Origin of the sequence: Caballeronia sp. AZ10_KS36 (genome assembly GCF_023631105.1) — a bacterium.
GTDB lineage: Bacteria > Pseudomonadota > Gammaproteobacteria > Burkholderiales > Burkholderiaceae > Caballeronia.
In genome coordinates this window covers 1-56995 of record NZ_JALQDQ010000040.1, presented here as the reverse complement: position 1 = coordinate 56995, position 56995 = coordinate 1, and the positions used below count along the sequence as shown (strand labels likewise).

Annotated in this window: 53 protein-coding genes and 1 riboswitch (1 of these 54 cut by a window edge); of the genes, 18 read left to right on the top strand and 35 right to left on the bottom strand. The window is 63.8% G+C overall.

Going from position 1 to position 56995, the window contains the following annotated elements; translation table 11 throughout:
• From NCR35_RS25750 to NCR35_RS25730, 5 genes are all read left to right on the top strand, one after another.
• Positions 1-165, top strand: the 3' portion of a protein-coding gene (locus tag NCR35_RS25750; protein WP_250536754.1) for an NAD(P)/FAD-dependent oxidoreductase. 963 nt of this gene lie to the left of the window's left edge; the window shows 165 of its 1128 coding nt (coding positions 964-1128); the start codon falls outside the window, past its left edge; it ends in the stop codon at positions 163-165.
• An 11-nt stretch (positions 166-176) separates the two neighbouring features.
• On the top strand, positions 177-545 hold the full coding sequence (locus tag NCR35_RS25745) for a (2Fe-2S)-binding protein (protein ID WP_250536753.1): 369 nt from the start codon (positions 177-179) through the stop codon (positions 543-545).
• Complete coding sequence (locus tag NCR35_RS25740) at positions 535-1950, top strand: NAD(P)/FAD-dependent oxidoreductase (RefSeq protein ID WP_250536752.1); 1416 nt, start codon at positions 535-537, stop codon at positions 1948-1950. The genes NCR35_RS25745 and NCR35_RS25740 overlap by 11 nt, the downstream gene beginning before the upstream one ends.
• Positions 1943-3109, top strand: coding sequence for an NAD(P)/FAD-dependent oxidoreductase (locus tag NCR35_RS25735; RefSeq protein ID WP_250536751.1), 1167 nt, complete (start codon positions 1943-1945; stop codon positions 3107-3109). The genes NCR35_RS25740 and NCR35_RS25735 overlap by 8 nt, the downstream gene beginning before the upstream one ends.
• Positions 3110-3177: 68 nt before the next feature.
• Positions 3178-3531 carry a RidA family protein gene (locus tag NCR35_RS25730; protein ID WP_250536750.1) on the top strand — a complete coding sequence of 118 codons (354 nt, stop codon included), beginning with the start codon at positions 3178-3180 and terminating at the stop codon, positions 3529-3531.
• Between the two features lie 84 nt (positions 3532-3615).
• On the opposite strand, the gene NCR35_RS25725 is transcribed toward NCR35_RS25730, so the two are convergent.
• The 19 genes from NCR35_RS25725 to NCR35_RS25635 form a co-directional block, all read right to left on the bottom strand.
• Positions 3616-5001 carry a GntP family permease gene (locus tag NCR35_RS25725; RefSeq protein WP_250536749.1) on the bottom strand — a complete coding sequence of 462 codons (1386 nt, stop codon included), beginning with the start codon at positions 4999-5001 and terminating at the stop codon, positions 3616-3618.
• A 46-nt stretch (positions 5002-5047) separates the two neighbouring features.
• The gene (locus NCR35_RS25720; RefSeq protein ID WP_250536748.1) at positions 5048-5935 is read right to left on the bottom strand and encodes an amidohydrolase family protein; all 888 of its coding nucleotides are present in this window, start codon (positions 5933-5935) and stop codon (positions 5048-5050) included.
• Positions 5936-5983: 48 nt separating this feature from the next.
• Complete coding sequence (locus NCR35_RS25715; RefSeq protein ID WP_250536747.1) at positions 5984-7258, bottom strand: MFS transporter; 1275 nt, start codon at positions 7256-7258, stop codon at positions 5984-5986.
• A 69-nt stretch (positions 7259-7327) separates the two neighbouring features.
• Complete coding sequence (locus NCR35_RS25710) at positions 7328-8050, bottom strand: GntR family transcriptional regulator (protein ID WP_250536746.1); 723 nt, start codon at positions 8048-8050, stop codon at positions 7328-7330.
• A gap of 300 nt (positions 8051-8350) precedes the next feature.
• The gene (locus NCR35_RS25705) at positions 8351-9007 is read right to left on the bottom strand and encodes an HAD family hydrolase (protein WP_250536745.1); all 657 of its coding nucleotides are present in this window, start codon (positions 9005-9007) and stop codon (positions 8351-8353) included.
• Positions 9008-9035: 28 nt separating this feature from the next.
• A complete protein-coding gene (locus NCR35_RS25700) occupies positions 9036-10589 on the bottom strand; it encodes a xylulokinase (protein ID WP_250536744.1) in 1554 nt (517 codons plus the stop codon).
• A complete protein-coding gene (locus NCR35_RS25695; protein ID WP_250536743.1) occupies positions 10552-11526 on the bottom strand; it encodes a shikimate dehydrogenase family protein in 975 nt (324 codons plus the stop codon). The genes NCR35_RS25700 and NCR35_RS25695 overlap by 38 nt, the downstream gene beginning before the upstream one ends.
• Entirely contained in the window at positions 11523-12170 is a 648-nt protein-coding gene (locus NCR35_RS25690) for a glucose-6-phosphate isomerase (protein ID WP_250536742.1), read from the bottom strand. The genes NCR35_RS25695 and NCR35_RS25690 overlap by 4 nt, the downstream gene beginning before the upstream one ends.
• Positions 12171-12173: 3 nt before the next feature.
• Complete coding sequence (locus NCR35_RS25685; protein ID WP_250536741.1) at positions 12174-13562, bottom strand: FAD-binding oxidoreductase; 1389 nt, start codon at positions 13560-13562, stop codon at positions 12174-12176.
• A 37-nt stretch (positions 13563-13599) separates the two neighbouring features.
• Positions 13600-14385: an SDR family NAD(P)-dependent oxidoreductase gene (locus NCR35_RS25680; RefSeq protein WP_250536740.1), complete on the bottom strand. Its 786-nt coding sequence runs from the start codon at positions 14383-14385 to the stop codon at positions 13600-13602.
• Positions 14382-15146: a ribose-5-phosphate isomerase RpiA gene (gene rpiA / locus NCR35_RS25675; protein WP_250536739.1), complete on the bottom strand. Its 765-nt coding sequence runs from the start codon at positions 15144-15146 to the stop codon at positions 14382-14384. The genes NCR35_RS25680 and rpiA overlap by 4 nt, the downstream gene beginning before the upstream one ends.
• 40 nt (positions 15147-15186) lie before the next feature.
• Positions 15187-16032: a MurR/RpiR family transcriptional regulator gene (locus NCR35_RS25670; protein WP_244851745.1), complete on the bottom strand. Its 846-nt coding sequence runs from the start codon at positions 16030-16032 to the stop codon at positions 15187-15189.
• Complete coding sequence (locus NCR35_RS25665; RefSeq protein WP_250536738.1) at positions 16032-16745, bottom strand: HAD-IA family hydrolase; 714 nt, start codon at positions 16743-16745, stop codon at positions 16032-16034. The genes NCR35_RS25670 and NCR35_RS25665 overlap by 1 nt, the downstream gene beginning before the upstream one ends.
• Positions 16742-18256 (bottom strand): xylulokinase, encoded by a 1515-nt coding sequence (gene xylB, locus NCR35_RS25660; RefSeq protein WP_250536737.1) that lies wholly within the window; start codon positions 18254-18256, stop codon positions 16742-16744. The genes NCR35_RS25665 and xylB overlap by 4 nt, the downstream gene beginning before the upstream one ends.
• Before the next feature lie 36 nt (positions 18257-18292).
• Positions 18293-19747: an aldehyde dehydrogenase family protein gene (locus tag NCR35_RS25655; RefSeq protein WP_250536736.1), complete on the bottom strand. Its 1455-nt coding sequence runs from the start codon at positions 19745-19747 to the stop codon at positions 18293-18295.
• A 14-nt stretch (positions 19748-19761) separates the two neighbouring features.
• Entirely contained in the window at positions 19762-20799 is a 1038-nt protein-coding gene (locus tag NCR35_RS25650) for an ABC transporter permease (RefSeq protein ID WP_250536735.1), read from the bottom strand.
• A gap of 11 nt (positions 20800-20810) precedes the next feature.
• Positions 20811-22373, bottom strand: coding sequence for a sugar ABC transporter ATP-binding protein (locus NCR35_RS25645; protein ID WP_250536734.1), 1563 nt, complete (start codon positions 22371-22373; stop codon positions 20811-20813).
• A 69-nt stretch (positions 22374-22442) separates the two neighbouring features.
• Positions 22443-23537 carry a sugar ABC transporter substrate-binding protein gene (locus NCR35_RS25640; protein WP_250536733.1) on the bottom strand — a complete coding sequence of 365 codons (1095 nt, stop codon included), beginning with the start codon at positions 23535-23537 and terminating at the stop codon, positions 22443-22445.
• A gap of 578 nt (positions 23538-24115) precedes the next feature.
• On the bottom strand, positions 24116-24913 hold the full coding sequence (locus NCR35_RS25635) for a spherulation-specific family 4 protein (protein WP_502801724.1): 798 nt from the start codon (positions 24911-24913) through the stop codon (positions 24116-24118).
• A gap of 53 nt (positions 24914-24966) precedes the next feature.
• Positions 24967-25054, bottom strand: a riboswitch (cyclic di-GMP riboswitch).
• Positions 25055-25323: 269 nt separating this feature from the next.
• Here NCR35_RS25635 and NCR35_RS25630 point away from each other — a divergent pair.
• The gene (locus tag NCR35_RS25630; protein ID WP_250536732.1) at positions 25324-28083 is read left to right on the top strand and encodes a PAS domain-containing protein; all 2760 of its coding nucleotides are present in this window, start codon (positions 25324-25326) and stop codon (positions 28081-28083) included.
• Between the two features lie 230 nt (positions 28084-28313).
• Complete coding sequence (locus NCR35_RS25625) at positions 28314-28964, top strand: hypothetical protein (protein WP_250536731.1); 651 nt, start codon at positions 28314-28316, stop codon at positions 28962-28964.
• A gap of 35 nt (positions 28965-28999) precedes the next feature.
• Here NCR35_RS25625 and NCR35_RS25620 read toward each other — a convergent pair whose 3' ends face one another.
• The 3 genes from NCR35_RS25620 to NCR35_RS25610 all read right to left on the bottom strand — a co-directional run bounded on the left by NCR35_RS25620 (position 29000) and on the right by NCR35_RS25610 (position 32070).
• Complete coding sequence (locus NCR35_RS25620) at positions 29000-29350, bottom strand: hypothetical protein (protein ID WP_250536730.1); 351 nt, start codon at positions 29348-29350, stop codon at positions 29000-29002.
• A 101-nt stretch (positions 29351-29451) separates the two neighbouring features.
• Positions 29452-30672: an MFS transporter gene (locus NCR35_RS25615; RefSeq protein WP_250536729.1), complete on the bottom strand. Its 1221-nt coding sequence runs from the start codon at positions 30670-30672 to the stop codon at positions 29452-29454.
• Between the two features lie 378 nt (positions 30673-31050).
• Positions 31051-32070 (bottom strand): GlxA family transcriptional regulator, encoded by a 1020-nt coding sequence (locus tag NCR35_RS25610; protein WP_250536728.1) that lies wholly within the window; start codon positions 32068-32070, stop codon positions 31051-31053.
• A gap of 119 nt (positions 32071-32189) precedes the next feature.
• On the opposite strand from NCR35_RS25610, the gene NCR35_RS25605 reads away from it, so the two are divergent.
• Positions 32190-32831: an HD domain-containing protein gene (locus NCR35_RS25605; RefSeq protein WP_250536727.1), complete on the top strand. Its 642-nt coding sequence runs from the start codon at positions 32190-32192 to the stop codon at positions 32829-32831.
• A gap of 18 nt (positions 32832-32849) precedes the next feature.
• Here the strand turns inward: NCR35_RS25605 and NCR35_RS25600 are convergent, their stop codons facing one another.
• On the bottom strand, positions 32850-33617 hold the full coding sequence (locus NCR35_RS25600; RefSeq protein WP_250536726.1) for an SDR family oxidoreductase: 768 nt from the start codon (positions 33615-33617) through the stop codon (positions 32850-32852).
• A gap of 318 nt (positions 33618-33935) precedes the next feature.
• Here NCR35_RS25600 and NCR35_RS25595 point away from each other — a divergent pair, with 318 nt between their 5' ends.
• Entirely contained in the window at positions 33936-35705 is a 1770-nt protein-coding gene (locus tag NCR35_RS25595) for a hybrid sensor histidine kinase/response regulator (protein WP_250536725.1), read from the top strand.
• A 36-nt stretch (positions 35706-35741) separates the two neighbouring features.
• On the opposite strand, the gene NCR35_RS25590 is transcribed toward NCR35_RS25595, so the two are convergent.
• Genes NCR35_RS25590 through NCR35_RS25575 form a run of 4 tightly spaced genes read right to left on the bottom strand, consistent with a single transcriptional unit; the run spans position 35742 to position 39092 of the window.
• Positions 35742-36197 (bottom strand): thioesterase family protein, encoded by a 456-nt coding sequence (locus tag NCR35_RS25590; RefSeq protein ID WP_250536724.1) that lies wholly within the window; start codon positions 36195-36197, stop codon positions 35742-35744.
• A gap of 3 nt (positions 36198-36200) precedes the next feature.
• A complete protein-coding gene (locus NCR35_RS25585; RefSeq protein WP_250536723.1) occupies positions 36201-37148 on the bottom strand; it encodes an L-carnitine dehydrogenase in 948 nt (315 codons plus the stop codon).
• 17 nt (positions 37149-37165) lie between these two features.
• Complete coding sequence (gene cdhC, locus NCR35_RS25580; protein ID WP_250536722.1) at positions 37166-38095, bottom strand: 3-dehydrocarnitine:acetyl-CoA trimethylamine transferase CdhC; 930 nt, start codon at positions 38093-38095, stop codon at positions 37166-37168.
• A gap of 58 nt (positions 38096-38153) precedes the next feature.
• Positions 38154-39092, bottom strand: a complete 939-nt coding sequence (locus tag NCR35_RS25575) for a choline ABC transporter substrate-binding protein (RefSeq protein ID WP_250536721.1) — start codon at positions 39090-39092, stop codon at positions 38154-38156.
• A gap of 180 nt (positions 39093-39272) precedes the next feature.
• Between NCR35_RS25575 and NCR35_RS25570 the strand changes: the two genes are divergently transcribed.
• Positions 39273-40244: a GlxA family transcriptional regulator gene (locus NCR35_RS25570; RefSeq protein ID WP_250536720.1), complete on the top strand. Its 972-nt coding sequence runs from the start codon at positions 39273-39275 to the stop codon at positions 40242-40244.
• 2 nt (positions 40245-40246) lie between these two features.
• On the opposite strand, the gene NCR35_RS25565 is transcribed toward NCR35_RS25570, so the two are convergent.
• The 3 genes from NCR35_RS25565 to betC all read right to left on the bottom strand — a co-directional run bounded on the left by NCR35_RS25565 (position 40247) and on the right by betC (position 44077).
• Positions 40247-41422 carry a porin gene (locus NCR35_RS25565; RefSeq protein ID WP_250536719.1) on the bottom strand — a complete coding sequence of 392 codons (1176 nt, stop codon included), beginning with the start codon at positions 41420-41422 and terminating at the stop codon, positions 40247-40249.
• A 130-nt stretch (positions 41423-41552) separates the two neighbouring features.
• Complete coding sequence (locus NCR35_RS25560; RefSeq protein WP_250536718.1) at positions 41553-42500, bottom strand: choline ABC transporter substrate-binding protein; 948 nt, start codon at positions 42498-42500, stop codon at positions 41553-41555.
• A gap of 41 nt (positions 42501-42541) precedes the next feature.
• A complete protein-coding gene (betC, locus tag NCR35_RS25555) occupies positions 42542-44077 on the bottom strand; it encodes a choline-sulfatase (protein ID WP_250536717.1) in 1536 nt (511 codons plus the stop codon).
• A gap of 126 nt (positions 44078-44203) precedes the next feature.
• Here betC and NCR35_RS25550 point away from each other — a divergent pair, with 126 nt between their 5' ends.
• The 6 genes from NCR35_RS25550 (at position 44204) to NCR35_RS25525 (ending at position 50403) form a co-directional block, all read left to right on the top strand.
• Entirely contained in the window at positions 44204-45103 is a 900-nt protein-coding gene (locus NCR35_RS25550; RefSeq protein WP_250536716.1) for a choline sulfate utilization transcriptional regulator, read from the top strand.
• 134 nt (positions 45104-45237) lie between these two features.
• Entirely contained in the window at positions 45238-45825 is a 588-nt protein-coding gene (betI, locus tag NCR35_RS25545; RefSeq protein ID WP_244851146.1) for a transcriptional regulator BetI, read from the top strand.
• Between the two features lie 30 nt (positions 45826-45855).
• Positions 45856-47325 (top strand): betaine-aldehyde dehydrogenase, encoded by a 1470-nt coding sequence (betB, locus tag NCR35_RS25540; RefSeq protein WP_250536715.1) that lies wholly within the window; start codon positions 45856-45858, stop codon positions 47323-47325.
• An 11-nt stretch (positions 47326-47336) separates the two neighbouring features.
• A complete protein-coding gene (gene betA, locus NCR35_RS25535; RefSeq protein WP_250536714.1) occupies positions 47337-49037 on the top strand; it encodes a choline dehydrogenase in 1701 nt (566 codons plus the stop codon).
• Positions 49034-49990, top strand: a complete 957-nt coding sequence (locus NCR35_RS25530) for a choline ABC transporter substrate-binding protein (RefSeq protein WP_284503311.1) — start codon at positions 49034-49036, stop codon at positions 49988-49990. The genes betA and NCR35_RS25530 overlap by 4 nt, the downstream gene beginning before the upstream one ends.
• 65 nt (positions 49991-50055) lie before the next feature.
• Entirely contained in the window at positions 50056-50403 is a 348-nt protein-coding gene (locus NCR35_RS25525) for a DMT family transporter (RefSeq protein WP_244851149.1), read from the top strand.
• A gap of 4 nt (positions 50404-50407) precedes the next feature.
• On the opposite strand, the gene NCR35_RS25520 is transcribed toward NCR35_RS25525, so the two are convergent.
• Positions 50408-50977 carry a cytochrome b gene (locus NCR35_RS25520; RefSeq protein ID WP_250536713.1) on the bottom strand — a complete coding sequence of 190 codons (570 nt, stop codon included), beginning with the start codon at positions 50975-50977 and terminating at the stop codon, positions 50408-50410.
• 335 nt (positions 50978-51312) lie between these two features.
• Here NCR35_RS25520 and NCR35_RS25515 point away from each other — a divergent pair, with 335 nt between their 5' ends.
• Positions 51313-52437, top strand: a complete 1125-nt coding sequence (locus NCR35_RS25515) for a VIT1/CCC1 transporter family protein (RefSeq protein ID WP_244851151.1) — start codon at positions 51313-51315, stop codon at positions 52435-52437.
• Positions 52438-52446: 9 nt separating this feature from the next.
• Here NCR35_RS25515 and NCR35_RS25510 read toward each other — a convergent pair whose 3' ends face one another.
• From NCR35_RS25510 to NCR35_RS25495, 4 genes are all read right to left on the bottom strand, one after another.
• A complete protein-coding gene (locus tag NCR35_RS25510; protein WP_250536712.1) occupies positions 52447-53049 on the bottom strand; it encodes an ankyrin repeat domain-containing protein in 603 nt (200 codons plus the stop codon).
• A gap of 50 nt (positions 53050-53099) precedes the next feature.
• On the bottom strand, positions 53100-53690 hold the full coding sequence (locus tag NCR35_RS25505) for a c-type cytochrome (protein WP_250536977.1): 591 nt from the start codon (positions 53688-53690) through the stop codon (positions 53100-53102).
• A gap of 14 nt (positions 53691-53704) precedes the next feature.
• On the bottom strand, positions 53705-55444 hold the full coding sequence (locus tag NCR35_RS25500; protein ID WP_250536711.1) for a pyrroloquinoline quinone-dependent dehydrogenase: 1740 nt from the start codon (positions 55442-55444) through the stop codon (positions 53705-53707).
• A 176-nt stretch (positions 55445-55620) separates the two neighbouring features.
• Positions 55621-55920, bottom strand: coding sequence for a hypothetical protein (locus tag NCR35_RS25495; RefSeq protein ID WP_250536710.1), 300 nt, complete (start codon positions 55918-55920; stop codon positions 55621-55623).
• 878 nt (positions 55921-56798) lie between these two features.
• Between NCR35_RS25495 and NCR35_RS25490 the strand changes: the two genes are divergently transcribed.
• On the top strand, positions 56799-56995 hold a 197-nt coding region (locus NCR35_RS25490; protein ID WP_250536709.1), incomplete at its 3' end, for a thiamine pyrophosphate-binding protein.

Genomic DNA, 56995 nt, shown 5'->3' with positions numbered 1-56995 from the left:
CATCCCGGCGCGTTCGTCGTGACCTGTCACAGCGGCGTGACGCTCGCCGCCGCGCACGCCATGCGCATTGCCCCGTGGGTTCTCGGCGCGCCGATTCCCGACGAGCTTCCCGCCTTCTCCGCGCGCCGCTTCGAGCACGCCAAAGAACTGATCTCCGCACATTGAGCCAGCACGACATGACTTCATCGACACCTTCGCTTTTCAAGCCGTTGCCGGGCGCGGACAGCGCGAACATCGACATCTTCTTCAACGGTCAGGCTTTGAGCGTGCCGGGCGGGCGCTCGGTCGCGGCGGCTCTGCTCGCGGCGGGCGTGTCGCGGTTTCGCGCGACGCCGGTCTCGGGCGCCCCGCGCGCACCGTATTGCATGATGGGCGCGTGCTTCGAATGTCTGGTCGAGATCGACGGCGTGCCGAGCCGCCAGAGCTGCATGGTCGAAGTGCGGGCCGGCATGCGCATCCGTTCGCAGGAAGGCGCGCGCGATCTGCCGCCATCCATCGATACCGATACTGCCGATGCATCGCTGGAGAACGCGCATGGACGCTAACCTCGTCTCATCGAACGCCGAAGCGGTGGATGTCGTCGTGATCGGCGCGGGTCCCGCGGGCATGAGCGCCGCGACGCGAACGGCGCGCGCGGGCCTCAAGACCGTGTTGATCGACGAACAGGATGCCTCCGGCGGGCAGATTTATCGCGGCATCGGCCGTGCAGACGCGCGCCGCAAGGAGATTCTCGGTCCCGACTACGCGGCGGGCGGCGCGATCGCGCAGGCGTTCTCGTCATCGGGCGCGCGGCATCTGACCGGCGCGACCGTGTGGCAGGTCACGCGCGAGCGCGGCATCAACTATCTGAAGGACGGCAAGATCGGCAGCTTTGAGGCAGAGCGCGTGATTCTCGCGAGCGGCGCGATGGAGCGGCCCTTCCCGATTCCCGGCTGGACGCTGCCCGGCGTGCTGACGGCGGGCGCGGCGCAGATCCTTCTCAAGAGCGCGGGCGAAGTGCCCGCCGCGCCGCCGGTTCTCGCGGGCTGCGGGCCGCTCTTGTATCTGCTCGGCTGGCAATACGTTCGCGCGGGCGTGCCGATTCGCGCGCTCGTCGATACGACGCGTCACGAAGACCGCTGGCGCGCGAAGCGTCACATGCTCTCGGCGTTGCGCGCGTGGCCGTATCTGAGCAAAGGCTTGCACCTGATGCGCACGCTGCGCGAAGCGGGCGTGCCCATGTTCGAGGCCGCCGACGACCTGCGCGTGGAATCGCGCATCGGCACGGACGGCGTGGAGCATGCAAGCGCGCTCAGCTTCACGACGCAGGGCGCGGCGCATCGCATCGAAGCGGACGTGATCTTGCTGCATCAGGGCGTGGTACCCAATACGCAGTTCACGCAGGCCTTGCGGGCGGCGCACCGTTGGGACCCTGCGCAACTCTGCTTCACGCCGAAAACCGACGCATGGGGCGAGCTGGACGTGCCCGGCATCTTCGTCGCGGGCGATGGCGCGGGCATCGGCGGCGCGCAGGCGGCGGCGATGCAAGGCGCGATCGCGGGCGTCGCGGTGGCGGCGCAGCTCGGCGCGATCGATCCGGCCAGACGCGATCTCGAAGCGGCGTCGCTGCGACGCGATCTCGCGGGCGCCATGCGCATTCGCCCGTTCCTCGATTCGCTGTATCGTCCGCGCGATGAGAACCGCATCCCGAAGAACGAGACAATCGTCTGCCGATGCGAGGAAGTCACCGCGGGCCAACTGCGCCAGTTCGTCGAGCTGGGCTGCGTCGGACCAAATCAGGCGAAGTCGTTCGGACGCTGCGGCATGGGGCCGTGTCAGGGCCGCATGTGCGGGCTGACGGTGACGGAGGTTATCGCTCAAGCGCGGCGCGTGTCGCCGGCCGAGGTCGGCTACTACCGCATTCGCCCGCCAATCAAGCCGCTCACGCTCGGAGAACTCGCCGGTGAATGAGATCAGCGAAGCCGATGTGATCGTCGTGGGCGGCGGCTTGCACGGCACCAGCAGCGCGTTCCATCTCGCGAAGCGCGGCGCGAAGGTCGTCGTGCTCGAAGCCGATTACGTGGCGCGGCACTCGTCGGGCGTCAACGCGGGTGGCGTGCGCACGCTCGGGCGTCCATTGCCCGAGATTCCGCTCGCGCTCATGTCGCGGGACATGTGGCATGGCATGAAAGAACTGCTCGGCGAAGACGGCGGATTCGTTCCATCAGGACAACTGAAGATATCCGAAACCGAAGCGGAACTCGACGCGTGCCGCGAGCGCGTGGCGCTGCTCGAAGCGCATGGATTCACTCACGAGAGAGTGATCGATCGTGAGGCCGTGCTCGAACTCGAACCGGCGCTCGCGAAGCACGTGACGGGCGGCATCTGGGTCGAGCGCGACGGTTATGCGCTGCCGTATCGCACGACGACTGCGTTCCGGCTCGCCGCGCAACGGCTCGGCGTGCGGTTTTTCGAGGGCACGCCTGTCAAGCGAATCGAGCAGCGCGGCGCGCGATGGACTGCGCACACGCCGCGCGGCACGTTCAGCGCCGAGAAGATGCTGATCGCGTCGGGCGCGTGGTCCGGCGAACTCGCGAAGCAGGCCGGCGAGATCGTGCCCGTGCATCCCGAAGGGCTCATGCTGATGGTCACGCATCGGGTCGCGCCCTTCTGCCGCGCAACGCTCGGCGCGACGGGCCGGCCGCTGTCGTTCAAGCAGTTCGATAACGGCACGGTGGTGATCGGCGGCAAGCTGATCGGCATTGCCGAGTTGGCGAATCGCCACGGCGAAGTGGACTTCATGCGCCTCGTGAAGAGCGCGAAGACCGTCACCGATCTCTTTCCGCATCTGCGTGATCTCGGCGTCAACCGGGCGTGGGCGGGCGTCGAAGCCTTCACCGAAGACGAACTGCCGGTCATCTCCGCGAGCCGCACCGCGTCGAATCTGTACTACTCGTTCGGCTACTGCGGCAGCGGCTTTCAGTTGGGGCCGGGCTGCGGCAAGCTCGTCTCCGAACTCATGCTCGACGGCGCGCCTTCCCTTTCGCTCGATGCGTTCGCCATCGACCGGTTCGACACGCGCGCTGCTTCGTCATCGAGCGAGAACGCCGCGACGCTCGTCGCGCACTGATTCCATCTTTTCAAACCGCCGCGCGTGCCGACTGCATGCGCGGACCTCGCATTCAAAGGAGCCATTCAATGAGCGATATCGTTCGTATCGACACCAATCAGCGCATGAGCCGCGTCGTCAAGGCGGGCGGGCTCGTGTTCATCGGCGGGCAGACGTCCGCGGATCAGACGCCCGACATCAAGCAGCAGACCGCAAGCGTGCTCGAAAAGATCGATGGCTATCTGGAGAAGGCCGGCATCGACAGAACGCGTCTGGTGTCGGCGCAAGTGTGGGTGGCGAACATCGAGCGCGATTTTGCGGGCATGAACGAAGTGTGGGACGCGTGGGTGCCCGAAGGCTGCGCGCCGACGCGCGCGACAGTGCAAGCGCAACTGGCGTCGCCGGCGTTGCTCGTGGAGATCGCCGTGGTCGCGGCGAGCTGAGTCGACTGCAGCGGTGGCGGTGAGGAGCCTGCCGCCGTCATCGCGAGTCCGCTGCCCGTCGCCTGAAGCTCGCACGCGAGCCGGTCAGTGAACACCGATAACCGCATTGAACACAAGCGCCATGACCAGGCCGACCACCGCCACGATGGATTGAACCACCGAGATCGTTTTGGTGGCTTCGCCCATCGTCATGCCGAACGATTCCTTCACCATCCAGAAACCGGCGTGGTTCGCGTAGTTGAAGAACAGCGAACCGCAGCCAATGGATAAGGCCAGCAACGGCAAGTTGAGGCTCGGATCGGCTCCGGCAAGCGGCGCCAGCAAACCTGCTGCGCCGACGATCCCCACCGTCGCCGACCCGGTCGAGACGGAAAGCGCCATGGCGATCAGCCAACCGAGAATCAGCGGGGGAAAGGCGAAGTGCTGCGTCAGATGCACGATGGCCTCGCCCACCTTTGCGCTCGTCAGCATCTCCTGAAATGCGCCGCCTCCCGCGATGATCATGATGATCGACGCAATCGGCTTGAGACTCGTGCCGAGCGCGTGGCGCAGCTTCTCGGCATCGCCACCTCGGGCGAGGACCAGGGTCGTGACGGCGAACAGTACGCCGAGCAACATGGCGATGAGCGGATTGCCGAGGAAGCTCGCGACATGCAGCATCGGCGAACCTTTCGGCAGCGCCATTTCCGCGACCGCATGAACCAGCATCAGGATGGCGGGCAACAAGGCGGCCAACACGCCGAGACCGACAGCAGGCCGGCGGTCCGCGGGGGCCTGCTCCACGACGGTGAACTGGTCGAGCAAGCCCTGATCGGGCCGCATGCTCATGCGGGGCGAAATGAACGCGCCATAGAGCGGGCCTCCCAAAACCATCGCGGGAATCGCCGCCAGAAAGCCATACAACATGGTGGGACCCACCGAAGTCTTGAGCGTGGCGATCGCGGTCAACGGCCCCGGATGCGGCGGGACCATGCCGTGCATGGCGGCCAGCGCCGAAATCACCGGCACACCGACGTACACATAAGCCGAGCCCTTGAAGCGAGCGTGGCTCTCCAGCTTGCGCGCGACGCTGAAGATAAGCGGCAGCATGACGACGAGCCCCACTTCGAAGAACATCGGAATGCCCACGACGAACGCCACGAGCGTCATGGCCCACGGAATCATCCGGTCAGAGGCGCGCCTCAGCATGGCTTCGGCGATCTGCTCGGTGATGCCCGCATCGGCGAGGATCTTGCCGAGCATCGCACCCAGCGCGATGACCACGCCTACCGCGCCCAATGTCTTTCCCGCCCCGTTCGTCAGATGCTTGACGATGCTTCCCGGCTCCATGCCGGTGGCGAAACCCACGCCGATGGATACGACGAGCAACGCCAGAAGCGGATGCATCTTGATGCGCGACACGATGAGCGCGACTAGCAGCAGCACGCTGAAGAGCGCGGTGAGCAATAAATCGATGTCTAGAGGAGTCATTTAATCTATCTTCGGTTCGAAGTGTGTGGCCAGATGCGCGGCGCGATTACTGATTCGCAGCCTCGTGATCGAACATGTAGAGGCTCGCGGGCGTACGCGTCAGCACGACGTTGCATTCTTCCGGGTCCGGAATCAGCGCGTGCAATAGTGCCAGCGATGTGGAGAACTGCTCCGTGCTCTCGAACTGCGTATGCGGCCAGTCGCTACCCCACATCAGGCGATGCAGCCCGAACGCATCCCTCAACGAATCGAATGCCTTGCGGGCTTCGCGCTCGACGACGTCATGCGCCGGCCAGTTGCGGTATGCCCCGGATACCTTGACCCACACGCGCTCTGATCGACCGAAATCGAGGAGACGGCGAAAGCCTGCATCGCTTGCGCCGAGAGCGGGATCGGGCCTGCCGAAATGATCGACGACGACATCGACGCCCGCTTCGAGAAGCGGCGCGACGATGCCTTCGAGCCTTGCTGCTTCCGCGTGCACTTCCACATGCCATGCGAGTTCCCGCACATGCGCCAGCGTGCGCGCGCTGATCCAATGGTCGAGCGGCTTGTCGGCGTGGCCGATCAGATTCAACCGAATACCCACGATGCCCGCTTCGGCCATATCCGTCAGCGTGTGCAAATCGCAATCGCGCGCGATCACCGCGACGCCACGCAGCCTGTCGCGCGCGCTATTCAATGCATTCAGCAGATAGCCGCAATCGGTGCCAAGAAAACTGGGCTGCACGAGCACGCCGCGCGCTATGCCATGCGCATCGAGTTGCGCGAGGTAAGCATGCAAGGGCGCGTCGTAATCGGGCGCATAGCGGCGATGCTCGGCGAGCGGAAGACCGCGCCTGAAGACATGAGCATGCGTATCGACTGGTGCGATCGCGCATCGACGATGCGCATCCTTTCGAAAGCTCACGTCCGTCTCCAACTCAGGGAGCATGGGTCTTTCCTCATCAATGGTTTCGACGCCGCGTGAATGTCGGGCGCGTCAATGCCTGGGAGCGTGAGCGAGCGGACGCGCGTCCTGCGCGCCGGAAGCGACTTCGCCCAGCACGCGCCCGCGCGTCTCGGGCAGCATCAGGACAGACAGCACGACGATGGCGTACGCGAGGCCCGCATCGATGCCAATCGCCGTGCCGAGCGACATATTCGCCGACATATGCCCGACGAGCACCGGGAAGCCGGCGGACACTACGCGGCCGAAGTTGTAGCAAAACCCCACGCCCGTGCCGCGCACGCCGCGCGGATACAGCTCGTTGAACAGCGCGCCCATGCTCGCGGGAATGCCCGCCGCGAAGAACCCGAGTGGAAAGCCGAAGAACAGCATCGCGGTATTGCCGAGCGGAAGGAACAAATAGGCGACCACCGTTATCACGCAGCAGATCGCGAACGTGAGAATGGTTCTGCGACGACCGATGCGATCCAGCAATTGCGCGCTGACGAGGCATCCGCAAAAGAATGCGACGATCACGACGGCGAGATAGCCGCCCGTACCGAGCACGGACAGATGGCGCTCGCTCTTCAGGAACGTCGGCAGCCACGTCATCAGCGCGTAGTAACCGCCGTGCGCGCCGACGCCCAACAACGCGCCGATCAACGTCATGCGTAGCATTCCCGCTGAGAAGATGCCGGTGTCACGCGTCGCTTGCGACGATTGTGACGATCGCGCCGGCGCTTGCGGCTCCTGCACGCCGCGCCGGACGTACAGGATGAGTAGCGCGGGAACGATGCCGATGGCGAACATCACGCGCCATGCCGTGGCCGCGGGCACGAGCGAGAACATCAGCGCATACAGCAGCACGGCTGCGCCCCAGCCGACGGACCATGCGCTCTGCACGCTCCCCATCGCCTTGCCGCGATGCTCGTTGCGGATCGTCTCGGCCATGAGCACGGCGCCTGCCGCCCACTCGCCACCGAAGCCGAAACCCTGCAACGTCTTCAGCACGAGGAACTGCGGATAGTTCTGCGCGAACGCGCAGAGGAACGTGAACACGGAAAAGAACGCGACGGTCCATTGCAGTGTCCTGACGCGGCCAAACCGGTCGGACAGCATGCCCGCGATCCATCCGCCCAGCGCCGACGCAACGAGCGTGACGCCGCTCACGAGGCCCGCTTGCGTGCGGCTGATCGACCACTCGGTGATGATCGCCGGAATGACGAGGCTGAACATCTGCACGTCGAGCGAATCGAGCGCCCATCCGCCGAAACACGCCCAGAACGTCCTGCGTTCATTGCCCGAAATTTCTTTGAACCAGTTGAACATGCCGCCCCCCTCTCCCGTCTGCGTCGCCGGTTGTATTCAGAACAACGCGCTTGCGTTAGCGCCCGATCGCTAGCGGATCTCCGCCTGATAGATGAACTCGCTGGCGGGCCCACGCGAGCGGCGCCATTCGAGCGGCTGCCGGTCGTAGCCGAATGCAAGACGTTCGATGACGACGGCCGGCGCGCCCGGTTCGATGTTCAGGAGTCTCGCGTGCCGTGAGCCGATGGCTTCGACGGTCAGCGTTTCAGTGGCGGACGCCACGATCTGGTTGCACTGCGTCTCGTACACCGGATAAAGCAGATCGCCGATTTCGTGCAGGTCCATCTTCGCGAACGCCGCAAAGCGCGCGTACGGCAGCCATATTTCTTCGGCGAGCATCGGCACGCCGTCGATCAGCCGCACACGCGACATCTGAATCACGCGGGCCGTCCGCGCTATTTGCAATGTCGCGGCGACTGCGGACGGCGCATCGACGACCTCGCGTCGCAAGATCCGGCTCTCCGGGATGCGGCGTTCGCCTTGTCGCGTCTGAAAGCGGAAGAAGCGGAACAGCGAACCGTCGAAGTTCGCGCGGCGCACGAATGTCCCTCTGCCCTGGAATCGTTCGAGAAGACCTTCGGCCACGAGTAGATCGACGGCCTTTCTCACCGTACCGACGGCAACGCCGTAGCTCTGTGAAAGCGCTTGTTCGGTGGGAATCGCTTCGCCCGGTCGCCAATGACGCGCCGCGATCAGGGCAACCATTTCGTCGCGCAAGCGCTGGTAACGCGGCAACCGGTCATCGGACTGCATGGTCTCTCTCCGTCGAATTCATATATATGATTACATGTTTTCGACTTTCGACGGATGCGGGATAACCCTGTCTGATCGCGTGGGATCGGTACAGGGTGTTTGCGACGAAGAAGGGGGGATGTGGTGCTTGCCGACGCCGACATGCCTCGGCTGACCGGCCTGAGCGTTCATCGACGCTGGCGGATGGTGGTATTGGCTTCGGAAGTCGGAGCGACTAGCGGGCCGGATGCGTCGAGGGTCGCACCGCCGTGAGCGGACAGAAGACCAACCGTCCGCCGACTGCGGCCCGAAGTCACCGCTCTATCGCAACGCCTTGAGCGAAAGCCCGAGCTTCGCCGCGAGTTCGTCCGGCGAGCGCACGATGTCCGCTTGCGCGTGAAAGAGCGCGGCGGCTTCGTCATCGACAGGCCAGCCGATCACGCGCATGTGCGCCGCGATGGCACCGAGCGCGCCGGTCGGACTGTCCTCGACCGCGACGACCTCTTCCGGCGCGAGCCGCAGAAGCCACGCTGCGCGTTCGTACGGCTCCGGGCTCGGCTTGCCCTGACGCACGTCGTTGACGCTGACCGTGATGAGCGAAGGGTCTTCGATTCCGAGCGCGCGCAGGTTCGCTTCGAGCAACATGCGCGACGCGTTCGATACGATCGCCTGCGTGATGCCGGCCGCCTTCGCCGCACGATACACCTCGAGCGCGCCGGGACGCGGCGTGAGCTTCGGCGCGCCGTTCAGATACGAACGCGCCCGAAACGCCGACCATTCGCCGAAATCGACCGTCAGTCCGAATCGTTCACGAACGAGCGCATGCACTTCGCGCCCGGTCTTGCCGAAGACGAGCGGATGCATTTCATGACCTGCCTGCACGCCGTGATGCGCGAGCGCCTCGACGAGCGTGGCCAGATGCAGCGACTCGCTCTCGATGAGCGTGCCGTCCATGTCCCACAAGATTGCCTTGATCAAAGCCTGATTATCCTTGTCGTGCATGCGCTCAGAACGTGTGTGCGTCGAGCGCGTCGAGATCGTCGTAGAACTGCTGCGCCTGCGCGTAAAGCCCCTCGAAGATGGGCATCATGCGATCGTACCTGTCGCTTGCGCGCGGGTCGGGCCGCACTTCGCTCTCGAACCGGACGAAGGCGCTGACCGCATCCGCGAGACGCGCGAACTGTCCGTGCGCGGTGGCCGCGAGAACAGCGCAGCCTATCACGCCGCACTCCACTTCGGCAGGAACGAGGATCGGCGTGCGATACATGCTCGCCTTGATCGCGAGCCACAACGCCGCCCGCGCCCCGCCGCTCGCCGCCACGATCCGGTCGATGCCGCCGTCTTCCGGCCGAAGCAGCGCGATCTGACGGCGCACCGCGAACGCCACGCCTTCGAGGACCGCGCGGTGCAAGTGCCCCAATCCGTGCTTGGCCGTGATGCCGAAGAACTGCGCCCGCGAGTTGGCGTGTTCGCCGAGTCGCTCGCCTGTGAGGTACGGCAGGAAGAACAGGCCGTCCGCACCGACAGGCGCGCTCGCGGCCTTCTGCGTGATGACATCGTAGGACAAGGCATTTTGGTGGAACGCACGCCGCGCCCAGCGCATCGCGTCGCCGCCGGAATCCAGCAGCATGAAGCGGCCCCAGGAGCCATCGCATGTCACGAGGTTGGAGACGTCCGGGTGCAGCATCGGCGTATCGGCGATCACGGTGATGATCGACGACGTTCCCGTGATGTCCGACGCGAGCCCCGGCGCATGAACGCCCGAGCCGAGCACCGACACCGGATAATCCGCCCCGCCGACGAGCACGGGCGTCCCTTCACGCAAGCCGGTCTGCGCGGCGGCATCCTTCGTGACGCCGCCGAGAATGTCGAGCGGCGCGCGGATCGGCGCGAGCTTCGCGGCATCGAGGCCGAAGGCATCCAGAAGCGCGCGGGACCATGTGCGAGTGGATGCATCCATCAGATAGCTGGTCGATGCATCGCTCCAGTCGCATGCGCGCTCGCCCGTCAGCCGGAAGTTCACGTAGTCCTTCGGCATGAACACGGTCGTCGCGCGCTCGAACGCGGCGGGATCGTGCGCCTTCAGCCATTGCAGCTTGAATGCGGGCCACGCGGGCGTCGCGGGATTGGCGGCCTGTCTTGCATGCGATGCGTAATCGGCCCGCGCGCGAAACGCGGCGACTTCGGCACTGGTGCGCTTGTCGTTCCAGAGCGGCGCGGTTTCGCGCGTGAGTTTGCCGTCGTCATCGATGAGCACGGTGCCGTGCATCTGGCCGCACGCGCACACCGCAACGACACGCGCCGCTGCATCGGGGACGCTCGCCAGCACTTCGCGAATGGACCGCGCCGCGCCCGACCACCAGTCGGCCGGACGCTGCTCGGACCAGCCGTAGCGCGGCACGATCTGCTCATGCTCGTGCGCGGCGATACTCCACACGACGCCTCGCGCATCCACGAGCGCGGCGCGCACGCTGCCGGTGCCCACATCGATCGCGAGATAGAAGGCGTCCACGGCCCCGGCGTCAGGCAATGCCTGCGCGCGGCGCGGGCTTGCCTGCATCGGCGGCGATGCGGCAGAGCGCCTCGAAGGCCGGTCCGCGCGTCGCGATATCGACATGAAAGACTTCGGCCATCACGCGCGTCCAGCCGTAAATGAAGTAGGTCCAGCCGTCTTCGACTTGCAAGCGCCTGCGCTCACATTGCGCGCGCGCCTGATCCAGAAACACGAGATCACCGCGATAGTTGAGCTCCCATACGATCGCGTGTTCGGGAAACACGGCGGCGTCCGTGAGCGGCGAGCCGGGCCTGTCCTTGCCGAGCCCGGTTGCATTGATGACGAGCGCGCCGGGCGACAGCCGCGCCATCACACGGTCGTTGTCGTCGGGTTGAGAGACGAGCACGTATTCGCACGGCACGCCGAGATTCAGTTCGCGGTGAATGCGTGCGATCTCCTGTAAACGCTCGTGCGACGGGTCCGACACGATCACCTTCGAAGGCCGGTCCGCGCCCCGCTTCGTCTGCATCAGATGCCACGTGATCGCGATGGCCGATCCGCCCGCGCCCATCACGAATACCTCGGCATTCGAGGTCGCGAAGTGCTGCGCGGGCAGAAAGCCGTCGAGCGCAAAGCCGGCGGTGATCGGGTCCTTGGCGTGGCAGACGAACTTGCCGTCGCGCTTCGACAGGCAACTCGTCTCGTTCATGGCGCGCGCGTACTCGTCGATCTCGTCGAAGAGATCGTGGCACGCGGCATACAGGTCGATCTTGTGCGTCGTGACGAGCGCGCCGAGCGAAAGCGGATCGTCGCGCAGAAAGCGCACCGCCTCGCGATACGCCTCGGGCTTCGCATGCGGCGCGAAGTCGATGCCCTTCATCTGCACATCGCCCAGACCGAGATGCCTCGCCCATTCGGGGAACACGCGCATGATCGAACTCTGCGCGGTGGTCACGCCGATGAACCAGAACGTGGGCTTGCTTGCCGCTTCGTATGCCATCATTCGCCCTCCGTTCGTGCCAGCAGACCGGCGATCTGCGCCTCATCGCGCGGGACATACGCCGGGTTCGCCTCGCTGCGATAGCCGCCCTTGCCGTCATCGAGAATGCGCAGCTTCATGCCGTTGGCGCGCTCGATGATCGCGTAATCCTGCCCGGCATCGGCGGGATAGCAGAACAGCATCACGAAATCGTCGTCGCCCAGATTCACCGAGCGATGAATCCATCGCGGCGGCACGTAGCACACGGTATGAGCCTCTATTTCGACGATACGCGTCTCGCCGTCGGGCGACTCCATCAACATGAGTCCATGCCCCTTGAGCCCGAAGTACAGCTCGGGCCTGTCGATGTTCGCGTGAATGTGCCCGCGCGTCATGAAGAACTCGTCGCCCACCTTGCCGGGACTCATGCGCGTGACGCCGGTGATCAGATCGCCGGGCGCATCGCTCGGACGATGATCGGTCACGTCGTACACGACCTCGTCGCCGCGCGCGGCCGCCAGCGTGGCGAAGGCATCGGCATCGCCATAGAGGCCGTTGAGATCCTTCAACCGCTTCTGATAGCGCGTGCCCGTGCCCTCCATCAGGCCGCTCGACAGATCGACTTTGAACGCGCGAGGCTCGGGCCAGTTCGAAAGAGTTGGGTTCATCGGTCACACCACTTTGCCGGGGTTCAGAATGCCGAGCGGATCGAGCGCCGACTTGATCGCGCGCATCGCCGCGATATCGCTTTCGCGGCGGCTTCGCGGAAGATAATCGCGCTTCTTCGTGCCGATGCCGTGCTCCGCTGAGATCGAGCCGTCGAACTCGCGCGTGACGTCGTAGATGACGCGGTCGATCTCGTCGTGATCGTGCTTGCCCATGCCCGGCACATCCACGACAATATGGATGTTTCCGTCGCCCAAATGGCCGTAGGTCATCACGAGCGCGTCGGGCCATTGCTCGCGCAGACGCGCTTCGCAACGCGCAGCGGCGTCGCCGACCTGCGCGATCGAAAAGCTCACGTCGTAGGCCGCGTGATTCGGAATGAAGCGCTGGTATTCGCCGGGCGCATCGCGGATCGCCCAGAAGTCGCGCGCGTGCGCTTCCGACGACGCAATGGCCGCATCCGTCACCACGCCCGCTTCGAGCATGCCGCCGAGAAATTCCTCGAAGGCTTCGTTGTGCCGCTCGGGATCGGTGCCGACGGTTTCCAGCAGCACGTAGAACGGATGCGCCTCGGCAAGCGGCGCACGCAGCGCGGACAGATTCGCGATCACCGCGTCGTGATAGCCCGCCCACATCACTTCGAACGCCGACACGCCCGCTGCCAGTTGCGCCTGTGCGCGCGTGAGCAGCGTCGTGACCGAGGCGAAGTCGGGCAAGGCGCACCATGCGGTGGCAATAGCCGTCGGCTTCGGCCGAAGACGCAACACCACGCGCGTGATGACCGCGAGCGTGCCTTCGCTGCCGATCAACAAATGGCGCAGATCGTAGCCGCTGTTGTTCTTGATCATCTTGTTGAGCCCGCCGATGACCTCGCCGCTCGCAAGCACTGCTTCGAGGCCCAGCACCTGATCGCGCATCATGCCGTACTTGATGACGCGGTTGCCGCCCGCATTCGTCGCGAGGTTGCCGCCAATCGCGCAACTGCCGCGCGCGCCGAGATCGAGCGGGAAGTAGAAGCCGGCCGCGCTCGCCGCCTCCTGCACCGTTTGCAGCGCGACGCCGGCTTCGACGGTCATCGTCGCGGAGACTGCATCGATCTCGACGATGCGGTTCATGCGCTCCAGACTCAGCGCGATCTCGCCGCCACGCAGGTTCGCGCCGCCGACGAGTCCCGTCAGGCCGCCTTGCGTCACCACCGGCTGACGGTAGCGCGTGCAGATGGCGAGCGCCTGCGCGACTTCGTCCGTTTCGCGCGGACGCACGAGCGCGAGCGGCACCGCGCCGGGCAAGCCGCTCCAGTCCACCACGCGCTTGTCGCCGAATTCTTCCGGCAAGGCCACCACATCCGCGCCGAGGGCGTCGCGCAATGCGTGGATTGCATCAAGTGCGCTCATAGCTTCATCGTCTCCGTTCATCTTGTCAGTGGCCGCATCACCAGACCGTGTAGCCGCCATCCATGACGATGTCCGATCCCGTCACGAACGCGCTCGCCCGCGACGCGAGAAAGACGACGCCCGGCGCGATTTCGTCCGGCGTCGCCATGCGTTCCAGCGGCGTGTAGTCGAGCCACACCTTGCGCCATGCTTCGTTTTCGAAGCCGCGCTTGGTCAGTTCGGTGCCGACATAACCCGGCGAGATGGAGTTCACGCGGATGCCGTCGGCCGCCCATTCGGCGGCGAGCGAACGCGTGAGATGAATCACGCCCGCTTTCGATGCGTTATACGATGCCTGCGGCTGAGGCTTGTTCGCGATGCTCCCGCTCATGCTCGCGATATTGACGATGCGCCCGCTCTTTTGCCGCGACATGTGACGCGCGGCACTGCGGCAGCAATAGAACACGCCGTCGAGGTTCACGGCGAGCACGGCGCGCCACGCGGCGTCGTCGGTTTCGAGCGCGGACGCATTCTTGACGACGCCCGCGTTGTTGACCAGCACGTCGAGTTTGCCGTGCCTGGCGACGATCGCATCGAAGCCCGCATCGACCGACGATGAATCCGTCACGTCCAGCGTGACGAAGCTGCCTCCGATTGCGTCGGCGGCGCGCTGCCCGAGCGTCGCTTCGCGGTCGGCGATGACGACCGTCGCGCCCGCATTGCGCAGCGCCTTCGCTATTGCGAGACCGATGCCCTGCGCCGCGCCGGTGACGACGCAGACTTCGCCGTCCAGACGAAAGACGTCGAGCGTCGCGCCAGTGTCTTCCTTTGCGATCTCGCTCATTGGCGCGCTCCGTCGAAGACGACGATATCCGCCGTGCCGTCCGCATGACCCACGATCATCTCGCTCGCGATGCCGGTGAAGAGACCATGCTCGACCACGCCGGGAATGGCGTTGAAGCGCGGCGCGAGCGCGAGCGGATCGGGAATGGCTTCGAGATGGCAGTCGAGAATCCAGTTGCCGCTGTCCGTCACCACGAGCGCGCCGTTCTTCGTGCGCCGCTCGATTCTGACGCCCGCATCGAATCCGGCCGATACGAACAGCTCGCGCAGCAGACGCTCCGTGCTTTGCCAGCCGAACTGAATCACTTCGATCGGCAGCGGAAAACGCCCGAGCGTATCGAAGACCTTCTTGTCGTCGACCACCGCGACCATCTTGCGCGACGCCGCCGCGACGATCTTCTCCCACAGCAGGCACGCGCCCCCGCCCTTGATCATGCTGCCCTGATGATCGATTTCGTCCGCGCCGTCGATGGTCACGTCGAGCCGGTCGATCTGCCCGAGGTCGGTCAATGGGACGCCGAGTTCGATCGCCAGTTCGCGCGTCGCATTCGATGTCGGCACGCCGACGATATCGAGCCCGTCCTTCACGCGCGGCGCGAGCGCGCGCACGAACCAGTGCGATGTCGTGCCCGAGCCGAGCCCCACTTTCATGCCCGGCGCGAGATAGTGGTCGACCGCCTTGATGCCCGAGACGAGCTTCGCCTCGTCCTGCTTCGATTGCGGCTCCAGTCGGGCATAGCCCGGTTCGATATGCGTACCCAATTGCGTCTCCGTTGTTATAGAAACACCCTTGAAACAAGGGCTAATCCATGAACTTGTCGGTGAACCACGGGTCGAGCGCGGCGAGGTTGTCGGGCAGCTCGCGCCCTTGCCGCAGGCCCAGCATGGCGACCAGCATGTTCACCACGAGCAGATGATTGATGCGCGCCGTGAGCGGCGTGTACAACTCGGTGTTCTCGTACGCGGGCACGGCGACGGTCAGGTCGCAGGTCTGCGCGAGCCGCGAGCCCGGCGCGCACACGGCGATGGTCACCGCGCCCTTGCCCTTCGCCATCGCGGCCGCCATCACGAGCGATTTGGTCGAGCCCGAATGCGAGAAGAAGACCGCCACTTCGTCGTTGCGCAAGGTCGGCGCGAGCAGCAGTTGACGCTGGCTTTCGAGCACGACGCGGCAATGCAGCCCGAGGCGAAAGAACTTGTGCTCGGCATCGAAGGCGATGGTCTCCGAGATGCCGAGGCCGAACAGGAAGATGCCTTTTGCATCGATCAGATATTGCGCCGCGCGCTCGACAGCCGCGGAATCCACGTCACGCGCGAAGCGCTGAATGGCATGCAGCGAGTTGTTCACGATCTTGCTGCACACGCTCGCGGGCGTATCCGCGTTGGTGATGGCTTCGTAGTCGAACGGCGCCTGCGGTATCAAGCCCTGGCCGAGCCGGACCTTGAAGTCCTGATAGTCCGCGCAGTCGAAGCGGCGGAAAAAGCGCACCACGGTCGGGTCGCTGGTTTGCGCCGCTTCCGACAACTCGGCCATGCTCATCTTGAGCGCGGCTTCGGGCGCGCCCAGCAATACATCGGCGATGCGCAAGGTCGCGCCCGTCAACGATGGGTGTTCAAGCGCGATACGGCGCAGCAGGTCGTTTCTCATCAGGCTCCCGGCAGGCGCGACGCATTGAGCGCGGCGCACCTCGTCACTAACTCGGCGAAGGAATCGAGCCGCCTGTCATCGGGCACGGGAACATCCGGCCCGGTGCCCCAGTTGACGATCAGACAGCGAACCTGCGCGTCTTGTGCGCACTGCGCGTCGATGCGCGTGTCGCCGATATAGAGCGTGTGCTCGGGCGCGGCGTCCATCTGTTCGAGCGTCATCAGCAAATGCCGGGGATGCGGCTTTCTTTGCGCAAGCATATCGCCTCCGACGACCGCGCTGAAATACCGGTCGATGCCGAAGTGCGCGAGCACCGCCTGCGCCAGTTGCTGCGCCTTGTTCGTGCACACGCCGAGCTTTACGCCGGCCGCGTGCAGCGCGGGAATCGCATCGAGCGCGTCGGCGTAGAGCGTCGCCTTTTCGACCGGATGCTGCTTGTAGATGGACAGATAGGTCTCGACGTCGGCGCTGACGCGCGCCTGATCGAGTTCGAGACCGAGGCCCTTGTACAGCTTGTCGATCAGCCCGTGCGAGCCTTCGCCGATAAACTTCTCCACGAAGCCGACCGTCTGCGGCGCGATGCCGTGCGTCGCGAGCAGGCGGTTCACGGCGCTCGCGATGTCCGGCGCCGTATCGACGAGCGTGCCATCGAGATCGAATACGACTGCGTCGACCGTTCGTTCGGCCTCAAGGATGATTTCGTTGACGGTCATCGGCTCGGGTTCTCCATGGCGATGTGTTGATAGACCGGACGCAGCGCGTCGTACAGCGTGCGGAAGGTGTCGAAGCGTGCGTCGTAGAGCGCCTTGAGCGATGCGTCCGGGCTCACGCGACTCGTCACGCGCAGCGTGCCGACCGCTTCGTCGAGCGATGTCCACCAGCCCGCGCCCACGCCCGCCGCGAGCACCGCGCCGTACGCGCCGCCCTCGGATGCGCCGGTTACCGTGGTCACCTCGCGTTGCAGCACGTCCGCGAGCATTTGCAGCCACAGCGGCTCGCCGGTCGCGCCGCCCGAGACACGCACCTCGTCGCACGTGAGGCCGGCGCTCGCGCCCAGCGATGCGATCGACCGGATGTTCAGCAGCACGCCTTCCATGACGCTGCGGATCATGTGAGCGGCATCGTGCGTCGACGTGAGGCCGATCCACGCGGCACGCCCGTCTGCCGCGACGTGCGGGCAGCGTTCCCCGAGCAGATACGGCAGAAAGAGCAGACCGTCGCAGCCGGGTGCGGCGGCTTTCGCCAGTTGCGTCATGCGTTCGAAGGACAGATCGGGCGTCATGCGCCGCAGCGCGCCGCGCAGCCATTCGAACGCGCCGCCCGCCGAGAGCGTCACGCCCATCACGTGCCAGCGGCCCGGCGCATTGCCGCAGGAAATCTGCAATTGCCCGGTGGCTTCGGGACACGTACGCAAGCCGCCCGCGACGATGCCCGCCGTGCCGATGGTCACGCCGAGCGGACCGGCATCGATCGCGCCCATCGACGTCGTCTGGATGACGGAATCGCCGCCGCCGCCGAACACGGGCACATCGCCCGGCAAGCCCCACGCCTGCGCCAGTTCGCCCCGCAACGTCCCCGCGCGTTCGGTCGATTCGACGACCTGCGGCAAGAGCGATGCCGGCAAGTCGAGCGCGGACATCAGCGCGCCGGACCACTGGCGCTGGCGCACGTCGAAGAGGCCGGTGCCCGACGCGTCGGACACATCGGTGATGTGCTCGCCGGTCAGACGCAGGCGAAGGTAATCCTTCGGATTCAGCATCCGCCGCATGCGGGCAAACAAATCCGGCTCATGCTCGCGCATCCACAGGAGCTTGCCCGCCGTGAAGCCCGGCAACATGCGGTTCTGCACCCGCGCGAGCAGGCCGTCGAGCCCGCCTGCGCGCGCGGTCATCTCGTCGCAATAGGGCGCGGCCCGCTGGTCGCACCAGAGGATCGCCGGACGCAGCACGTTGTCGGCTTCGTCGAGCGCGGTCAGGCCGTGCATTTGTCCAGATAGCCCGATGCCCGCCACCGCGCGACGATCCGGCAGCGCGTCGAGCACTTGCGCGAGCGCGGTCTGCGTCGCGCTCCACCAGTGCTCGGGGTCCTGCTCGGCCCAGCCGGGACGGGGCGAAACGAGCGGATACGCCGCGAGCGCCTTCGCCGCGACATTGCCCGCGCCGTCCACTGCAATGACCTTGCATGCGGACGTGCCGACGTCGATGCCGAGAAGATACCGTTCCATGGCCGCTCCGTTTGCGTATGCGTGGTCGTGCGTCTCTTATGCGCGGTGACGCAGCCGCACGTGCTTCAGATGCAGATAGCCTTCCATGCCTTCGCGCCCGTGCTCGTAGCCCGTGCCGCTCTGCTTGCGGCCGCCGTACGGCGCGTTCATGATTCCCGCGTCGACGTTGTTGATGGCGACGTTGCCGAAGTCCAGCTCGCGCGACAGGGCGAACGTCTCCCGCACATGCTCGGTGTACGCGTAAGCCGCGAGGCCCGCGGGCGTGCCGTTGGCCGCGTCGATGGCGTCGTCGAGCGTCGTGTAGCGCGCCACGCCGATCACCGGGCCGAACGTTTCCTCGTGCATCACGAGCATGTCGGGCGTGCCGTCGGCAATGACCGTCGGTGCATAGAAGAGGCCCCGTTCATTGGATGCCATCGAATCCGGCCGGCCACCGCCGCACAGAATGCGGCCGCCGCGCTCGCGCGCATCGTCGAGATGACGGCGCACCTTCTCGACACCGGCGCGCGTGGCCATCGGTCCCACATCGGCTTTCTCGTTCGCGATGCCGTCCGCGACGACGAGCTTCTGCGCGCCATCGACGAGACGTTCGAGGAAGGCGTCATAGACCGCTTCCTGCACGTAAGCGCGATTGATCGAAATGCAGATCTGCCCCGCGTTGCGGAAGCCGCGGCGCAGCGCGCCCGCGACCGCGAGATCGAGGTCCGCATGGGCGGTCACGATGAGCGGACAGCTTCCACCCAGTTCGAGCGACAAGCCCGTGATGCCGCGCACCGTCTTGTAGATGTCCTCGCCCGCGCTGCCGGAACCCGTGAACGCCACCTTGTCGATGCGCGGATGCCCGACGAGCCGCTTGCCGGCCTCTTTCGCGCCCATCACGAGATTGGCGACGCCCGCCGGCAATCCCGCGCGATGCACGCAGCGAAACACGGCTTCCGCGCTGGACGGCGTGAATTCCGACGGCTTCACGACGATCGTGCAGCCCGCCGCCAGCGATGCCGCGAGCTTCCAGCCGATCAGTTCCACCGGATAATTCCACGGCGCAATGGCCGCCACCACGCCGACCGGCTCCTTCTCCACGATACTGACGTAACCGTCGTCTTCGTTCGGGATCGTCTCGCCGTAGATGCGCACGGCTTCTTCCGCGTAGTAGTGGAACGCCTTGGCGAGCTTGCGCGCCTCGCCCTGCGCTTCGGCGAGCGGCTTGCCCATTTCCGTCGTGATCGCGAGAGCAATGGCGCGTTCGTCTTCCGCGATGCAATCGGCTATTGCATGCAACAGGCGCGAGCGTTCGAACGGATTCACGCGTCGCCAGCTTCTGAAAGCGCGCGATGCGGCATCGACGGCGGCATCGATCGTCGCCTGATCGGCATCGGGCGCGCGGGCGACGGTCTGCTCCGTCGCCGGATTGACGACATCGATCCACTCGCGCACGCCTTCGCTGCCGAAGCGTCCATCGATATACATCTCGCACTGACGAGCTTCTGTCATGGTCCGGATAAAGGTTATTGCGAAACGAAGTTGACGCGGATGGCATCCACCGCGACCGCGATGAAGATGAGAATGCCGCCGATCATCTGCACATAGAACGAAGGCACTTCGGTAATCGCGAGGCCGACGTGGATCACCGTCAGCAGCAGCACGCCGCCGAGAATGCCGAGCGCGCCGCCGCGTCCGCCGAACACGCTCACGCCGCCGATGATCGGCGCGGCGATGGCATAGAGCAGGAAGCCTTCGCCCTGATCCGACGTGATCGCCATCTGCCATGCGGCGAGCAGATAGCCCGCCACGCCCGCGAGAAAGCCCGACAGCGTGAAGGCGATGACCTTCACGCGATTCACGCGAATGCCGGCCGAATTGGCGGCGAGCGCGTTGCCGCCGGTCGCGTAGAGATAGCGGCCGAGCACCGTCTTGCGCAACATGAAGCCCATGCCGATGAGCACGACGAGAAACACGATCGGCATGACGGGCCAGTTGTTCACCGTGTACTGGCCGATCCAGATATAACCGGTGGACATGTCCGAGATGGTGTTGCCCTGCGTCACCGCGAGCAGCGAGCCTTGCAGCACGATCATGACGGCGAGCGTCTGAATGAGCGACACCATCTTCAGGCGCGTGACGCACAGGCCGTTGAAGAAGCCGATCGCGGTCGCCACCGCGATGCCCAACGGCACGCCGACGGCGGGCGTGAGGCCGAGCCGTGTCGAGAGAATCGCGCCGATGGCGGCGGAAAACCCCATGTTGCTCGCTATCGACAGGTCGATTTCCGCCACCATCAGCGGCATCGACACGGCGAGCGCGAGCAGGCCGAGCACCGTCGCCTGCACCAGCACGTTCTGCAGATTCGACAGCGTGAAGAAGAAGGGATTGAGCACGCCGAACACGACGACGAGCGCCGCGAGCCACAGCCAGACGACGTTCTGGAACACCCACTGCACGCCGCCCTTGCCGCGCTTGCCGCTTGCCGTGGCCGGCGCGGCGCCGCCCTGACCGGCGAGCGCCGCCGGCGCAGGCGACGAAGAAAGGTCGCTTCGTGTTTGCATGGACTGTCTCCTCATGATTGATTCACCAGCGGCTCGGCGCGCACGCTGTCGTTCGACGCCGGCTCCACATTGAAGGCAGCCTGCAAGATGGCGTCCTTCGCGATTTCCGCGCCGGTGTATTCGCGCTCGATGCGCCCGGCGACGAACACCGACACGCGATCGACCAGACGCACCATCTCATCGAGATCGCTCGTAATGACGATCACGCTCAGTCCCTCGCGCGTCAGCGTATCGATGATGCGGTGCACTTCCTCCTTCACGCCCACGTCGATGCCGCGCGTGGGTTCGTCGAGGATCAGGAGCTTCGGCGACGTGGCGAGCACGCGGCCGAGGCAGACCTTCTGCTGATTGCCTCCGGATAGCGTGCCGAGCAGCACTTCGGCGGTCGGCGCTTTCACGCGGAAGTGCTCGAAGTAACGCGCGACGACACCGCGTTCCGCGTTCGCATCGATGACGCCGGCCTTGGATACGTTCCTGAGGCTCGACAGCGTGATGTTGTGCGCGATGCTTTGCAGACCGACGAGCCCGTCGCGATGACGGTCGTCCGACAGATACGCGATGCCGCGCTGGAACGCCTCGCCCGGATGAGCGGCGGGCGCGCTCGTGTTGCCGTCGTGCGTGATGCGGCCGCGCGTCGCGCGATTCGAGCCGAAGAGCGCGAGCGCGAATTCCTTCGCGCCCGACCCCGGCAGTCCGGCGAACCCGACGATCTCGCCCGGCGCGATGAAAAACGCGTCCACCTGCACGCCCGGCGCTGCAAGACCCTCGACGCGCCAGCCTTCACGGCCCGCCGCCGCCGTATCCCTCCGTTCGCGATAGAACAACGGCACGTCGCGCCCGATGACGAGTTCGGAGAGACCGTCCGAGTCGATCTTCGAGAGATCGTCGTGCTCGCCCGCGAGCCTGCCGTTGCGCAGGACGGACACGCCGTCGCAGATATCGAGGATCTCTTCGTTGTAGTGCGAGATGAAGACGAAGCTCACGCCGCGCGCCTTCAGGCTGCGCATGAAGTCGAACAGGTGCTCGCGGTCGGCGAGCGTGAGCGCGGTGGTCGGTTCGTCGAGAATCAGCAGCTTGCCGCCGCTGTGCAACGCACGCAGGATGTTGAGCTTGCGTTTGGCGACGGCGGACAGCAGACGCGCGGGCATGCGCGGATCGAAGTCCGTGCCTTGGAGCGCGGCTTCGACGCTTTGCATCAACGCGCGCTGATCCACGCGACCGGTGATGCCGCGCTTCAAAGGCCAGCGCCCGAGCATCAGGTTGTCGGCTACCGACATGGAATCGACGATCATCGGTTCCTGCGTCACCAGGAACACGCCGCGCGCTTCCATCTCCTGAACGTCCGAGCCCTGTACGTCTTCACCGTCCAGGACGATGCGCCCTTCGCTCGGCGCGGTTTGTCCGCTGATCAGCCGCACGAGCGTGGACTTGCCCGCGCCGTTTTCGCCGAGCAGACCGTGGATCGTGCCGCGCCTGATGTTGATCGAAACGCGGTCGAGCGCGAGCACGGCCTTGTAACGCTTGACGACGTCGTGGGTCCGCAGGATGTAATCGTTGCTGGGTGTATCCGACATTCAGAAAGTCTCCGGTCCGAATTCGGCGCGCTGAATGCGCGCCGTTCAACTCCTTTGGACTGGCGCGGATCAGGAATAGCGGATGCCCCACTCGTTATAGGCGATGTTGCCCCACTGTCGCTTATCCTTGACCGAGCTTGCATCGACGACGAACGGCTGGATCACGAGACTCGGTCCCGTCTCGGATTTCGTCACGACCGCCTTCTCCCAGAAGTACTGACTGTTCTGGTAGTCGCCGTGCGGCACCGGCTGGCCCTTGAGCGAATACTTGTCCAGCATTTCGACGGTGATCTGCGCATAGGCGATCGGGTCCTGCGAGACGACGGCGTCCATGTAGCCATCGCCGATCCATTGCAGCGCGGCCGGTTCGCCGTCGATATTCACGAAGATCACGTGCCCCTGTTCGCCCACCTTCTTCCACTTGCCCTTTTGCTGCAAGGCCGTGACGATGCCGCGCGCCGGCGAATCGCTGGGCGCGTGCACGGCGTCGAGATCGGGATATTCGGACAGCGTGGAAAGCGTGACCGACAACATGTTCTTGAGCAGGCCTTCCGTCGGACGGCTGATGACTTTCACGTCCGGATACTTCTTCATCGCTTCTTCGAAGCCTTCCTTGCGCAGACGCCACGCGACCGACTGCAACGCGCCGTAGCAGTTCAGCACCGTGCCCTTGGCGGACCCGTTCTTCTTCTTGAGCGCCGCCACGATGGTCTCGGCGGCCATGACGCCGCCCGCCTTGTTGTCGAAATCGACGGTGATCGCGACATCGCCGCCGAGCGCCGGGGTGTCGATGATGCCGACCGGGATCTTCTTGAAGTTGTACTTCTTGATGACGCTGACGATGGCCTGACTGTCGATCGGGTCCGCGATGATCGCGGACGGGTTCTTGAGCATCAGGCTGTTCCACTGCTCCAGTTGCGACGTGTTGCTGAAGTTCGCGTTCACGGCCTGAAACTGCCAGCCCTTCGCTTCGACCGCGCGCTTCACCGCTTCCTGCTGGGTGACGAAGAAGTAGTAGTCGAGGCTCTTGTTGCTGAACGGCACGAACACTTTCTGCTGCGCGAAGCCGAGCTTCGATACCGACGACAGCGCAACGCCGCCGGCCGTGGCGGCAAGACCCGCCAGGAACTTTCTACGCGATGCGACTTCCTGTGCTTCTTCCATAGTTGTTGTCTCCTCAACACCGATATGGGCAGCGGCGCGTGCCACGGATAGCTCTCGACTGGATGCTAGTGATGTTCCCTTGCTGCGTAGTAATACAATCAAAATATACTGAGAATGGCGAGGCGCGGGCAAGCTAGGGTTTACTAGTTGATGCAGCGCAGCGGCTTGTTTTGCGGGGTTTCTGGGGTGAATCGGGGGGGTAAAGAGCTTTGGTGCCTCAGGCGGGATAGCGTAGTCTTACTATCATCAGGCCCGGTCCGGTGCGGACGAATGACGGCAACCGTCGCAGCCGACGTCGTGACTACCGGCGTGCGTCGATCTGAGCGAGGCGCTTCGCGAGCATGACGGCCGTGTCAATGAGGGAGCCGCCACGACTGCATGTTCGGACGAAGGCGAAGAAGACGCGTTGAATCGTGGAAGAGAGAGAGGCTGGTTCGCACGCGTTGACGTTGGTGCGAACCAGCGAGATCGAAGTGCGAACCGACAGCGATAGCTCGATCTATGTCGACGGCGTTCTCATCGCGTGCCCGGGGGACCGCATCAATGCGACGCCCCACGCCCGCTACGCCGCGCCTCTTTCACTGCGCTGCGGCGTTGGCCACTTCATCGTTCCAGTAAGCGGGAAGGCCCTTATAAGGATTCGGCAGCGTCAGCGACGTCACATACACGCCGCCTGCGCCATGCGTTCTCGCATACGCCAGTACGCCCGGCATTTGCGCCGCGCTTGCGTTATAGACGATGTGCACGAAACGGCTCTTCGGATAAGCCGTTTGCCAGCTCGCCGGTTGGAACTTAGCGTAATTCTTTGCGTTGCCCTCGAAGACGACGAACTGGTCGGCCGTCGGCAAACTCGCGTAGACCTCGGGGATAGTGGTGCCCGGATTGCCCATGACCGAATACGTGGCCTTCAGTCCCTTGATGTAGTTATAGACAGACTGATAAAACTGCACATGCGAGGTCTGACAGTCCGAAGTCATCTCGTCGATGAAAAATCCATCGACGTTATAGAGACTCACGTACATATTGATGTCGGCCACGACCGCGGACAACGGGCGTCCCGCGTAAGACGTCGAGACATAGCCTATGACCTTCCCGCCCGCCGCGTGCAGCTTGGCGATAGCGGCGGCGTAATTGGCATCGGCGCTCGTGCCGGGTCCGCTATTGGGATTCAAAATAGCGGTGGTCGATACCCTGCTCGCAGACGCCGCGAGACTGTCCCAGTCCGCCGCGCTTTTGGTCGGGTAGAAATACGACGGCACGACGAGGCTGAGAGACGTGCTCGCCCCGTCCGTAGTGCCTGCCGCAGACGCCGCGCCGCTTAACATGACCGCCGCGAGTGCAGCCCCCAACTTCAAGAACGCCCGATTGAATTGCATTTCGCCTCCTGACACGGGCATTGCTGCCGCCGTCGATTGGCCCGCCGTTCGTGGCGGGCAACTGGCAAACTCACTCGTAGTCACGCGTGAGTCCCTTTAGCTTTGCGTCGCCGGATCGCTCCGGGTTTGCCTCGTCGTATTTATCGGCGCGCGCGGCAAATTCTTGATCCGTCTCGTCGTCTTTTTATCGGGGGATGCGCTCCGGCGCTGAAGGCATTTTCTGCTGGCGTCGAACGCATCAGACGACGCTGCAGAAAGCGATTCAACGCACAGCCGCTCATCGCAATGTGTTGCTTTCGTCTAAAATAAGCCTTCTGGCTGCATCGTGAGTGCGATGCGAGAACCCGCTGACGATCGTTCGAATCAGTCGTATCTGGACCATCGTCGCATTCTTGAGTTCTAGTTAACGCATGCACGCTAATGAAGACGCATTGACGGTTGCACTGCTGGACGCGAATCCCGCGTCGTGTGCAGTTCTCGGGGCAGACCTCTGCGTCGTCCATGCCAATACGCGGTTCAAGGAGCAGTTCAGATGGGGCCCCTCCGGTCTTCACGCCGAGCCGTTGCTATCCGTCGTTCGCGCCAGGCTGCCGTTGGCCTCTCGCGATGTTTCTTGTGCCCGGCTCACGTCCGCGGCAACGCAGGCCCTCGACGAGCGTCGCATTGCAAGCACGACCGAACAGTTAGCGGACGAGTCGGGCGCCGGCGGCATGCGGGCGTGGCGCTTCGAGTTCCGCCCGTTCGCCAGCGGCGATGCCTCGCCTGCGCTCCTCGTCATCGCGCAGCCGGAGGCCGGACTTGCGCTCTCAGAGCACGGCCCCCGGCCGGTCGACATCACGCCTTCAGCGCACGAGGACGGAACAGCGGACGAGTATTCACTGCTGGCCGAAGTGATGCCGATTATCGTCTGGACCGCGCGGCCCGACGGCTCGCTCGATTACCTGTCGAGCGTCGCGTTCCAGCACACCGACGCGGACCAGCACTTGCTCGGCCGCGCCTGGGAAGCCCTGCTGCATCCGAACGACCGGGACAACACGCTGGCGCGATGGGCCGCAGCCGTCGCAAGCGGCACGGACTACCAGATCGACCATCGCTTCCGGCAGAAGGACGGCACCTATCGCTGGATGCGCTCGCTCGCGAGTCCCATGCGCCACAGCGACGGCGCGATCGTCCGCTGGGTCGGCGCGACCATCGACGTCGGGAACCCCGGAAATGTCGAGCTGGATCGCATGCGCCTTGAGTCGCGTTATCGCGCGCTGGTGACCGTGGCGAGCGCGGTCGCGTATGTCTGCGATGCAAGCGGCAGGTTCAACACGCCGCAGCCCTCCTGGGAGCGCTACACGGGACAGCCGTGGGAAGAGCACCGCGGTTATGGCTGGGCCGAGATGATCCATCCGGACGACCGTGCGACGGCTCAGGCGGCCCTCGACCAGTCGCTTCAATCCGACATGCCGTATCGCGCGGATGTACGCGTGTGGCACGCCGCATCGTCGACTTACCGGCGCTGCCAGGTTCGCGCGGCCGGCACTCACGACGACCACGGCGAGATATTCGAGTGGGTCGGCATGATCACCGACGTCGAGGAAACGCTGCGCACCGCGCAAAGCCTGCGCGACGAACGGCACCGTCTGCATCTCGCGATCGAAGCCGCCGATATCGGCACGTTCCATTGCCCGCTGCCGCTCGGCCGCATCGTGTGGAATACGAAGTGCAAGGAGCACTTCTGGCTGCCGCCGAACGCGGGCGTGAGCATGGATCTCTTCTACGAGAGGATTCACCCCGACGACCGCGCCAAGACGCGCGTGGCCGTCGAGCAGTCCGTTACGCACGGCGTTCCGTACGACGTCGAATTCCGCACCGTTTCCGCATCCGGCGAGCTCCGGTGGATTCGCGCCAAGGGCGGCACGCACGTGGACGAGCAAGGCGAGCCGCTGCGATTCGACGGCATCACCATCGACGTCTCGCGCCACAAGACGCTGGAGTTCGAGCGTGACCGGCTGCTCGCGAACGAGCGTCTTTTGCGCCTCGAAGCGCAACACACGAACCAACTGAAGGACACGTTCCTCGCGACCGTGTCGCATGAACTGCGCACGCCGCTCAACGCCATGCAATCGTGGCTCTTTCTGCTCAAGCAGGAGAAGGCGAATCCCGGCCTGATGGCACGCGGCATCGAAGCGATCGCGCGCAACGTGCAGTTGCAGTCGCGGCTCGTCGACGATTTGCTGGACTTAAGCCGCATCGCGGCGGGCAAGATGCTCATCAGCGCGGAGCCGTTCGATCTCGTGCCGCTGCTCAAGTCCGAGATCGGCGACATCGAACTGGCAGCAGGCGCGAAGCGCGTCACGGTGACGGCCGATCTGCCCGATGCGCTCATCATCGAAGGCGATCAGATGCGGCTGCGTCAGGTCTTCTCGAACCTTCTCAGCAACGCGCTCAAGTACAACGGACAGAACGGGCGCATCTGCGTGCTTGCGACGAGCAGAAGCAACCGCATCGAAGTGCAGATCGCGGACAACGGCGCGGGCATTGCGGCTTCGTTCATCGACCGGGTGTTCGAGCCGTTCGCGCAAGCGTCGCAGGCGACGACGCGCACCTTCGGCGGACTCGGCATCGGGCTCGCGATTGCGCGCAGCATCGTCACGTTGCACGGCGGTTCGATCACGGCGCATAGCGACGGCGAAGGACGTGGCAGCACGTTCACGGTTCAGCTTCCGCTGGCGTCGGCACAGTGGTCGCTGCAAGGCGGATCGGGCGCGGCGGACGTTGCGTCGTCTTCCGACGAGGCGCTCGCGGGCCTTTCGATCCTGCTCGTCGAAGACGAAGCCGACGCGCGCGAGGCGATGCGCGCCGTGCTCGAATCGGCGGGCGCGACCGTGTGCGATGCGGAGTCGGCTGCCGAAGCGCGCCGTTGCATAGCGGCGCAGGCGTTCGATGTCGTGCTGTCCGACATCGGCATGCCTCGCGAAGACGGCTATGTCTTGATGCGGTCGTTGCGCGAGGCAGGCTGGACGTTCCCGGCCATCGCCGTGACGGCGTTCGGCAGGCCCGAAGACAAGGCCCGCGCAATGCAGGCGGGGTTCGACCTGCATCTGGCGAAGCCCGTCGATCCGGAGACGCTTTTCAGCGCGATCGGACAAATGACGGCGACGCATCGCCGGGCGCGCATTTGACTGCGTGCAGGAGACGCGGCGCCTCGTAGGCTGGCGCTGTGTCGGGAAATCGAACGCCCTTGCGAGGCCAGCTTCGTCGCAAACGAAGCGCCGGATAGTCCCGAGGCGAAGACCCGATCACGCGAACTCAAGATTGTTCGAGCGGCTCCGTAAACACAACTATCAGAAGACATCGGCGCGTCGCCCATTCAGCGCGACGCGTTCTCCTCAACAAGGAAGCCCTCGCAATCATGAAGTTGTTGCTCGCTATCGCGGCAGGCGCCGTCGCGCTCTCCGCCCAGCTCGTTCACGCACGCGAAATCTATGGCCAGATCGGCACCGAAGGCGCAGGCATTGGTTTTTCACAGCCGCTCGGCAGCCGCGACAACGTGCGCGCCGAATTCAACGGCGTGCAGTTCTCGCGCAGCTTCAATTCGGGCGATCTGCACTACGACGGCACCGCGCATATCTATCACGGCGGGCTTTACCTCGACTTCTTTCCCGCGCCGGACACCGTGAGCTTCCGGTTCACGGCGGGCGCGCTGATCGGCAACGATAACGTCGATGCCACGGCCACCAGCCCGAGCGGCACCTACACGATCAACGGCACGCCGTATTCGACGCTCGGCGAAAGCATTCACGCGCGAGCGCGCTTTCCGACCGTGCGGCCGTATGTCGGCATCGGCTTCGGTCATACGCCGGTGGCGCAGAAGGGCTTCTCCGCTTTCTTCGATGCAGGCGTCGCGTACGGCCGTCCGCATGTGGACCTCGACGTGCCGGCCGATATCGTTGCCGAAGCCGGCGAGGCGAATATCGAAGCCGAGAAGCGCGAATTGCAGGACAAGGCGGACAAGCTGCGGTTCTATCCGATCGTCAAGGTCGGCGTGACGTATCGCTTCTGATAAGTTCGGCCGCCGCGAGACGTCGCGCGTACGATCTAGCCCTGCGTGCCGGGGCCTGGCGGCGTCGGCGTGGCTGCGTCGATGGTGCGGCCACCGGCCTGCTGAAGCGCGGCCTCGACGTCACGTGCGCGAGCTTCATCGACGCGCGCAGTCAATATGTAGCGCGACACCTCGCCCTGATGTCTGAAGCGTCTGTCGTACTCTTCTTCCGTACCGAGCGATGTGACGCTGTCGCCCGCCAGAAAATTGCCGCGCACGGGGCCCGCTTCGTCCGCTTGGAACGCAATATCTACCGCGTCCGCGTCGACGCCGGCCTTTGCAAGCGCTTCTCGCGCCTGCTCGGTTTCCTCAAGAGACCGAAATACCCTTGCAATCGTCGTTTCCATGCTTCCCCCTGTCGGCTTCAGGGTGATGCAATCGTCGTGCCGCGGGGGCGTTCATCGCTCGCGAAGGCCACAGCCGCAACCTCAGCCAAGCCAATCGAACGTCAGTCGAGTTCCGCCGCCGTCGCCACACCCGAGCGCCCCAGCGCCGTCACGCGTTGCAACGTCAGGAGACCAAGCACCGCCAGTACCGCGCCGAGCATGAAGTCGGTTTCCACGCCCGCATGGTCGACGATCGCGCCGCCCACGGCCGATCCCGTCGCAATCGCCACTTGGATGATGCTGACGAACATCGCGGAGCCGGCTTCCGGATAATCCGCCGTCCCGCTTTGAATCCACACGCTGAAGCACAGCGGCAGCGCGCCGAACGCAACGCCCCAGATCAGCATCGCGGCCGTCTCGCCGATGTGCGAATGCCCGAGAAGCAGCATCGACATGATCGCGGCGAGAAGCAGCACGATCATGGCCCCGACGGATTTGACGAGATGTTTCGCCACGATCATCGACATGAGCGCGTTAGAGAAGAAGCCGATGATGCCGAAGCCCAGCAACAGCAAGGTAATGGCGTTCAGCGAAAAGTCCTGCTCCAGCAACGGCGCGATATACGTGTAGGTCGAAAAATGCGCGCCGAAAGCGAACGCGACCATCGCCAGGCTGAGCCGCGCGTGCGGCCGCGCGAGCAGCGCGCGGAAGTCTTGAAGACGCAGCGCGGACGCGGACGGCAGCCGCGGCACGAGCAGCGCCTGAGCGATCAGCGCGACCGCGACGAGGCCCGCCGTCGCTGCGAACGAAAGGCGCCACGACGCGAACGATGCGATGAAGATGCCGAGCGGCACGCCGATCACGGTGGCGAACGTCACGCCCGTCAAGATGATCGCGGTGGCTTTCGCCGCGTCGTTGCCTTGCACGAGCCGCGGGGCCGCAGCCGTCGCGAGCGTCCAGAATCCGCCGAGCGCCGCGCCGAGCAGCGCGCGGCCCACGAGCATCGTGACGAGGCCGGGCGCCATCGCGCAGACGACGTTGGAGACGAAGAGCACCGCGGTGAGCAGCAGAAAGACGTATCGACGGTCCATGCGGCCCGCGCCGACGAGCAGCGTCGGGGCGAAGATGGCGGCCATCACGCCGGGCGTCGTCACCATCAGGCCCGCGACGCCCGGACTCACGCCCAGGTCGCGCGCGATCTGCGGCAGCAGGCCGACCGGCAGAAATTCCGCCGTCACGAATGCAAATGCGCTGACTGCGACCGCAAGCACGGAAAGCCATTGACGCAGCGTGGTTGCGAGGCCGTCCGATGTTCCGGAGTTCGTAGTGGTGTCTAGGTGCATGAGGATCGAGACGAATCCAGACGAATGGGAAGCAACGCTTCGGCATAGCGTTCGACATCGAACGGCCGGCGCGACGAATGCCACACTGTAGGGGTATACGCGAGCGCGAAAAAGGCCGGAGCCTCGAATTGACAATCCGGGGCAGGCGAACAATCACGCGTGGGAAATCAGGCAGGGGCTAGGCGTGCGGCTCGTCGTATCGCGCATCTGGCGATTTGACCGAATATGGAGGTTCCGTCCGTCACGTTCTTACTGACGTCTCGCATTGTGAACGAAGCCATGTCTCTTCGTGAAGAGCGGCGCGAGGCCGTTGTCGAGCCACAAGCCCGAGATCGCATCGTGATGATCGGGCAGGAAGAGCGGCAAGCTGAAGCCCGCTCACGATCTCGGCCGCCTGCCCGAGCGCGCCGAGCTTCCATCCGCGCCCTCGTCAGCATGTGCAAGGGTCATGAACCGCTTTCGGTACTCCGAAGGCGTCACGCCCACATGCTTGACGAAGGTGCGCCGCAACACGTCCGCATTCGCGAAGCCACATTTCGCAGCGAGCTGTTTCGGCGCATCGCCGCGCGTCTCGATGAGATTGCGCGCCGCTGCCACACGCGCCGATTCCACCCACACCGCCGGGGTCACGCCCACTTCTGCCTGAAAGAGTCGGGCGAAATGGCGCGGGCTCAAACGGGCATGCGCGGCCATGCTAGCCACGCTATGGTCGAGCTCGGGCCGCGCCGCGACGAGCCGCTGCACTTCCTGCAAGACCGAGCGCCCCGCTGGCTGCGCCTGACCGTTGCGGCTGAACTGTAACTGTCCGCCGGGGCGCTTGAAGAACATGACGAGCTGACTGGCGACGCGCATCGCGATCTCGCGCCCGAGATCTTCCTCGACGAGCGCGAGCGCCAGGTCGAGGCCGGCCGTCACGCCTGCGGCCGTGCGCAGCTTGCCGTCGCGCACATAGAGCGCGTCCGGCTCGGCGGTCACTGTCGGATAGCGGCGCGACAACTCGTCGATGCAGGACCAGTGAGTCGTGATGCGCTTCCTCTCCAGCAAGCCCGCTTCGGCAAGAATGAACGCGCCGGTGCATACGGAGCCGAAGCGTTTCGATCGCTTCGCAACGGTCCTCAGCCACTCGCGCAACGTGTTCGAGATCGTCATGGCCGATGCGTGAGGCGCGCCCGCGACGAGCAGCGTATGCACTGCGACAAAGTGGTCACCGACTACCTCGTCCGGCAGCAGCCGCGCGCCCGACGAGCTTCTCAACTGCCCGGCGCGCATGCCGACTATCTTCAGGTCGTACTCGTCGCGCCCCGTCTCGACATTGGCTTGCGCGAATACGTCGAGCGGTCCGCATACGTCGAGCATCTGCACGCCGGGCACCGCAAGAATGGCGATTGTCTTGGCCATGACAGCATGATTCTCCAGGTCCGAATGTCGCGCGAAATGGCAGGATTCGGCGTTTCACGCGCGGTAGAGCCAACGATACCACGGCTGACAATAGTGCTCATCAACCTCAGGAGAACACCATGAGCACTAGCGCGAATACCGTTGCCATTCCGGATAGCCAGCTTGCCCGGGCGATCACGGAGTTCGTCCGCGATACCGAAACGGAGCTTCTTTTCAATCATTCGAGCCGCGTGTATTGCTTCGGCGCGCTTGCCGGCGAGCGGCGCGGCGTGAAGTTCGACCCGGAACTGCTCTATGCCGGAGCCATGTTTCACGACATGGGCCTCATGCCTTCGCACAGCAGTCAGACGGAGCGTTTCGAAGTGGACGGCGCGAACGCCGCGCGCGACTTTTTGAGGCAGCATGGCATCGCCCCCGCCGACATCGACCTCGTGTGGACTGCCATCGCGCTTCATACGACGCCGGGCGTACCGCAGCATATGCATCCGGTGATCGCGCTCGTGACTGCGGGAGTCGAGATGGACGTGCTCGGCCTCGCTTATCCGGAGTACAGCGACGCGGAAAGAACCGCTGTCGTGAATGCGTATCCGCGGAGCGAGCACTTCAAGGAGGACATCATTCAGGCGTTCTACGACGGCATCAAACACAAACCTCACACGACGTTCGGAAACGTCAAGGCCGACGTCATCGCGGACAAGGAACCGCGCTTCCGGCCGGGCAACTTCTGCTCCGTTATCCGCAATTCGGCGTGGCGCGGGTAGGCGTCGAGGCTGCGAGCGTCAGAGCACCGCGAGCCAGCCGCCGTCGACATAGATGATCTGGCCGTTCACATAGCTCGATGCTGACGACCCGAGATAGACCGCCGTGCCGACGAGTTCTTCCGGCTTGCCCCAGCGCCCCGACGGGTTGCTGCTCTTGACCCACCGGTCGAAGTCGGGGTTGTCGAGAAGCGCCTGATTCATGTCGGTCAGGATATAGCCGGGGCCGATCGCGTTCGCCTGGATATCGAACGGCGCCCACTCGGCGCTCATGGCGCGCGTGAGCATCTTGATGCCGCCCTTGGCAGCCGTATAGGGCGCCACCGTGGCGCGCGCCCCTTCGCTCGTCAACGAGCCGATATTGATGATCTTGCCGCCGCGCTTGCGCTCGATCATGCGCCGCGCCGCCTCTTTCGCGACGATGAACGCGCTCGTCAGATTGGTGTCGATCACGCGTTGCCAGTCGGCGAGCGCGAGCTCGATCATCGGCTTGCGAAACTGAATGCCGGCGTTGTTCACGACGATGTCCACTTCGATCCCTTGCGCGTCCCACGCTGCGAATGCGGCCGCAACGGACGCTTCGTCGGTGACGTCGAAGGCTTGTCCGCGTGCATCGAAGCCTTCGGCGAGCAGCCGGCTTACGGCGGCATCGACGGTCTCGGCTTTCGTTCCGTTGACGATGACGCGCGCCCCAGCCATAGCGAAGCCCTCCGCGAGCGCATAGCCGATGCCGCGCGCCGACCCCGTGACGAGCGCCGTGCGGCCGCTCAGATCGAACAACTTGTTCATGCTGTTTCCTTGTGTGATGCGCCCGATGAGCGCGAGCGCCTTCCTTTATGGCAATGCACAAGCCTTCGTGCATCGGCAGTGAGCGCGGTGATCGGCGTCCCATCCAATCGAGCACGTGCCGTTGCCAACGTCGGCAACGAATAAGAGCCGTTCCAGATCATACGCAAATGATGCGGAAGCCAGCAGAGCGCCTTACTGGGGATCTATCAGCGTTGATCGAATATCGCCGGGCGCGCAGAGGTGGCACGCGCGCTGCTAGCAGACGCCGATTGGCGCATTGCGCCGCGCATCCACGTGGGCTTCGGAGGACGCTGACACATGAACATCGACCGCGACTTGCCAGCCGACGCGTACCGGATCGTCTTCCGGCTGCTGCCGAGCCCTTGCCTGCTGCTCTCGGTCGACGAGGGCTACACGATCCTGGATGCGAACGAGGCGTACCTGCGCGAGACCGTCAGCGATCGCGAGCATCTGGTCGGCCGTCCGGTATTCGACGCATTCCCCGACAATCCCGACGATCAGAAGACGCAGGCGACGAAGATTCTCGGCGAGTCCCTGCAGCGTGTCATTCGGCTGCGCCGGACCGACGCGATGGCGTTGCAGCGTTACGACGTGCCGGACCGATCGAGCGATACCGGCGCGTTCATCGTGCGCTACTGGAGTCCGATCAACATCCCGCTTCTGAATCCGGATGGCTCCGTGGGCTCCATCATTCATCGTGTCGAGAACGTCACGGACTTCGTGATGGACGTTCACAGCCGCACCACGGCGCCGCAAATCGCGGCAAGCAATGGCGGAAGCAATCGCGGAAGCAAACACGTCGAAAGCGAATCGGAGCTGATCCGCCGAAGCCGGCAACTGTCGAATTCGAATCAGGAACTGCGCAGGCTGAGCGAGGAGGCGTTCGCGCTCGCTGCCCGGCTGAAGGACGAGAGCATCAGGAAGGACGAGTTTCTCGCGATGCTCGGTCATGAACTGCGGAATCCGCTGGCGGGACTGGCATCGGCGTTTCAGCTGATAGACATGAGCGATTCGGCGGAAGGCGTGCCGCAGGAAATCGGCTCGCTGATCAATCGCCAGATCGGCACGCTCACGCGGCTGGTGGACGATCTGCTGGATGCGTCGCGTGTCTCGCGTGGCACCATCCAGCTGCACCGCGAGCCAATCGATCTGCGCATGGTCATCGAAACGGCCGCCTATTCGGTGCGAAAAGAGTTCGAGGCAAAGGGACATTCTCTCGTCATCGACCTCGCGCCGGGCGATTACGCGATGAACGGCGACGCGACGCGCCTTCAGCAAGTGGTCGCGAACCTGCTTTCGAACGCCGTGAAGTTCACGGACCGCGGCGGAAACATTCGCATGCGTCTTTCGTCGAACCACGCGAACGAAGAACGCCGCGCCGTGCTGATCGTCGAGGACAACGGTCGCGGCATTCCCGCGCGTCATCTCGAGTCCATCTTCGAGCTGTTCGCGCAGGTCAACACCACGCTCGACCGCGCCGAAGGCGGCCTCGGCATCGGACTGAATCTCGCGCGCCGGCTCGTGGAATTGCACGACGGCACGCTCGTCGCGCGGTCCGAGGGCGAAGGCAAAGGCAGCCGGTTCATCGTCGATCTTCCGCTCTTGATGGAAGCGCAGCGGCTCGTTCCGGCGCCCGAGCAGTTGGTCTTTCACGGCGATCAGGACGTCTCCATTCTGCTCGTGGAAGACAACGACGACGTGCGGGCGGCGACTGCCGCAATGCTGGAGTCGCTCGGCTACACGGTCGCGACTGCGTCCGACGGCACGCGCGGCGTGGACGCGATGGTGGCGCACACACCGATGGTGGCCATCGTCGATATCGGCTTGCCCGGCATCGACGGGTTCGAGGTGGCGCGGCGCGCGAAGGACATGCTCGGAATCAAGCGTCCGCATCTGATCGCGCTCAGCGGCTACAGCGGCCCTGAAGTGAGCGAGCGCGCCATCGAAAGCGGCTTCGACGATGTTTTCGTCAAGCCGATCGACCTCGGATTGCTGCAGCGATCCATTCACAGTGTCATGGCGAAGCGCCACGCGGCGAAGTTAGGGTTAGGGGAAGCGAGCACGTGACTCGCTTGCCTTGATTCGAAGGATACCTAACGACCGCTATCGAGGCAAGCCGATGACCCTGCCCGCATAGACCGCGTCCGTCGCGGCGATCGTCGCCTGTGCCGCAATGTTCGCCGCAATGTCTTCATCGAACGAAGCGGCCTTCGGCGCGCCGCTCGTGTCGATATGCATCAGCATCTGTTCGCAAGCGGACGCAGGCTCGACGCTCTCGCCCTCGAACATCTGCAAATACAGATGAATGCGCTTCCTGTCGTGCGCGATGACGCGAGCATCGACGCGCACGGCCGCGCCTTCCTTCAGTTCGCGCAGATAGCTGACATGCGCCTCCAGCGTGTAGAGCGTGCGATGCCGCGCGCGCCGCTCGGTGTCTCCAAGGCCGATGTCGTCCATGAAAGCGTCCGTGGCGAGACTGTAGATCAGCATGTAGAAGGCATCGCGCAGATGCCCGTTGTAATCGACCCACTCGGGCCTCACCGTGTCGCGATAAATCATCTGTCAGTCCTCGATGCCGTGACGCGCCTTGGCCTCTGCAATCGCCCCGATCACGCTCGTGATGCAGTCGTCGCGATACCGCTCCAGATCCTTGATGCTGCGTCCCTTCGTCTGCTTCGCGGTGCCATCCACTACACGGTCGATGAGTTCATCGGTCAACTCGGGCGCGACGAGCTTCGTCCACGGCAGTTCCAGCGCCGGCCCGAACTGCTGCATGAAATGCCGCATGCCCGCTTCGCCGCCCGCGAGCGTGTAGGTCAGAAACGTTCCCATGAACGACCAGCGAATGCCCGCGCCGTAGCGGATGGCGTCGTCGATCTCGCCTGTCGTCGCCACGCCTTCATTCACGAGATGCAGCGCCTCGCGCCACAACGCTTCGAGCAGTCTGTCGGCGATAAAACCGGGCACCTCGGCACGCACGCGTAACGGCCGCATGCCGATGGAAGCATAGAACGTCATGGCGGCGTCGATCGATTCTTCCGATGTGCTACCGCCGCCCAGCACTTCGACGAGCGGCAGCAGATACACCGGGTTGAACGGATGGCCGACGACGCATCGCTCCGGGCGAACCGCACTCGCATAGAAGTCGCTCGGCAAGAGTCCCGATGTCGACGACGCGATGATCGCCTCGGGTTTCGCCGCGCGGCTCACGCGTTCATGCAGCGCGAGCTTCAGGTCTTCGCGCTCGGGCGCGCTCTCCTGTATGAAGTCCGCATTGGCGACGCACTCTTCCACGCTCGACACCACGCGCAGCCGTTGCTGCGAGGCGCCCGCCGCCAGCCCGACGCGCTCCAGCGCGGGCCATGCGTTCGCGACGTTCGCGCGCACCACCGCTTCCGCGTTCGGCGCGGGGTCCCACACGGTGACATCGAGACCATGCGCGAGGGCGCGCGAAACCCATCCACTACCGATGACACCCACGCCCAGCGCGGCAAATTGCTTGACTTGCATGTGCTCGCTCCTCTTGCTCACGCGAATTGTTCGGCTGCGCGCTTTTCCAGCGGACGCTCGCCGCGCGCCGGCAGGCCGAGTTTTCTGCGCCCCTCGGCGGGCGTGAGCGCGCGGCCCCCCAGGCGTTCGATGATCTCGACGGCTCGCTGCACCAGCGTGCCGTTGCTCGCCGGCACGCCGCGATCCAGCCACAGATTGTCTTCGAGACCGACGCGGACATGGCCGCCGAGCAGCATCGCCTGCGCGACCATTGGCATCTGCATCCGGCCGATGCCGAAGCCAGCCCAATGCGCGCCGGGCGGCAAGTTGTCGACCATCGCCTTCATCGTGCCCGTGTCGGGCGGCGCGCCCCACGGAATGCCCATGCACAGTTGAAAGAGCGGCGGCGCATCGAGCAGACCCTCTTTGAGCAGTTGATTGGCGAACCACAAGTGCCCCGTATCGAATATTTCGAGTTCGGGCTTCACGCCCAACTCCTGTATCCGCTTCGCGCCCGCTCGCAACTGGGCGGGCGTGGAGACGTAGATGTAGTCGCCATCGCCGAAGTTCAGCGTGCCGCAATCGAGCGTGCAGATCTCCGGCAGCAACTCCTCGACATGCGCAAGACGCGTGAGGCCGCCGACCAGATCCGTGCCTTTGCCGAAGCGCATCGGCTCTTCGCCCGGACCGATCTCCAGATCACCGCCCATGCCCGCCGTCAGGTTGATGATGACATCCACGTCCGAAGAACGGATGCGGTCCACCACCTCGCGGTAGAGCGCGGGATCGCGGCTGCCTCGTCCGGTGTGAGGATCGCGCACATGACAATGGGCGACGGTCGCGCCGGCGCGCGCGGCTTCGATGGCTGCGTCGGCAATCTGCTTGGGCGTCACCGGAATCGCGGGATGCCTGTTGGTCGTGTCGCCCGCACCGGTGACCGCGCAAGTGACGATGACTTCGTAGTTCATGTTTATCTGGATACCTAAGTACTTCGAAAGACCGGTGAACGCGTCACCGGGGCGAAAATCAGAGACCGAGATACTGTTTGACGGCGGGCAGACCGTCTTTTCCATCGACAGTCTTTACGCCCGCGAGCCATGAATCGAGCACTTGCGGGTTCTGCTTGAGATACGCCTTGGCTGCATCGGCGGGGCGTTCCTTGTTCATCACCGGCTGCATGAGGCGGTTCTCGAGGTCGGTAGTGAAGCGCAGATTTTTCACGAGCTGGCCCGCGTTCGGGCAGCGCGTGAGGAAATCCGGGTTGGTCAGCGTATAGACGCGCGCCTCGCCATAGTTCGGGCCGAACACGTCGTCTCCGCCGGAGAGATAGTTGATCTTCATCTGAATGTTCATGGGATGCGGCTCCCACGCGAGGAACACCACCGGCTTCTTCTCGCGCATTGCGCGCTCCACGGTCAAGAGCATTCCTGCTTCGCTCGATTGAACCAGCTTGAAACCGCCGAGACCGAACTGGTTCGTGTCGATCATCTTCTGAATCTTGGCGTTCGCGCTGCTGCCGGGCTCGATGCCGTAGATCGTGCCATCGAGTTCGTCCTTGTGCTTTGCGATATCGGCGAAGCTCTTGATGCCCGCGTCGTACGCATAGCTCGGCACCGCGAGCGTCGCCTTGGCGCCCGAGAGATTGGGCGGCTCGATCTTGTCGATGCTCTTGGCATCCAGAAACGGCTGCACCGCCTTTTCCTGCACCGGCCACCAGTAGCCGAGCGACACGTCGATCTGTTTGTTCTTCAGGCCCGCGAGCGAGATAGGCACCGATGCGACCGTGGTGCGCGGCGTATAGCCGAGCCCTTCGAACAGAACGGACGCGAGCGCCGTCGTCGAGGTGATGTCGGTCCAGCCGATGTCGACGAAGCGCACGGTGCGGCAGGTCGCATCGTCGTTCGCGTAGGCGACGTGCGCGGCACATGCGGATGCTACGAGAAGCGAGAGCAGGCGAAGTTTCATGGTGGCGTGACCGTCGAAAGAACGTGTGTAGAAAGTACCGCTGCATTAAACCACCGGAACGCCTCATTGCGACCACGAATTGACCGCGAGCGACGTGCGGGTTTACAGGGACACGCCCGATTGCGCGCGCTTTTTGCACTTGATAGCGTGACGGATCGCTGACTGGTGGCCCTTCATTCGATGCCCGTCCCTCAAGACTTCCACTTCCTGCTGCTGCCGCAGTTCTCGTCGATCGGCTTCATGTCGGCCATCGAGCCGCTGCGCGTCGCGAACCGCTTCAGGGGCGAGCTGTACCGCTGGCACATTGTTTCGGTCGATGGCGGGCCGGTCGTCGCGAGCAACGGCATCTCGCTCAATGCGGAGCATTCCATCGACGAAGCCGCCGATGCGCGCACGCTCATCGTCGTATCGGGATTCGAGCCGCTGGCCGCGTACACGCGCGGCATCGGCGAGTGGTTGCGCAAGCTGGATCGCGCTGGCGCGACGCTCGGCGGCATCGATACGGGGAGTTTCATTCTTGCCGAGGCGGGGCTGCTCGCGGGCAAGCGCGCGACCTTGCATTGGGAAGCGCTGGCGGCATTCGCGGAACAGTATCCGTCCATCGAAACGAGCCAGGAGATCTTCGAGATCGACGCGCGACGCATCACGTGTGCGGGCGGCACCGCATCCATTGATCTGATGCTCGACCTCATCGCCCGCGATCACGGCGCGGAACTCGCCGCGCAAGTCTCCGAGCAGTTCGTGCTCGGGCGCATCCGGCAGCGCAGCGATCATCAGCGCATGAAGATCGCCGCGCGTTACGGCATTCATAACCGCAAGCTGATTCAGGTGATCGGCGTGATGGAGCAGCACATGGAAGAGCCGCTTTCGCCCGATGCGCTGGCCGATTCCATCGGCGTCACGCGGCGACAGCTCGAACGGCTATTCTGCTCCGCGCTGAAGGACACGCCGACGCATTTCTATCTCGGCCTGCGCCTCGCGCGCGCCCGCGAACTGCTTCAGCAAACCGACATGTCGATACTCGCGGTCTGTGTCGCGTGCGGCTTCGAATCGCCTTCGCATTTTTCGCGGACGTACCGGGCGCGCTTCAATGCGAGCCCGAGACAGGACCGCAGCGCCGTGCGCGCCGCGATCACCGCCCGGGCCGCCTGACGTCAGAACGAGTGCCGCATGCCGACGCGCACATCGGCCTGCGTGTTCGACGTCGACGGCGTGAAGCTGTAGCCGATGACCGCATCGACCGGGCCGGACGAACGCAGATAATCGCCGGAGATATAGACGTCGGTGCGCTTGGACAAGAGATAGTGCAGCCCGAGCGATCCCTGATTCCAGTGATTGCCCTCGAAGCGCGTGTGCTGGTAGCCGCCGTAGAGCGCGATATCCGGCCTGAAGTTATACGAAGCGCCCGCCTCGTAGACTCGCATGTACGACGTCACGCCCAAGCCCTTGATGCTCGTCCACGTGAAATTGCCCGACACCATGAGATTGCCGATCGTCCACGCGGCGCCCATCGCGAGCGCGCCTTGCTTGTCGACGGGAAACGCGTTCGTGCTGTAGAGGTCCGTGCGCGCGCCCGTCACGGGATCGATGCTGACGACAGGCTGCCCGAGGAACGTATGCGCGCCGATCATCGCATACGGATCGAACGCATAGATGCCATTGGGGTTATTCAACTGCGTATAGGCGACGCCGAGGTTAAACGTATTCGCAGCATAGTGCCCGCCCACGCTCCATGCGCTATTGCGATGGAAGTTGCCCGCGACGTTGCCGAACGAATACATGCCGCCGAACGTGAAACCGCCATAGTTGTTGGACAGGAACTTGACCGAGTTCGGCAGCCGGTCGCCGTTCATGCGGTCGAAGTCGCCCTGGTGGATCGCATAGCCGCTCGCCCACGCGGAGATGTTGTACAGATAGACGAACTCTTCGGTCATATCGAGTTGATTACCGAACGACACCTGGCCCCACTCTTTGCTCGCGAGACCCACGTACGCCTGACGGCCGAACTCCGCGCCGCCGAATGCGTAGCTTCCGTTGCCGAGATGGAAGCCCGATTCCAGCACGAAGACCGCTTGCAGTCCTCCGCCGAGATCCTCCGTTCCGCGAAAGCCGATACGGTTGCCGTAGGAGATGCCGTCGTCGAACTTGACGACATGCGAACCGCCGGTGTTGTTCACATAGGTAATGCCTGCGTCGAGAATGCCGTAGAGCGTCACGCTGCTTTGTGCTTGTGCTTGAAGAGGCGCGATGGACGCGCTTGCTGCGAGGACGAAACCGGTGATGCACGACGCGCGTCGTGCGTGGCGTTGTACGGCATTCGGTGTGTTCATCAGCGTGTCCTTTTTATTGTGGATCGACACGTAAAGTAAATTGCCATATACGTGGCGGCTCGACTAATTGCGACGCAAATGTGTTCAGTTGCGACGCGATCGCGCTGCACGCGTCGGCGCAGTGAGTCTGTTACTTCACGCCAAGCGCGCTTTGAACGGCTTCCAGTCCGTTGCCGCCGTTAGCCGTGGTCACGCCTTCGAGCCATGTCTTGAGAAGCGCGGGATTGCGCTTGAGCGCATCGGTTGCAGCCGAATCGATCTTCCGCTTCTTGTCCAGCACGTCGGAAATGACGCCGTTCTCCAGATCGACATTGAATGCCATCTGCCGGAACAGACGCCCGACGTTCGGGCATTGCTGTTCGTAGCCGCTGCGCGAGACCGTGTTGACCGTCGCGCCGCCGAAGTTGGGACCGAGATACTTGTCGCCGCCGTCGAGATAGACGAGCTTGAACTTCGTGTTCATCAAATGCGGCTCCCACGCGAGGAACACGATGAACTTCTTGTCGCGTATGGCGCGCTCGACTTGCGTCAGCATGCCGGTTTCGCTCGATTCCACGACCTTCCACTCCCCGAGACCGAAGGCTTTGTCGTCCACCATCTTCTTGAGGTTCTGGTTGGCCGGCGCGCCCGGCTCGATGCCGTAGATGCGCTTGTCGAACTTGTCCGCGTTCTTCTCCAGGTCCGCGAATGAATGCACGCCCGCCGCCGCCACATAGTCCGGCACGGCGAGCGTGAACTTGGCGTTGGTCAGGTTCGGCCGCACCACGTCGATGGATTTCTCGTCGACGAACGGCTTCACGAGCGGCGCTTGCGCCGGCATCCAGTTGCCGAGAAACACGTCGATCTGCCCTTTCTTCAAGCCCTGATACGTGATCGGCACCGAGAGATTCGCGACGTCCTGCCGGTAGCCGAGCGCCTTCAGCACGATGCCGCTCATCGCGTTGGTCGCGTCGATGTCGGTCCAGCCGGGATCGGCCATGCGCACCTGCGTGCAGGACGGCGGATCGGCGGCGAAGGCGGCCGACGCCGCGCAGCCGAGCGCGCTATATAAAACTGCCTGAAATAGGACTGTTTTCATCTGCGTTCCTGTCGGTGAGTGCGGTTGATGGTCAAGCGGCTTCAATGCTCGACGGCGGGAAAGCGCGCCATCGCTTCGAGATCGTCGAGGTCGAGATGATTGCGCATGTAACGCTGGCTCGCATCGACGCGAGGCTGCCAGTCCCACGACTGGATCACCCCGCGCGTGGTCGACGCAAAGTGGAAGTGACGGCGGCGCTGGCTCGCCAGCACGTCGCGATGCAACGCGTCGAGGTCCCAGCGGCGCGCCACTTCCTCGCGAAACGCGGCAACCAGCGCGCGGTGCCGTTCGTCCTCCGCGAGATTGCGGCGCTCGAACGGATCGGCTTCGAGGTCATAAAGCTGGTCGGGGTCCACCTTCGTATGAATGAACTTGTACGCCCCGCGCCGGATCATGACGATCGGCGCGATCGCGCCTTCGGCCAGATACTCGCCGATTGCTTCGTCATGGCCGCCCGTTCCCGTCAGATGCGGCATGAGGCTGCGTCCGTCGATGGCATCGGGCCAGTCGCGCGGCGACGCATTAGCCGCGAGATCGACGAGCGTAGGCAGCACATCCAGATGCGAGACCGAGTCGGCTACGCGATGCGCGTCGAAGCGCCCCGGCCGATGCACGATGAGCGGCACGCGGCAGCCGCCTTCGAAGAACGTCATCTTGTACCAGAGGTTGCGCTCTCCGAGCATCTCGCCGTGGTCGGACGTGACGATGATCGTGGTGTCGTCCGCGAGTCCGGCCTGTTCCAGCGCTTCGAGAATGGCGCCGAACTGGTCATCGACATACGACACCGCGCCGTAATAAGCACGCCGCGCGTTGCGGATCTGCTGGTCGGTCGGCGGCGTGCGATCGGCTTCGTAGACGTGACGCAGACGCCGCGAATGGGGATCGCTCGCTTCGAGCGAGTCGCGATGAAGCGGCATGTCCACGTCCTCATCGCGGTACATGTCCCAGTATTTGCGCGGTATCGCATACGGATCGTGCGGATGCGTCAGCGACGCGACCATCAGGAAAGGCCGCGCGTCCTTGCCCGCTTGCCGCTCGCGGGCCATGTCGAAGAGCTTCTGGCGCACGGTAAACGTCACTTCGTCGTCGAAGTCGAGTTGATTGGTGCGCACGCACGGACCCGCATCGATGACGGAACTCATGTTGTGATACCACGATGGGCGCGTTTCGAAGTCGCGCCAATCGGGCGTCCAGCCGAAATCGGCGGGATAGATGTCGGTGGTGAGACGTTCCTCGAAGCCGTGCAATTGATCCGCGCCGCAGAAGTGCATCTTGCCCGACAGGATCGTGCGATAACCCTCGGCGCGCAGATAATGCGCGAAGGTCAGCGTCTCGGACGGAAACTCGGCGGCGTTGTCATAAGCGCCGATCTTGGAGGGCAGCTTTCCCGCCAGCAAGGAGAAACGCGACGGCGCGCACAGCGGACTCGCGCAGTACGCCGATTCGAACACCACGCCGCGACGCGCGAGCGCGTCGATGTGCGGCGTCTTCGTCACGCGATTGCCGTACGCGGCGAGCGCGAACGGCGTCAGTTGATCGGCCATCAAAACAAGGATATTTTGTTTCGCTTCAAGCATGGAGCACGCCTCGAATAGAATCGGATGCCGGAATCCGCGCGCCCGGTTGTTCGCGCAACGCCACTATTGCCGTCCGATTTTCGTCTGTGAAGACGACATTTCGTTATGCGCTCATAAGGAGCCGTTATGCCGCGACAAGACCGCCTGCCGCCCATGCAGGCGCTGCTGATGTTCGAATCCGCCGCGCGGCTCGCGAGCTTCACGGCCGCTGCGCGCGAACTCGGCTCGACGCAACCCGCAGTGAGTCAGCGCGTTGTGCAGCTGGAAGAAGCGCTCGGAACGGCGCTTTTCGAGCGCGGCCATCGCGGCGTGACGCTCACTGAAGACGGCGCGCGCCTCTTCGACGCGGTGCGTCAGGGCCTCGACGTCATCCGCCAGGCGACGAGCGATATCCGCTCGCGCACCACCCAGCGCGCGCTCACCTTGTCGACGGACTTCGGCTTCGCCACCTACTGGCTCATGCCGCGCCTGTCGCAATTCAAGGCGCTGATGCCCGATGTCGACGTGAAGATCATCACGTCGCAGCAGATGCCGAGTGCGTCCGGCGATGCCGCGGACGTGGCCATCGTGTTCGGCGACATGCACGGCGACTGGGGCGCGCGCCGGGCCGTGAAGCTCTTTCCCGAGCGCGTCACGCCGGTATGCAGCCCCACGTTCGCGGCAACGCACGACACGTCCGATCTCTCGAAGCTGCCGCTGCTGCACGTCGCGCGCACGCAACCCGAGCGATGGCTCTCGTGGCACGCGTGGTTCGACGCGCACGGACAGGCCGCGCCGCCGATGCACGGCGGGCTGACCTTCAACAGCTACGCCCTAGTTGCGCATGCGGCTGTCATGGGCCAGGGCGTCGCGCTCGGCTGGTCGCCGCTGATCGACGAACTGGTCGCTACGGGCCAGCTCGTCGCGTTGAGTGAGACCTCGCTCGTCACCGATCGCGGCTACATGCTGCTCACGCGACGCGAAGAACCGCCCGCCGTGCGCGCCTTTCAGGACTGGCTGCTGGACGAGTGCGATGCAATCGTCTGACGCAAAGGTATGACGCAAACGGCTCGCGTTTTTCTTGCCGTTTTTGTTGATTGACCGTTCAATATAAAAAAAGTAGCATGTGCCGACGCTCTGGTAAAGCCAAGGGCGGCCGTGCTCTCACAGGTCGATCAACCATGCCCAAGCTTGGAATGCGCGAGCTTCGTCGCGCGCAACTTATCGATGCCACGTTGCTGACCATCGACGAAGTAGGACTCACGGGCGCCACGCTCGCGACCGTGGCGCAGCGCGCGTCGATCTCGACGGGCATCGTGAGCCATTACTTCGGCGATAAGGACGGGCTGCTGGAGGCGACCATGCGCCATGTGTTGCGATCCCTGTGGCAAGGCACCTCGCGCCGGCGCAAGGCCGCGAAGCCCGATGCACGTTCGAAGCTGCGCGCGGTCGTCGCCGCGAACTTCGACGTCGAGCAGGTCAACGGACCGGTCATGAAAACGTGGCTCGCGTTCTGGTCCGAAAGCATGCACAAGGAACAACTGCGGCGCTTGCAATACGTGAATACGCGCCGTCTTTACTCGAACCTCTGCACCGACTTCTCGCGCGTATTGAGCCGCGCTGCCGCGCGCCGCGCGGCGACTGGACTCGCGGCGCTCATCGACGGGCTGTGGTTGCGTGGCGCGCTCGCGGGCGAACCGTTCGATACGAAGAGCGCGCTGCGCGTCTCGTACGACTACATCGATCTCATGATCCAGCCACGCGACTGATCCCCTCAACGCACTCAGGAGACGCACGCGATGCCCCTTTTCGACGAGCAACGGCTTTACATCGGCGGCGAATATGTCGATGCAACGAGCGGCGAAACCTTCGAGACGTTCGATCCCGCCACGGGTGAAACCCTCGCGCGCGTGCAACAGGCATCGCAGGCCGACATCGACCGGGCGGTTCGGTCAGCGCAGGCCGCGCAGCAGGAGTGGGCCGCATTGACGGCGATGCAACGCTCGCGCATTCTGCGTCGCGCGGTGGACTTGCTACGCGCGCGCAACGACGAACTCGCCGCGCTCGAAACGCGCGATACGGGCAAGCCGATCGCCGAGACGCGCGCCGTGGATATCGTCACGGGCGCGGATGTCATCGAGTATTACGCGGGGCTCGCGACGGCCATAGAAGGCGAACAGATACCGCTGCGCGAAGCGTCCTTCGTTTATACGCGGCGCGAGCCTATCGGCGTGTGCGCGGGCATCGGCGCGTGGAACTATCCCATACAGATCGCATGCTGGAAGTCGGGGCCCGCTCTCGCGGCAGGCAACGCGATGATCTTCAAGCCGAGCGAAGTCACGCCCTTGAGCGCGCTCAAGCTCGCGGAAATCTACACGGAAGCGGGCGCGCCGCCGGGCTTGTTCAACGTGGTGCAGGGCGATGCCCGCGTCGGCGCGATGCTCGCGGAGCACGCCGGCATCGACAAGATATCGTTCACTGGCGGCATCGAGACCGGCAAGAAGGTGATGGCGCGCGCGGGCGGCTCCACGCTCAAGGACGTGACGATGGAACTCGGCGGCAAGTCGCCGCTGATCGTCTTCGCCGATTCGAACCTCGAACGCGCCGCCGATATCGCGATGAGCGCGAACTTCTTCAGCTCGGGCCAGGTATGCACCAACGGCACGCGCGTGTTCGTCGAGCGCGATGTCGCCGAGCAGTACGAACGCCTTGTGTTGGAACGCGTGAAGCGCATTCGTATCGGCGCGCCGGAGAATTCGGATACGAACTTCGGGCCGCTTGTCAGCGCCGCGCAGATGCAAAAGGTGCTCGGCTACATCGAAGATGGCAAGCGCGAAGGTGCGCGGCTCGTTGCAGGCGGCGCGCGTCTGACCGATGGCGCATTCGCTCGCGGCAACTACGTAGCGCCGACCGTCTTCGCGGATTGCCGCGACGATATGCGCATCGTGCAGGAAGAGATATTCGGACCGGTCATGTGCATTCTTCCCTTCGACGACGAGGCCGAAGTCATCGCGCGCGCAAACGACACGGTCTATGGGCTCGCGGCGGGTGTCGTGACCGAGAACCTGTCGCGTGCGCACCGCGTGGTGCATCGGCTGCATGCGGGCATCTGCTGGATCAATACGTGGGGCGAGTCGCCTGCGGAGATGCCCGTCGGCGGATACAAGCAGTCCGGCATCGGCCGCGAGAATGGCATCGTCACCTTGCACGCCTATACGCGCATCAAGTCGGTTCAAGTGGAACTCGGACCGTATCAACCCGTGTTTTGAGGAGCATGCCGATGAGCGCGAGAGAGTTCGACTACATCATCGTCGGGGCGGGTTCGGCGGGCAACGTGCTCGCGTCCCGTCTGACCGAGGACGAAGACGTGACGGTGCTGCTGCTGGAAGCAGGCGGTCCCGATTACCGCTTCGATTTCCGCACGCAGATGCCGGCCGCGCTCGCGTATCCGCTGCAAGGTCGCCGTTATAACTGGGCGTATGAAACGGAGCCTGAGCCGCATATGAACAACCGCCGCATGGAATGCGGACGCGGCAAGGGGCTCGGCGGATCGTCGCTCATCAACGGCATGTGCTATATCCGCGGCAATGCGCTCGACTACGACAACTGGGCGTCGATGCCGGGGCTCGAAAACTGGAGCTATCTCGATTGCCTGCCGTATTTCCGCAAGGCCGAGACGCGAGATATCGGCCCGAACGAATACCACGGTGGCGACGGCCCGGTGCACGTGACGACGAGCAAGCCCGGCAACAATCCGCTCTTCGCCGCGATGGTGGAGGCGGGCGTACAGGCGGGCTATCCGCGCACGGACGATCTCAACGGCTATCAGCAAGAAGGCTTCGGGCCGATGGATCGCACGGTCACTGCCAACGGCCGGCGCGCGAGCACGGCGCGAGGCTATCTCGACCGCGCGAGGCATCGCGCCAATCTCACCATCGTGACGCATGCCGCAACGGACCGCGTGCTGTTTTCGGGCAAGCGCGCAATCGGCGTCGCTTATCTGCATGGCGGGCAGCGCGAGACGGCGCATGTGCGCCGCGAAGTGCTCGTATGCTGCGGAGCGATTGCGTCGCCTCAGTTGTTGCAGCGTTCCGGCGTGGGGCCGTCTTCGTGGCTGAAGGAGCTGGAGATTCCGTTGGTGCATGACTTGCCGGGCGTCGGCGAGAACCTTCAGGATCATCTGGAGATGTACATGCAGTACGCCTGCAAGGAACCCGTGACGCTCTACCCTGCGCTGAAGTGGTGGAACCAGCCGGCCATCGGACTGGAATGGATGGTCAAGGGAACCGGCATCGGCGCGACGAATCATTTCGAAGCGGGTGGTTTCATCCGCACGCGCGACGACGATCTCTGGCCGAACATCCAGTATCACTTCCTGCCCGTTGCGATCAATTACAACGGCTCGAATCCCATCGAAATGCACGGCTTTCAGGCGCACGTCGGCTCGATGCGCTCGCCGAGCCGGGGCCGCGTGAAGCTCAAGTCGCGCGATCCGAACGCGCATCCGAGCATCCTGTTCAACTATATGGCCGATCCGCTCGACTGGCGCGAGTTCCGCGACGGCATCCGCATCACGCGGGACATCATGCGGCAGCCGGCGCTCGCGCGCTATCGCGGAGAAGAGCTGCATCCCGGCGCCGATGCAATGAGCGATAGCGAACTCGATGCCTTCGTGCGCGCGAAGGCGGAAACGGCATATCACCCTTCATGCTCGTGCAAGATGGGCTATGACGACATGGCAGTCGTCGACGGCGAGGGACGCGTGCATGGCATGAGCGGCCTGCGCGTGGTGGATGCATCGATCATGCCGCAAATCACCACGGGCAACCTGAACGCGCCGACCATCATGCTCGCGGAGAAGATCGCGGACCGCATTCGGGGCATCCCGCCGCTTTCTAAAGTCAATACTCCTTATTTTATTGCTGACAGCGCCAAGAAACGGCAATTCCACGATCAACCCATCCAACTGGAGCAGCGATGAGACACTTCGTAGCCGGACTGACAAGTACCTTCGCACTTGTTTTCGCCAGCAGCTTCGCCGTCAATGCGCAGGCGGCGGACCCGGCAAGCTGCCGCACTGTTCGCATGGCCGACATCGGCTGGACCGACATCGCCGCGACGACCGGGCTCACGACCAACGTCTTGCAGGGCCTGGGCTATGCGCCGTCGAAGATGATCGCCTCGGTTCCCATCACGTTTGCCGGCGTGAAGTCTAAACAGATCGATGCCTTTCTCGGCTATTGGTCGCCTTCGATGGACCCGGTCATCGAGCCGTTCGTCAAGTCCGGGTCTGTCAAGGTCGTGAACCCGCCCAATCTGACCGGCGCGAAATATACGCTCGCCGTTCCCGACTATGTTTATCAAGCGGGGATCAAGAGCTTCTCCGATATCGCGAAGAACGCGGACAAGCTGCAGTACAAAATCTATGGCATCGAGCCGGGCAACGACGCGAATATCCTGATCGACAAGATGATCAAGGCTAATCAGTTCGGTCTCGGCAAGTTCAAGCTCGTGGAATCCAGCGAGGCGGGCATGCTCGTGCAGGTCAACCGGGCGATTCAAAACAAGGAGTGGATCGTTTTTCTCGGCTGGGAGCCGCATCCCATGAACGTGCGAATGAAGATCAACTATCTATCGGGCGGCGACGACGTGTTCGGCCCGAATTACGGTGAAGCGAAGGTGTACACGGTGCAGCCGACCGACTACGCGACGCGTTGCCCGAACGCGGCGAAGCTCTTCTCGAACCTTCGCTTCAGTACCGCGATGGAGAATCAGATCATGACTCACATCATGGACAAGGAAGACCCGAACAAGGCAACGCTCGATTGGCTGAAGGCCAACCCTTCCATTCTCGACGGCTGGCTCGCGGGCGTGACGACGATCGACGGAAAGCCGGGACTGCCCGCGGTCAAGGCTTATCTGGCGAATCACTGAGACAGTGCTGCTGGCGACTCGATTCGCCAGCAGCTTGCATTCGACGACGAAGCCCTGAGCAACTCATGACCCACGAAAAGACGTCGGCCTATGGCGCATTATTGGTCGCGATACTGCTCGAGATCGGCGCAACGACTTGCCTGCAGAGGTCCGAACAGTTCACGAAGCTCGCCCCGACGCTCGCGATGGCTTGCCTTTATCTCGGCGCGTTCTATTTTCTTTCTATCGTGCTGAAGACGATTCCCGTCGGACTGGCTTACGCCATCTGGAGCGGGCTAGGCATCGTTCTGATCTCGTGCGTCAGCATCTTCGTGTTCCATCACAAGCTGGATGCGCCCGCCTTTCTCGGTCTTGCGCTGATCGTAGTGGGCGTCGTCATCATCAATGTCTTTTCGAAGGCGAGCGTGCATTGACAGCTCAAAGGTCACGTCGCTTAAGCCCCGGCAGCATGCGCGTCAAGACCGCATCGCGCACGAACCAGTGATGGAACAACGCAGCAGCCGCATGCGCCGCCGCAAGCACGATGATCGCCCAGCCGATGAACTCGTGCGCTTCACCGATGTTGTGATGCGCCGCCTTGCTGAACGGCGCGAACGGCGGCGGAATCAGCAGGCCGAAGAAGCTCATCGACTCGTCTCCCGACCATCTCAGCACGAAGCCCAGCACGGCTTCGGAAACGAGTAACGCATACAGCAGATAGTGCATGCCCTTGGCCGCGAGCTCCGCCCATCCGGACGAGGCGACCGGCGCCTGATGTCCGGGCGACACGCGCCACAGAATGCGCGCGATGATCACCGCCGACAACGTGATGCCGAAGGACATATGCGCGACGATCAAAAGATGGCGTGTCGGCCGGGGCGTGAAACCCCACACCTGAGAGAGAATGAATTGCGCCAGCACGAGAACGGCGGTCAGCCAGTGCAGGGTGATGGACACGCGGTCGTACGAAGTTCTGTCGTCGCCGGCCGCGATTCGCGTCGCCGTCATGGCGGCATTCGAAGGTTGCTTGCGTTGCATAGTGCAATGTCCGTAAAGGGAGCCGCTCAGCTTGTTCGACGTTCATGAACAAGTTGCGACTGGGGAGTTCGAGAGGCAGTCAAGCGCTCGACATCGGAAGATAGCAGAATAGCCGGAAGACCTTCGCGATTCTTTGACGAGCCCCAAAGTCTGTTACGCCGCGCCTTAAGGCTCGCTTAACGGCGCGGCATGCATGCACGAATGCAAACCATTGGCATTCTTGGTCAGCGCGCGTTCGAGGGCTTTTCGCGCCCGCGTCGCGCGCCGGCGATAGACTTGAGCTTCTGATCCGCAGGCACACCGTCATGGCATCAAAACAAGAATTGAAGCGGTATCGCGCCAATCTTGCCGATGAACTGCACAGCGCGGCACTCTACGAGACGCTCTCGCGCGTCGAAGTGCGAGCCGACCGCAAGCGCATTTTCGCGGAACTCGCGGCATCCGAGAAACAGCACGCGCAAGTCTGGGCGGACAAGCTCAAAGCCAACCACGAACGCGCTCGCACGGGACCGGCTCTCAAAACCGCCTTGATGCAGGGACTGGTTCATGTGTTCGGCGCGCGCTTCGTGCTGCCGACGCTTGCTGCGTCCGAGTTCGCCGACCGAAACAAATATGCAGGCAATCCCGATACGGCAACGATGTCGGCCGACGAGCACCGTCACGCGAACGTCGTGCAGTCGCTAGCGAATGAAGGCAAACAAGCCGCGACGAAAGGCGCTGAAATAGCCGATGCCGAGTCGTGGCACCGGGGCGTCTCATCGGGCAACGATCTGCGCGCAGCAGTGCTCGGCGCCAACGACGGTCTCGTGTCCAACTTCTGCCTCATCATGGGCGTGGCCGGCGCGGGCGCGCCCAACCGAGCGATTCTGTTGACTGCGCTGGCGGGAATCATCGCGGGCGCGTGTTCGATGGCGCTCGGCGAGTGGCTGTCGGTCACGAACGCGCGTGAACTCGCTCGCACACAGATTCAACGGGAAGCCGACGAACTCGAACATACGCCGGAAGCCGAAGAGCACGAGCTTCGCATGATCTATCGGGCGAAGGGTCTGGATGGCGAGGAAGCAAGCCGCGTTGCGTCACAGATCATGCGCGACAAGGACAAGGCGCTCGATGCGCTCACACGCGAAGAACTCGGCCTAGACCCGGCCGAACTCGGCGGCAACCCGTGGTCCGCGGCTGCCGTATCGTTCTGCCTGTTCTCGGCGGGAGCCGTGTTTCCCGCGATGCCGTTCCTGTGGTCGTCTGGACGGCCCGCGATCGTTCAATGCATCGCACTGAGCATACTGGCGCTCGCGGCCATCGGCATGTTCACGTCTCTCTTCAATGGCCGCAGCACGGTCTTCTCCGCCGCGCGTCAGATTGTGATCGGACTTGCCGCCGCTGCGTTCACATTCGGCGTCGGGCATCTGCTCGGGGTCTCCGTCTCCTGAGACCTGTCCTCACTGCGCCCTGAGCAACGCCGACACATGCACCGAACGCGTCTCTTCCGCGATATCGAGCGCCGTCTTGCCGCGATCATCACGCAGATCGCGATCCGCGCCGCGCGCGAGCAGCATCGATGCGGTCTGCGCCTGATCGTAGCCCGCCGCCCACATGAGCGCGGTCAGATGGTTGTGGTACGCGGCGTTGACATCGACACCCGCATCGAGCAGACGTTGCACGATCGCCGTGTGTCCGCGCCCCGCGGCATATTCCATTGCGGTCTTGCCGACGCGATCGGTCGCTGCCGTATCGGCGTGATGCGCGATGAGCAGCGCCGCGATTTCATCGTTGCCGTCGAACGCGACGGCCATCATCGGCGTAATGCCTTGCACGTCGGCCTGATTCACGTTCGCGCCGCGCTCGATCAGCATGCGCGCAAGCGGCGTCATGCCGCGCTTGCACGCGCTGATAAGCGGCGTGTCGCCGATGCGGTTGCGTGAATCGATCTTCGCGCCCTGATCGAGCATCTGCGCGACGGCTTGCGCATCGCCATTGCGCGTCGCGATCAGCAGCCGTTCGTTTAGCGCGTATGCGTCGGTATCGGCGCGAGCTTGCGGCATGGACGCGACGGCCGCGCACGCCAGAAGAAAGGTGCGTGTGAATCGCAGCATCATTGCAGATTGGCGACGTAGTTCGCGAGATTCTCGATATCCGCGTCGGTCAGGTTCTTGGTCACGCTCGTCATATTGCCTGCATCGTTCGTGCGCTTCTTCGCGCGAAAGTCCTGCAACTGCTTCACGATATACGCATACTGCTGACCGGCCACGCGCGGTATCTCGTTCTGCCCTTTGAAGCCGCCGAGATGACACATGGTGCAGAGCACTTCGTCGGACTTCTTCTTGCCTGCTTCCACTTTCACCGGGTCCGCCTTGAAGTCGGTCGGCGCGAGCGTCTGCGCGGCGAAGTAGTCGGCGAGATCATGCATGTCTTCCGATGAAAGATTCGCCGCCATCGGCGACATGCGCGGGTCGCTGCGGCGGCCCGCCTTGAAGTCACGCAGTTGCAGGAAGATATAGCGCGACGACTGCCCCGCGAGCGACGGATAATCGCCGCTCGTCGAATTGCCGTTCTGACCATGACACGCCGCGCATACGGCGGCTTTCGCTGCGCCCGCTTGTGCATCGGCATGCGCGAGACAGGGCAGCGAAAGCGCCACGCACGCGACGATCGCGGCCGTCTTGCGTATCCGCGGAAGCATCATCATCGGCAACATGCTCAAGGCAACGCAAACACGAGCAGGCTGTTGCCGCGCTTGAAGTCGAGTTGCGTATTGCCGCCCGCCGCGACCGCGATGTATTGCTTGCCGTTCACCATGTACGACACGGCCGGCGCGTTGACGCCCGCGCCGCACTGGAACTCCCACAGCTTGCGGCCCGTCGAGGCGTCGAACGCGCGGAAAAGACCGTTGCCCTCGCCGTTGAACACGAGCCCGCCCGCGGTCGCGAGCACGCCGCCGATCAATGGCTGATCCGTCTTGTATCCCCACGCGATCTTGCCTGTATCGACATTCACCGCGACGAGCCTGCCCCATTGCTGCTCGCCTGGAATGGTCTTGAACGCGCCGCCGAGCCACAGCTTGCCGCCGGGATACGCTGCGTCTTCCACCTGATACGTCATCGGCTGATGCAGGTTCGCCGCGTAAGCCATGCGCGTCTGCGGGTTGAACGCCATGGGCGACCATTCGACGCCGCCGTTTGCGCCGGGCAACATGCGCGCGCCTGTGGGAGTCGGCAGCGTCCATACGCCCTCTTGCGGAATCATCGCTTCCGAAATGCGGATGATGTGTCCGTCGCGGCGATCATGCACGTACACGAAGCCTGTCTTGCCGCCATGAATGATGGCGGGAACCATCTGCCCGTTCTTGTCCTTCACGTCGATGAGAATGGGCGGACTGACCGCATCGAGATCCCATACGTCATGCGCGATGTACTGGTAGTGCCACTTGTACTTGCCCGTATCGAGATCGATGGCGACGAGCGAATCGGTATAGAGATTGTCGCCAGGACGAATCGCGCCGTAGAGGTCCGGCGAGGGATTGCCCACGACGAAATATACGGTGCGCGTCGCGCGATCCACCGCCGGCGCCATCCATACGCCGCCGCCGAGCGTCTTCTCGAAGTCGCGGCCCTTGTCCGCGAGCGTCTTCTTCTCCGCTTCGATATCGCGCTTCATGTTGCGGCCAACCGCGTCGTTCTCGGCCCAGACGCCTTCGCTGCCGGAATCGGGAATCGTGTAGAACGTCCAGAGCAATTGACCGGAATTCGCGTCGAACGCTTTCACGAAACCGCGTATGCCGTATTCGCCGCCGTTCGTGCCGATCAGCACTTTGCCGTCCACCACGACGGGCGCCATCGTTTCCGAGTAGCCGTCCTCGGGGTCAGCGATCTGCGATGACCAGACGAGATTGCCCGTCTTCGCGTCGAGCGCGACGAGCTTGGCGTCGAGCGTGCCCATGTACAGCCGGTCGCCCGATATCGCAACGCCGCGATTATTCGGCCCGCAGCAGAAGGTCGTCACCGGCCCCATCTTGTGCTTGTAATGCCAGAACTCCTTGCCGCTGACAGCGTCGATGGCATAGACGTGGTTATACGAAGTCGTCAGGAACATGACGCCATTGGACACGATCGGCGCGGTTTCCATCGACTCCATGACGGCAGTCTGGAAGATGAAAGCGGGTCTCAGCTTCGCCACGTTGGAGCGATTGATCTGACTGGCCGGCGCATAACGTGTTTCGGAATACGATCCGTTGGAATGCAACCACGACGCGCTGTCGTTCGCGGCGGCATCGAGCTGTGCTTGCGATATGGGCCGCAACGAAGCGGGAACGGGCGCGGATTCCGTCGTGTTGGTGTTCTGGATCTCGTCGGCCGCGCGGGCGGGAAGCGCTGTCGATGTCCCCCAAGCGCCGATACAGACTGCTATCGAACCAAGCAAAACGCGGGAATAGCCTGTCATGACGTCTCCCTATTCGTTTTCGTTCTTCGCGTATGAGTCGGGTGTGTCGGCTGTGAGCGGCCGCATGAATAGTCCGGAACCCGGAGAAAGCATAGGCAATTTAACGAGCCACTTCCAGAACGCGATGATGCGCAAAGCGCGGTGGCGCTCTTTGTGGAGATCGCTCTAAAGAGTTGCTATTCGGTTCCCGCTTTGGCTTTTCCGTCACCGGTGCCTTGACTGGTGCCCGGCGTCACCGGCTGCATGCCGCCTGCCGAGCCTTGTGCGGCCGGTCGTGCGTTCCCTGCTGAAGTGTCGGCGGTGCCGCCGGGCGTAGCGGGCTGCATGCCGCCTGCCGATCCTTGCCCGCTGACGCGACCGCTCGCCTTGCCCGTATCGACGGAGGACGCTGCATCGCTGGTTCCTGCCGCGTACGCGAACCCGAAAGAGCCCAGCGTAAGCGCGCATAGACACGCCTTCAACAAGAGCGGTTTCATCGCAGTCTCCTAGAGTGAGTCGGGGCACGCTTTCACTTGCCGATGCGGTCCATAACGGTCGCAGCGTCGCCGTCGGCCGAGTCAAGTATGCATCATCGGCGGCGGGGGAAGCATGGTGTTTCCCCGACTCGCGGCATGACGCTCGGCGTGCGCCTGTGTCTGACGAAATGGCATCGCGGCTCGTCGTTCCTGTGATGCCCGAGCGCATCACGTCGTACACTGGTCGAACACCGTACACCGCGAGGACATCATGAGCAAAACACAGGATGCAAAGAAGGCGCAGAAGAAAGCCGCCACCAAGACACCGAAAGAAAAGAAGGAAGCGAAGAAGCTCAAGAAGGAGGCAGCGAAGCGGCAGTGAGTATGATGCCGCTCCACCGCCGGGCGACGGCAATGCGGATCGGGCGTTTTCGAACGCTCGTTCTAGAAATGCGCATACCGAAGGCCTGGCGATTCTCATCACACACATCGCTCACGCCATTGTCTCAGGCGTCGAGTGAATAGCTGCAAGCATCAAATTACGTTTGGATGCGCTCGTTCCCGTCAAATGCCTTTCATTGCAATTCGGTCGGGACGCCCCACACCGTTCGCGCTGCCCTGCCGAATATGTCACGCTGTGACGAACTTTCAACGTTTTGAAAATGCGTGCAACGGCATGCACTCATTACCGCGACTGTGTGAATCAAGTCTTCGATTGCGACGCTCGTGGGTGCGTCCCTTCGGCAGCCGCAATCGAAACGAAACGGCCCTCCAGACGCCTCGCGCGCCAACGGCACGTTCGTTGCGACGTGCCAGACACCAACGCTGTCACCGCGTCTTCGCACCAGCGAATCACGACGTAAGGTGACACCGATCGCATCCCTTTCCCGGAGAATCAAATGACGAGCCCGACGGTGGGTGACTTCCTTGTCGACCGCCTCTATGCCTGGGGCGTGCGCCGCATCTACGGCTATCCCGGCGACGGCATCAACGGCGTGTTCGGCGCGCTGAACCGCGCCAACGGAAAGATCGAATTCATTCAGGCGCGCCACGAGGAAATGGCCGCCTTCATGGCCTCCGCGCACGCGAAGTTCAC

Excerpts from the sequence above, each read along its gene's own strand:
- NCR35_RS25630 (WP_250536732.1), top strand. The coding sequence starts at position 25,324 with ATGCACGCTAATGAAGACGCATTGACGGTTGCACTGCTGGACGCGAAT.
- NCR35_RS25635 (WP_502801724.1), bottom strand. The coding sequence starts at position 24,913 with ATGCAATTCAATCGGGCGTTCTTGAAGTTGGGGGCTGCACTCGCGGCG.
- NCR35_RS25520 (WP_250536713.1), bottom strand. The coding sequence starts at position 50,977 with ATGACGGCGACGCGAATCGCGGCCGGCGACGACAGAACTTCGTACGAC.
- NCR35_RS25565 (WP_250536719.1), bottom strand. The coding sequence starts at position 41,422 with ATGAACACACCGAATGCCGTACAACGCCACGCACGACGCGCGTCGTGC.
- NCR35_RS25570 (WP_250536720.1), top strand. The coding sequence starts at position 39,273 with ATGCCCGTCCCTCAAGACTTCCACTTCCTGCTGCTGCCGCAGTTCTCG.
- NCR35_RS25590 (WP_250536724.1), bottom strand. The coding sequence starts at position 36,197 with ATGATTTATCGCGACACGGTGAGGCCCGAGTGGGTCGATTACAACGGG.
- NCR35_RS25505 (WP_250536977.1), bottom strand. The coding sequence starts at position 53,690 with ATGATGCTTCCGCGGATACGCAAGACGGCCGCGATCGTCGCGTGCGTG.
- NCR35_RS25510 (WP_250536712.1), bottom strand. The coding sequence starts at position 53,049 with ATGCCGCAAGCTCGCGCCGATACCGACGCATACGCGCTAAACGAACGG.
- NCR35_RS25530 (WP_284503311.1), top strand. The coding sequence starts at position 49,034 with ATGAGACACTTCGTAGCCGGACTGACAAGTACCTTCGCACTTGTTTTC.
- betI (WP_244851146.1), top strand. The coding sequence starts at position 45,238 with ATGCCCAAGCTTGGAATGCGCGAGCTTCGTCGCGCGCAACTTATCGAT.
- NCR35_RS25495 (WP_250536710.1), bottom strand. The coding sequence starts at position 55,920 with ATGAAACCGCTCTTGTTGAAGGCGTGTCTATGCGCGCTTACGCTGGGC.
- NCR35_RS25615 (WP_250536729.1), bottom strand. The coding sequence starts at position 30,672 with ATGCACCTAGACACCACTACGAACTCCGGAACATCGGACGGCCTCGCA.
- NCR35_RS25650 (WP_250536735.1), bottom strand. The coding sequence starts at position 20,799 with ATGCAAACACGAAGCGACCTTTCTTCGTCGCCTGCGCCGGCGGCGCTC.
- NCR35_RS25605 (WP_250536727.1), top strand. The coding sequence starts at position 32,190 with ATGAGCACTAGCGCGAATACCGTTGCCATTCCGGATAGCCAGCTTGCC.
- cdhC (WP_250536722.1), bottom strand. The coding sequence starts at position 38,095 with ATGAACTACGAAGTCATCGTCACTTGCGCGGTCACCGGTGCGGGCGAC.
- NCR35_RS25620 (WP_250536730.1), bottom strand. The coding sequence starts at position 29,350 with ATGGAAACGACGATTGCAAGGGTATTTCGGTCTCTTGAGGAAACCGAG.
- NCR35_RS25745 (WP_250536753.1), top strand. The coding sequence starts at position 177 with ATGACTTCATCGACACCTTCGCTTTTCAAGCCGTTGCCGGGCGCGGAC.
- NCR35_RS25550 (WP_250536716.1), top strand. The coding sequence starts at position 44,204 with ATGCCGCGACAAGACCGCCTGCCGCCCATGCAGGCGCTGCTGATGTTC.
- NCR35_RS25575 (WP_250536721.1), bottom strand. The coding sequence starts at position 39,092 with ATGAAACTTCGCCTGCTCTCGCTTCTCGTAGCATCCGCATGTGCCGCG.
- NCR35_RS25670 (WP_244851745.1), bottom strand. The coding sequence starts at position 16,032 with ATGAGAAACGACCTGCTGCGCCGTATCGCGCTTGAACACCCATCGTTG.
- betC (WP_250536717.1), bottom strand. The coding sequence starts at position 44,077 with ATGCTTGAAGCGAAACAAAATATCCTTGTTTTGATGGCCGATCAACTG.
- NCR35_RS25585 (WP_250536723.1), bottom strand. The coding sequence starts at position 37,148 with ATGCAAGTCAAGCAATTTGCCGCGCTGGGCGTGGGTGTCATCGGTAGT.
- NCR35_RS25515 (WP_244851151.1), top strand. The coding sequence starts at position 51,313 with ATGGCATCAAAACAAGAATTGAAGCGGTATCGCGCCAATCTTGCCGAT.
- NCR35_RS25685 (WP_250536741.1), bottom strand. The coding sequence starts at position 13,562 with ATGAGCGCACTTGATGCAATCCACGCATTGCGCGACGCCCTCGGCGCG.
- NCR35_RS25655 (WP_250536736.1), bottom strand. The coding sequence starts at position 19,747 with ATGACAGAAGCTCGTCAGTGCGAGATGTATATCGATGGACGCTTCGGC.
- betA (WP_250536714.1), top strand. The coding sequence starts at position 47,337 with ATGAGCGCGAGAGAGTTCGACTACATCATCGTCGGGGCGGGTTCGGCG.
- NCR35_RS25625 (WP_250536731.1), top strand. The coding sequence starts at position 28,314 with ATGAAGTTGTTGCTCGCTATCGCGGCAGGCGCCGTCGCGCTCTCCGCC.
- NCR35_RS25690 (WP_250536742.1), bottom strand. The coding sequence starts at position 12,170 with ATGAACCCAACTCTTTCGAACTGGCCCGAGCCTCGCGCGTTCAAAGTC.
- NCR35_RS25610 (WP_250536728.1), bottom strand. The coding sequence starts at position 32,070 with ATGGCCAAGACAATCGCCATTCTTGCGGTGCCCGGCGTGCAGATGCTC.
- NCR35_RS25645 (WP_250536734.1), bottom strand. The coding sequence starts at position 22,373 with ATGTCGGATACACCCAGCAACGATTACATCCTGCGGACCCACGACGTC.
- NCR35_RS25665 (WP_250536738.1), bottom strand. The coding sequence starts at position 16,745 with ATGACCGTCAACGAAATCATCCTTGAGGCCGAACGAACGGTCGACGCA.
- NCR35_RS25600 (WP_250536726.1), bottom strand. The coding sequence starts at position 33,617 with ATGAACAAGTTGTTCGATCTGAGCGGCCGCACGGCGCTCGTCACGGGG.
- xylB (WP_250536737.1), bottom strand. The coding sequence starts at position 18,256 with ATGGAACGGTATCTTCTCGGCATCGACGTCGGCACGTCCGCATGCAAG.
- NCR35_RS25730 (WP_250536750.1), top strand. The coding sequence starts at position 3,178 with ATGAGCGATATCGTTCGTATCGACACCAATCAGCGCATGAGCCGCGTC.
- NCR35_RS25725 (WP_250536749.1), bottom strand. The coding sequence starts at position 5,001 with ATGACTCCTCTAGACATCGATTTATTGCTCACCGCGCTCTTCAGCGTG.
- NCR35_RS25500 (WP_250536711.1), bottom strand. The coding sequence starts at position 55,444 with ATGACAGGCTATTCCCGCGTTTTGCTTGGTTCGATAGCAGTCTGTATC.
- NCR35_RS25715 (WP_250536747.1), bottom strand. The coding sequence starts at position 7,258 with ATGTTCAACTGGTTCAAAGAAATTTCGGGCAATGAACGCAGGACGTTC.
- NCR35_RS25525 (WP_244851149.1), top strand. The coding sequence starts at position 50,056 with ATGACCCACGAAAAGACGTCGGCCTATGGCGCATTATTGGTCGCGATA.
- NCR35_RS25680 (WP_250536740.1), bottom strand. The coding sequence starts at position 14,385 with ATGAGCGAGATCGCAAAGGAAGACACTGGCGCGACGCTCGACGTCTTT.
- NCR35_RS25710 (WP_250536746.1), bottom strand. The coding sequence starts at position 8,050 with ATGCAGTCCGATGACCGGTTGCCGCGTTACCAGCGCTTGCGCGACGAA.
- NCR35_RS25695 (WP_250536743.1), bottom strand. The coding sequence starts at position 11,526 with ATGATGGCATACGAAGCGGCAAGCAAGCCCACGTTCTGGTTCATCGGC.
- NCR35_RS25740 (WP_250536752.1), top strand. The coding sequence starts at position 535 with ATGGACGCTAACCTCGTCTCATCGAACGCCGAAGCGGTGGATGTCGTC.
- betB (WP_250536715.1), top strand. The coding sequence starts at position 45,856 with ATGCCCCTTTTCGACGAGCAACGGCTTTACATCGGCGGCGAATATGTC.
- NCR35_RS25640 (WP_250536733.1), bottom strand. The coding sequence starts at position 23,537 with ATGGAAGAAGCACAGGAAGTCGCATCGCGTAGAAAGTTCCTGGCGGGT.
- NCR35_RS25720 (WP_250536748.1), bottom strand. The coding sequence starts at position 5,935 with ATGCTCCCTGAGTTGGAGACGGACGTGAGCTTTCGAAAGGATGCGCAT.
- NCR35_RS25560 (WP_250536718.1), bottom strand. The coding sequence starts at position 42,500 with ATGAAAACAGTCCTATTTCAGGCAGTTTTATATAGCGCGCTCGGCTGC.
- NCR35_RS25700 (WP_250536744.1), bottom strand. The coding sequence starts at position 10,589 with ATGCAGGCAAGCCCGCGCCGCGCGCAGGCATTGCCTGACGCCGGGGCC.
- NCR35_RS25595 (WP_250536725.1), top strand. The coding sequence starts at position 33,936 with ATGAACATCGACCGCGACTTGCCAGCCGACGCGTACCGGATCGTCTTC.